At 72.6% G+C, this 54,249-nt stretch carries 59 protein-coding genes (2 of these 59 cut by a window edge); 25 read left to right on the forward strand and 34 right to left on the reverse strand.

Annotation, left to right across the window (positions count from 1 at the left end):
- Positions 1-439, forward strand: partial view of a universal stress protein gene (locus HNO83_RS07635; protein WP_175336924.1) — the 3' portion only. Its footprint begins 50 nt before the window's first position; only the last 439 of its 489 coding nucleotides appear in the window; its start codon lies beyond the left edge, outside the window; it ends in the stop codon at positions 437-439.
- A gap of 16 nt (positions 440-455) precedes the next feature.
- Here the strand turns inward: HNO83_RS07635 and HNO83_RS07640 are convergent, their stop codons facing one another.
- Positions 456-1,010, reverse strand: a complete 555-nt coding sequence (locus tag HNO83_RS07640; protein ID WP_175336925.1) for a flavodoxin family protein — start codon at positions 1,008-1,010, stop codon at positions 456-458.
- 123 nt (positions 1,011-1,133) lie between these two features.
- On the opposite strand from HNO83_RS07640, the gene HNO83_RS07645 reads away from it, so the two are divergent.
- Positions 1,134-2,060, forward strand: a complete 927-nt coding sequence (locus HNO83_RS07645) for a universal stress protein (RefSeq protein ID WP_175336926.1) — start codon at positions 1,134-1,136, stop codon at positions 2,058-2,060.
- The gene (gene mgtA / locus HNO83_RS07650) at positions 2,057-4,714 is read left to right on the forward strand and encodes a magnesium-translocating P-type ATPase (RefSeq protein WP_349627103.1); all 2,658 of its coding nucleotides are present in this window, start codon (positions 2,057-2,059) and stop codon (positions 4,712-4,714) included. Before HNO83_RS07645 ends, mgtA begins: the two co-directional genes overlap by 4 nt.
- On the opposite strand, the gene HNO83_RS07655 is transcribed toward mgtA, so the two are convergent.
- From HNO83_RS07655 to HNO83_RS07660, 3 genes are read right to left on the reverse strand one after another with little or no spacing between them, the layout of a single operon-like run.
- Positions 4,659-5,606 carry an MBL fold metallo-hydrolase RNA specificity domain-containing protein gene (locus tag HNO83_RS07655; protein ID WP_502708423.1) on the reverse strand — a complete coding sequence of 316 codons (948 nt, stop codon included), beginning with the start codon at positions 5,604-5,606 and terminating at the stop codon, positions 4,659-4,661. The genes mgtA and HNO83_RS07655 overlap by 56 nt on opposite strands.
- 22 nt (positions 5,607-5,628) lie before the next feature.
- Positions 5,629-6,069, reverse strand: coding sequence for an MBL fold metallo-hydrolase (locus HNO83_RS20855; RefSeq protein WP_502708424.1), 441 nt, complete (start codon positions 6,067-6,069; stop codon positions 5,629-5,631).
- Entirely contained in the window at positions 6,066-6,491 is a 426-nt protein-coding gene (locus tag HNO83_RS07660) for a hypothetical protein (protein WP_175336927.1), read from the reverse strand. Before HNO83_RS07660 ends, HNO83_RS20855 begins: the two co-directional genes overlap by 4 nt.
- 159 nt (positions 6,492-6,650) lie before the next feature.
- Here HNO83_RS07660 and HNO83_RS07665 point away from each other — a divergent pair, with 159 nt between their 5' ends.
- Both HNO83_RS07665 and HNO83_RS07670 read left to right on the forward strand, forming a co-directional pair.
- Complete coding sequence (locus HNO83_RS07665; RefSeq protein ID WP_175336928.1) at positions 6,651-7,718, forward strand: zinc-dependent alcohol dehydrogenase; 1,068 nt, start codon at positions 6,651-6,653, stop codon at positions 7,716-7,718.
- Positions 7,715-9,634: a heavy metal translocating P-type ATPase gene (locus HNO83_RS07670; RefSeq protein ID WP_175336929.1), complete on the forward strand. Its 1,920-nt coding sequence runs from the start codon at positions 7,715-7,717 to the stop codon at positions 9,632-9,634. Before HNO83_RS07665 ends, HNO83_RS07670 begins: the two co-directional genes overlap by 4 nt.
- A 40-nt stretch (positions 9,635-9,674) precedes the next feature.
- Here HNO83_RS07670 and HNO83_RS07675 read toward each other — a convergent pair whose 3' ends face one another.
- The gene (locus HNO83_RS07675; protein ID WP_175336930.1) at positions 9,675-9,902 is read right to left on the reverse strand and encodes a hypothetical protein; all 228 of its coding nucleotides are present in this window, start codon (positions 9,900-9,902) and stop codon (positions 9,675-9,677) included.
- A gap of 502 nt (positions 9,903-10,404) precedes the next feature.
- Complete coding sequence (locus tag HNO83_RS07680) at positions 10,405-10,701, reverse strand: hypothetical protein (RefSeq protein WP_175336931.1); 297 nt, start codon at positions 10,699-10,701, stop codon at positions 10,405-10,407.
- A gap of 138 nt (positions 10,702-10,839) precedes the next feature.
- Between HNO83_RS07680 and HNO83_RS07685 the strand changes: the two genes are divergently transcribed.
- Entirely contained in the window at positions 10,840-11,280 is a 441-nt protein-coding gene (locus HNO83_RS07685; protein ID WP_175336932.1) for a GNAT family N-acetyltransferase, read from the forward strand.
- Between the two features lie 7 nt (positions 11,281-11,287).
- Here the strand turns inward: HNO83_RS07685 and HNO83_RS07690 are convergent, their stop codons facing one another.
- The gene (locus tag HNO83_RS07690) at positions 11,288-11,881 is read right to left on the reverse strand and encodes a VanZ family protein (RefSeq protein WP_175336933.1); all 594 of its coding nucleotides are present in this window, start codon (positions 11,879-11,881) and stop codon (positions 11,288-11,290) included.
- A gap of 80 nt (positions 11,882-11,961) precedes the next feature.
- Positions 11,962-12,357, reverse strand: coding sequence for a sigma-70 family RNA polymerase sigma factor family protein (locus HNO83_RS07695; protein ID WP_175336934.1), 396 nt, complete (start codon positions 12,355-12,357; stop codon positions 11,962-11,964).
- A gap of 150 nt (positions 12,358-12,507) precedes the next feature.
- On the opposite strand from HNO83_RS07695, the gene HNO83_RS07700 reads away from it, so the two are divergent.
- The 6 genes from HNO83_RS07700 (at position 12,508) to HNO83_RS07725 (ending at position 18,519) form a co-directional block, all read left to right on the forward strand.
- A complete protein-coding gene (locus HNO83_RS07700; RefSeq protein ID WP_175336935.1) occupies positions 12,508-13,269 on the forward strand; it encodes an SDR family oxidoreductase in 762 nt (253 codons plus the stop codon).
- A gap of 10 nt (positions 13,270-13,279) precedes the next feature.
- Positions 13,280-14,173 (forward strand): RNA polymerase sigma-70 factor, encoded by an 894-nt coding sequence (locus HNO83_RS07705; protein WP_175336936.1) that lies wholly within the window; start codon positions 13,280-13,282, stop codon positions 14,171-14,173.
- Positions 14,174-14,255: 82 nt separating this feature from the next.
- On the forward strand, positions 14,256-15,626 hold the full coding sequence (locus HNO83_RS07710) for an NAD(P)/FAD-dependent oxidoreductase (protein WP_175336937.1): 1,371 nt from the start codon (positions 14,256-14,258) through the stop codon (positions 15,624-15,626).
- Complete coding sequence (gene qcrB / locus HNO83_RS07715) at positions 15,623-17,275, forward strand: cytochrome bc1 complex cytochrome b subunit (protein WP_175336938.1); 1,653 nt, start codon at positions 15,623-15,625, stop codon at positions 17,273-17,275. Before HNO83_RS07710 ends, qcrB begins: the two co-directional genes overlap by 4 nt.
- Positions 17,276-17,303: 28 nt before the next feature.
- Positions 17,304-17,633, forward strand: coding sequence for a sigma-70 family RNA polymerase sigma factor family protein (locus HNO83_RS07720; protein ID WP_175336939.1), 330 nt, complete (start codon positions 17,304-17,306; stop codon positions 17,631-17,633).
- 163 nt (positions 17,634-17,796) lie between these two features.
- On the forward strand, positions 17,797-18,519 hold the full coding sequence (locus HNO83_RS07725; RefSeq protein WP_175336940.1) for an SDR family NAD(P)-dependent oxidoreductase: 723 nt from the start codon (positions 17,797-17,799) through the stop codon (positions 18,517-18,519).
- Between the two features lies 1 nt (position 18,520).
- Here the strand turns inward: HNO83_RS07725 and HNO83_RS07730 are convergent, their stop codons facing one another.
- The 9 genes from HNO83_RS07730 to HNO83_RS07770 all read right to left on the reverse strand — a co-directional run bounded on the left by HNO83_RS07730 (position 18,521) and on the right by HNO83_RS07770 (position 23,235).
- Positions 18,521-19,762: an RNA polymerase sigma factor gene (locus tag HNO83_RS07730; RefSeq protein WP_175336941.1), complete on the reverse strand. Its 1,242-nt coding sequence runs from the start codon at positions 19,760-19,762 to the stop codon at positions 18,521-18,523.
- Positions 19,759-20,082, reverse strand: coding sequence for a YciI family protein (locus HNO83_RS07735; protein WP_175336942.1), 324 nt, complete (start codon positions 20,080-20,082; stop codon positions 19,759-19,761). The genes HNO83_RS07730 and HNO83_RS07735 overlap by 4 nt, the downstream gene beginning before the upstream one ends.
- A 17-nt stretch (positions 20,083-20,099) precedes the next feature.
- Positions 20,100-20,723 carry a dihydrofolate reductase family protein gene (locus HNO83_RS07740; protein WP_175336943.1) on the reverse strand — a complete coding sequence of 208 codons (624 nt, stop codon included), beginning with the start codon at positions 20,721-20,723 and terminating at the stop codon, positions 20,100-20,102.
- Between the two features lie 176 nt (positions 20,724-20,899).
- Positions 20,900-21,073, reverse strand: coding sequence for a CsbD family protein (locus HNO83_RS07745; RefSeq protein ID WP_175336944.1), 174 nt, complete (start codon positions 21,071-21,073; stop codon positions 20,900-20,902).
- Positions 21,074-21,118: 45 nt separating this feature from the next.
- A complete protein-coding gene (locus HNO83_RS07750; protein ID WP_175336945.1) occupies positions 21,119-21,748 on the reverse strand; it encodes a hypothetical protein in 630 nt (209 codons plus the stop codon).
- Positions 21,745-22,317 carry a DUF6286 domain-containing protein gene (locus HNO83_RS07755; RefSeq protein WP_175336946.1) on the reverse strand — a complete coding sequence of 191 codons (573 nt, stop codon included), beginning with the start codon at positions 22,315-22,317 and terminating at the stop codon, positions 21,745-21,747. Before HNO83_RS07755 ends, HNO83_RS07750 begins: the two co-directional genes overlap by 4 nt.
- Positions 22,314-22,631 carry a hypothetical protein gene (locus HNO83_RS07760; protein ID WP_175336947.1) on the reverse strand — a complete coding sequence of 106 codons (318 nt, stop codon included), beginning with the start codon at positions 22,629-22,631 and terminating at the stop codon, positions 22,314-22,316. Before HNO83_RS07760 ends, HNO83_RS07755 begins: the two co-directional genes overlap by 4 nt.
- Complete coding sequence (locus HNO83_RS07765; RefSeq protein ID WP_175336948.1) at positions 22,628-22,819, reverse strand: hypothetical protein; 192 nt, start codon at positions 22,817-22,819, stop codon at positions 22,628-22,630. The genes HNO83_RS07760 and HNO83_RS07765 overlap by 4 nt, the downstream gene beginning before the upstream one ends.
- Positions 22,816-23,235, reverse strand: a complete 420-nt coding sequence (locus tag HNO83_RS07770; RefSeq protein ID WP_175336949.1) for an Asp23/Gls24 family envelope stress response protein — start codon at positions 23,233-23,235, stop codon at positions 22,816-22,818. Before HNO83_RS07770 ends, HNO83_RS07765 begins: the two co-directional genes overlap by 4 nt.
- A gap of 202 nt (positions 23,236-23,437) precedes the next feature.
- Between HNO83_RS07770 and HNO83_RS07775 the strand changes: the two genes are divergently transcribed.
- The 5 genes from HNO83_RS07775 to HNO83_RS07795 all read left to right on the forward strand — a co-directional run bounded on the left by HNO83_RS07775 (position 23,438) and on the right by HNO83_RS07795 (position 26,659).
- The gene (locus HNO83_RS07775) at positions 23,438-24,001 is read left to right on the forward strand and encodes an RNA polymerase sigma factor (RefSeq protein WP_349627104.1); all 564 of its coding nucleotides are present in this window, start codon (positions 23,438-23,440) and stop codon (positions 23,999-24,001) included.
- Positions 23,998-24,594 carry an Asp23/Gls24 family envelope stress response protein gene (locus tag HNO83_RS07780; RefSeq protein ID WP_175336951.1) on the forward strand — a complete coding sequence of 199 codons (597 nt, stop codon included), beginning with the start codon at positions 23,998-24,000 and terminating at the stop codon, positions 24,592-24,594. The genes HNO83_RS07775 and HNO83_RS07780 overlap by 4 nt, the downstream gene beginning before the upstream one ends.
- On the forward strand, positions 24,591-24,911 hold the full coding sequence (locus tag HNO83_RS07785) for a hypothetical protein (RefSeq protein ID WP_175336952.1): 321 nt from the start codon (positions 24,591-24,593) through the stop codon (positions 24,909-24,911). Before HNO83_RS07780 ends, HNO83_RS07785 begins: the two co-directional genes overlap by 4 nt.
- Before the next feature lie 192 nt (positions 24,912-25,103).
- The gene (locus HNO83_RS07790) at positions 25,104-26,132 is read left to right on the forward strand and encodes a TerC family protein (protein ID WP_175336953.1); all 1,029 of its coding nucleotides are present in this window, start codon (positions 25,104-25,106) and stop codon (positions 26,130-26,132) included.
- A 110-nt stretch (positions 26,133-26,242) separates the two neighbouring features.
- A complete protein-coding gene (locus HNO83_RS07795) occupies positions 26,243-26,659 on the forward strand; it encodes a DUF6069 family protein (RefSeq protein WP_175336954.1) in 417 nt (138 codons plus the stop codon).
- A gap of 44 nt (positions 26,660-26,703) precedes the next feature.
- Here HNO83_RS07795 and HNO83_RS07800 read toward each other — a convergent pair whose 3' ends face one another.
- A complete protein-coding gene (locus tag HNO83_RS07800) occupies positions 26,704-27,192 on the reverse strand; it encodes a low temperature requirement protein A (protein ID WP_249776565.1) in 489 nt (162 codons plus the stop codon).
- Positions 27,176-28,051: a LysR family transcriptional regulator gene (locus tag HNO83_RS07805; RefSeq protein WP_175336955.1), complete on the reverse strand. Its 876-nt coding sequence runs from the start codon at positions 28,049-28,051 to the stop codon at positions 27,176-27,178. Before HNO83_RS07805 ends, HNO83_RS07800 begins: the two co-directional genes overlap by 17 nt.
- Before the next feature lie 78 nt (positions 28,052-28,129).
- Here HNO83_RS07805 and HNO83_RS07810 point away from each other — a divergent pair, with 78 nt between their 5' ends.
- Positions 28,130-29,365: an MFS transporter gene (locus tag HNO83_RS07810; RefSeq protein WP_249776566.1), complete on the forward strand. Its 1,236-nt coding sequence runs from the start codon at positions 28,130-28,132 to the stop codon at positions 29,363-29,365.
- A gap of 88 nt (positions 29,366-29,453) precedes the next feature.
- Here the strand turns inward: HNO83_RS07810 and HNO83_RS07815 are convergent, their stop codons facing one another.
- The 5 genes from HNO83_RS07815 to HNO83_RS07835 all read right to left on the reverse strand — a co-directional run bounded on the left by HNO83_RS07815 (position 29,454) and on the right by HNO83_RS07835 (position 35,545).
- Entirely contained in the window at positions 29,454-30,464 is a 1,011-nt protein-coding gene (locus tag HNO83_RS07815; protein WP_175337026.1) for a BtrH N-terminal domain-containing protein, read from the reverse strand.
- A 106-nt stretch (positions 30,465-30,570) separates the two neighbouring features.
- Positions 30,571-32,088: an L-arabinose isomerase gene (gene araA, locus HNO83_RS07820; RefSeq protein ID WP_175336956.1), complete on the reverse strand. Its 1,518-nt coding sequence runs from the start codon at positions 32,086-32,088 to the stop codon at positions 30,571-30,573.
- A complete protein-coding gene (locus tag HNO83_RS07825; protein ID WP_175336957.1) occupies positions 32,088-32,786 on the reverse strand; it encodes an L-ribulose-5-phosphate 4-epimerase in 699 nt (232 codons plus the stop codon). The genes araA and HNO83_RS07825 overlap by 1 nt, the downstream gene beginning before the upstream one ends.
- Entirely contained in the window at positions 32,783-34,438 is a 1,656-nt protein-coding gene (locus HNO83_RS07830; RefSeq protein WP_175336958.1) for a xylulokinase, read from the reverse strand. Before HNO83_RS07830 ends, HNO83_RS07825 begins: the two co-directional genes overlap by 4 nt.
- Before the next feature lie 108 nt (positions 34,439-34,546).
- The gene (locus HNO83_RS07835) at positions 34,547-35,545 is read right to left on the reverse strand and encodes a LacI family DNA-binding transcriptional regulator (RefSeq protein ID WP_175336959.1); all 999 of its coding nucleotides are present in this window, start codon (positions 35,543-35,545) and stop codon (positions 34,547-34,549) included.
- Between the two features lie 141 nt (positions 35,546-35,686).
- Between HNO83_RS07835 and HNO83_RS07840 the strand changes: the two genes are divergently transcribed.
- Positions 35,687-36,376, forward strand: coding sequence for an SDR family oxidoreductase (locus HNO83_RS07840; RefSeq protein WP_175336960.1), 690 nt, complete (start codon positions 35,687-35,689; stop codon positions 36,374-36,376).
- A 92-nt stretch (positions 36,377-36,468) separates the two neighbouring features.
- On the opposite strand, the gene HNO83_RS20570 is transcribed toward HNO83_RS07840, so the two are convergent.
- Positions 36,469-36,591, reverse strand: a complete 123-nt coding sequence (locus tag HNO83_RS20570) for a hypothetical protein (RefSeq protein ID WP_283810069.1) — start codon at positions 36,589-36,591, stop codon at positions 36,469-36,471.
- Between the two features lie 174 nt (positions 36,592-36,765).
- On the opposite strand from HNO83_RS20570, the gene HNO83_RS07845 reads away from it, so the two are divergent.
- Both HNO83_RS07845 and HNO83_RS07850 read left to right on the forward strand, forming a co-directional pair.
- On the forward strand, positions 36,766-38,070 hold the full coding sequence (locus HNO83_RS07845; protein WP_175336961.1) for an APC family permease: 1,305 nt from the start codon (positions 36,766-36,768) through the stop codon (positions 38,068-38,070).
- Positions 38,067-38,429, forward strand: a complete 363-nt coding sequence (locus tag HNO83_RS07850) for a UBP-type zinc finger domain-containing protein (RefSeq protein ID WP_175336962.1) — start codon at positions 38,067-38,069, stop codon at positions 38,427-38,429. Before HNO83_RS07845 ends, HNO83_RS07850 begins: the two co-directional genes overlap by 4 nt.
- Before the next feature lie 85 nt (positions 38,430-38,514).
- On the opposite strand, the gene HNO83_RS07855 is transcribed toward HNO83_RS07850, so the two are convergent.
- From HNO83_RS07855 to HNO83_RS07875, 5 genes are read right to left on the reverse strand one after another with little or no spacing between them, the layout of a single operon-like run.
- Positions 38,515-39,939: an NtaA/DmoA family FMN-dependent monooxygenase gene (locus tag HNO83_RS07855; protein WP_175336963.1), complete on the reverse strand. Its 1,425-nt coding sequence runs from the start codon at positions 39,937-39,939 to the stop codon at positions 38,515-38,517.
- Positions 39,936-41,645: a dipeptide ABC transporter ATP-binding protein gene (locus HNO83_RS07860; protein ID WP_175336964.1), complete on the reverse strand. Its 1,710-nt coding sequence runs from the start codon at positions 41,643-41,645 to the stop codon at positions 39,936-39,938. Before HNO83_RS07860 ends, HNO83_RS07855 begins: the two co-directional genes overlap by 4 nt.
- The gene (locus HNO83_RS07865) at positions 41,645-42,514 is read right to left on the reverse strand and encodes an ABC transporter permease (protein WP_175336965.1); all 870 of its coding nucleotides are present in this window, start codon (positions 42,512-42,514) and stop codon (positions 41,645-41,647) included. Before HNO83_RS07865 ends, HNO83_RS07860 begins: the two co-directional genes overlap by 1 nt.
- Positions 42,511-43,524 carry an ABC transporter permease gene (locus HNO83_RS07870; protein WP_175336966.1) on the reverse strand — a complete coding sequence of 338 codons (1,014 nt, stop codon included), beginning with the start codon at positions 43,522-43,524 and terminating at the stop codon, positions 42,511-42,513. The genes HNO83_RS07865 and HNO83_RS07870 overlap by 4 nt, the downstream gene beginning before the upstream one ends.
- Positions 43,502-45,142, reverse strand: coding sequence for an ABC transporter substrate-binding protein (locus HNO83_RS07875; RefSeq protein ID WP_175336967.1), 1,641 nt, complete (start codon positions 45,140-45,142; stop codon positions 43,502-43,504). Before HNO83_RS07875 ends, HNO83_RS07870 begins: the two co-directional genes overlap by 23 nt.
- Positions 45,143-45,361: 219 nt before the next feature.
- Between HNO83_RS07875 and HNO83_RS07880 the strand changes: the two genes are divergently transcribed.
- Both HNO83_RS07880 and HNO83_RS07885 read left to right on the forward strand, forming a co-directional pair.
- Complete coding sequence (locus HNO83_RS07880; protein WP_175336968.1) at positions 45,362-46,594, forward strand: DNA polymerase domain-containing protein; 1,233 nt, start codon at positions 45,362-45,364, stop codon at positions 46,592-46,594.
- A complete protein-coding gene (locus tag HNO83_RS07885; RefSeq protein ID WP_349627105.1) occupies positions 46,591-47,115 on the forward strand; it encodes a DUF2127 domain-containing protein in 525 nt (174 codons plus the stop codon). The genes HNO83_RS07880 and HNO83_RS07885 overlap by 4 nt, the downstream gene beginning before the upstream one ends.
- Here the strand turns inward: HNO83_RS07885 and HNO83_RS07890 are convergent.
- Complete coding sequence (locus tag HNO83_RS07890) at positions 47,112-48,254, reverse strand: epoxide hydrolase family protein (RefSeq protein WP_175336969.1); 1,143 nt, start codon at positions 48,252-48,254, stop codon at positions 47,112-47,114. The two genes, HNO83_RS07885 and HNO83_RS07890, sit on opposite strands and share 4 nt — an antisense overlap.
- 112 nt (positions 48,255-48,366) lie before the next feature.
- Positions 48,367-49,575, reverse strand: a complete 1,209-nt coding sequence (locus HNO83_RS07895; RefSeq protein ID WP_175336970.1) for an MFS transporter — start codon at positions 49,573-49,575, stop codon at positions 48,367-48,369.
- A 47-nt stretch (positions 49,576-49,622) separates the two neighbouring features.
- On the opposite strand from HNO83_RS07895, the gene pdxR reads away from it, so the two are divergent.
- On the forward strand, positions 49,623-51,050 hold the full coding sequence (gene pdxR, locus HNO83_RS07900) for a MocR-like pyridoxine biosynthesis transcription factor PdxR (protein ID WP_175336971.1): 1,428 nt from the start codon (positions 49,623-49,625) through the stop codon (positions 51,048-51,050).
- A 245-nt stretch (positions 51,051-51,295) separates the two neighbouring features.
- Here the strand turns inward: pdxR and HNO83_RS07905 are convergent, their stop codons facing one another.
- Entirely contained in the window at positions 51,296-52,168 is an 873-nt protein-coding gene (locus HNO83_RS07905; RefSeq protein ID WP_175336972.1) for a hypothetical protein, read from the reverse strand.
- 273 nt (positions 52,169-52,441) lie between these two features.
- On the opposite strand from HNO83_RS07905, the gene HNO83_RS07910 reads away from it, so the two are divergent.
- Positions 52,442-53,569 carry a DUF8462 domain-containing protein gene (locus tag HNO83_RS07910; protein WP_217498812.1) on the forward strand — a complete coding sequence of 376 codons (1,128 nt, stop codon included), beginning with the start codon at positions 52,442-52,444 and terminating at the stop codon, positions 53,567-53,569.
- Positions 53,570-53,699: 130 nt separating this feature from the next.
- On the opposite strand, the gene HNO83_RS07915 is transcribed toward HNO83_RS07910, so the two are convergent.
- A protein-coding gene (locus tag HNO83_RS07915; protein WP_175336974.1) for a calcium:cation antiporter family protein crosses the window boundary here: on the reverse strand, positions 53,700-54,249 show its end. It continues 716 nt past the right edge of the window; 550 of the gene's 1,266 nt are visible here — the last part of the coding sequence; its start codon lies off the right edge, out of view; its stop codon occupies positions 53,700-53,702.

Below are 54,249 nucleotides of genomic sequence, written 5' to 3' on the forward strand. Positions count from 1 at the left end.
CCACCCGGGCGGCCGGATCGTCGTCGGGGTCGACGGCTCGGCCTCGTCGCTGTCGGCGCTGCGGCGCGGCATGCGCATCGCCGAACGCCTCGGCTGCTCCCTGGTCGGGGTGACGGTGTGGGAGTTCCCGCAGTCGTGGCCCGGCTACGTCATGGACGGATGGTCGCCGGAGGCGGACGCGCACGCGATCGCCGAGCAGGCGTCGCGCGAGGTGTTCGGGCCGGAGGCGCCCACGTGGTACTCGACCGTGATCCGCAACGGGTCGGCGGCACGGCAGCTGATCGCGGAGTCCGAGGATGCCGAGATGCTGATCGTCGGAAGCCGCGGGCTCGGCGGGTTCACCGGGCTGCTGCTGGGGTCGGTGTCCCGGTCGTGCGTCGAGCACGCGGACTGCCCGGTGCTCGTCATCCACGGGTCGGAGGCGGCCGACCGGAGTTGATCCGGTCGGCCGTGCTTCAGCGCAGCACCGGCATCCGGAGCTCTGCGCCGATGGTCCGGCCCCAGGACCGCGCCCGCTCGAGTTCGCCGTCGACGAGCACGCTCCGCTTGTCGACCACAAAACTCGCCTTCGGCAGGAAGCGCCGAGTCCCGAGCTTCCGCAGCCGCTTCTCGATGTGCGAGGCGGCGGAACCCGTGAACAGTTCGGCCGTGTCGGCGCGCGTGTCGAACGCGGCGAAGACCGGGGGAAGCTGGCCGCAGGTCTCCAGCCACTCCCGCATACCGATCCCTTCGGCGTCCGGCTCGAGCGTGAGGTGACGCGCGGTGTCGTCCGCCCATCGACCCGCCTCGGTCCTCGTGGACGGCCGGCTCAGGCTGTGGGCATGCGTCGGCGCTCCCGCGATCAGGATGTCGGACTGGCCGATCGACTCCGGCGCGTCCTTCACCGGGAGCACGGTGACGGTCGCGGTCGGCCGCAGCCCCTCCGCGATCGCCTCGGCGATCCTGCGCGTGTTGCCGAACATGGACTCGTAGATGATGGTCACTCTGGCGACCGGAGCTGTCTCATTCATGCGAACGACTCTCGTCGAGCCTCCGCGGCCTCCACAGGGCCGAAAGTCACTGGGTCGAAGCAACTCGGGCCCTGCGGGACTTTCGGCTCTACGCCCGCCGCGCGGACGGGCGAGGCTGTGGCTATGACCGACACCATCATGGTCGCCGTGGACGGCGAGCCCGACCACCGCGCCGCCCTGGACTGGGCAGCGGAACGCGCCGCGCGAGAGGGCGCCCGGCTGGAACTGGTCCACGTGATCGAGCGCTCCTGGAGCGACAGCGGCTCCCGGCCGACCCGGCTGCTCGAGCTCGCCTCGAAGACCCTGCTGGAGGCGGAGCAGGGGATCGCGGTGCACCACGCGCGCAGCGTACTGGACCGCCGCGCGCAGGCGAACGCCTCCGGGAGCGTGCAGACGGTCGCGCCCGACATCGAGGTGACGACCAGGACGATGTTCGGCCACGTCGGCCACGAACTCGTCGCCGCATCGGCGGACGCGGACCTGCTGGTTCTCGGGACGCCGTCCGACGCCGAGCGGCGGCACGCGTTCGCCAGCTCGATCGCCGCCCGGGTCGCCGCAGTGGCCGGGTGCACGGTCGTCGCCGTCCCGCACGGCTGGGTGGACGGCGGCGAGGGGGTCGTCGTCGGCGTGGACGGCGAGCCGGGAGCCGAGCCTGCCGTGGAGTTCGCCGCCGACGAGGCGGCGGCCCTCGGCGAGCCGCTGACCGTCGTGTGCGCCGGGTACATCGCCAACCCGCTGCTGGCGGGGCTCGTGCCGGAGGTCTCGCTCGGCGACCGGCGCGAGCGCATCGCGGAGGACACCGCGGAGCGGATGCGGGTGGAGCACCCGGGGCTGACCGTGTTCGCCGAGACGGTCGAGACCTCCCCCGCGCGAGGCATGGTGGCGGAGGCGGAGGGGTCGCGGCTGCTGGTCATCGGCACGCACGACCGCCGGGGGGTGCAGCGGGTGATGCTGGGATCGGTCGGCCACGACGTGCTGCTGAACGCCCTGACCCCGGTGGCCGTGGTGCGGAACCGCGCTCAGCGGCGCGACCGCACGGCCGGACGGTGATCGAGGCCCGGTCCGCGGCACCGGCCGCCGAGGTCGGCCGTGTCCGCGACGCGGCCGCCCGGGAGGTCGCGGAGGTGCTCGCTTCCCTCGGCTCGTCGGCCGCGGGGCTCTCGGACGAGGAGGCGGCGAAGCGGCTGGCGCAGGTCGGCCCGAACGCCGTCCGCGGCCACCGGGCGCGCCCGGGGCTCGTGCTGCTGCGGCAGGTGCGGAGCCCCATCCTGATCCTGCTGTTCGCCACGGCGGTCGTGTCGTCGTTCGTCGGCGAGGGCGTGGAGGCGACGATCATCGCGGTGATCCTGCTGGTGAGCGTCGGGCTCGGCTTCGTGAACGAGTTCCGGGCCGAGCGGGCCGCCGACGCGCTGCACGACCGGCTGCGGCACACGGCGGTCGTCGTCCGCGGCGGCGAGCGACGACAGGTGGATGTGACCGAGCTGGTGCCGGGCGACATCGTCGCGCTCTCGGTGGGCACGGTCGTCCCGGCCGACCTGCGGCTCGTCCAGGTCTCCGGGCTGGCGTGCGACGAGAGCATCGTGACCGGCGAGGCCGCCGCCGTGACCAAGTCCACGGCCGCGGTGCCCGCAGCGGGCATCGGCGACCTGACCTGCTGCGCGCTGATGGGGACCGTGGTGCATGCCGGCGGCGGCCTCGGGGTGGTCGTCGCGACCGCGGGCGACACGGAGTTCGGCCGCATCGCCGTCGGGCTGGCCGAGACCGAGCCGCAGACGGAGTTCCAGCGCGGCCTCGCCCGGTTCTCCGTGTTCCTGCTGGTGGTCGCGCTCATCCTGACCTCGGTCATCTTCGCCGCGGCGATCCTGCTCGGGCGGCCGCTGATCGAGTCGTTGCTGTTCTCCCTCGCCATCGCCGTCGGGATCACGCCGCAGCTGCTCCCGGCGGTCGTGAGCACGAGCCTGGCCGCCGGGTCGCGCGCCCTCGCCCGCCGCCGCGTCCTGGTGAAGCGGATGGTGTGCATCGAGGACCTCGGCGACCTCGACCTCCTGGTCACGGACAAGACGGGGACGCTGACCACGGGCCGGATCGCGTTCGACCGCGCCGTGCCGGCGGGCGCCGAGCCTGCAGACGATGTGCTCCTCTTCGGCCTGCTCGCGACGGACACCGACCCGGCCGCACCCGGACAGGTCGGGCTGAACCCGCTGGACGAGGCGCTCTGGCAGGCGCCGGGGGCGTCGACCGCCCCGCTCGCCGCCTACCGCCGTCTCGCCGTGGAACCGTTCGATCACGAGCGCCGCCGCTGCACCGCCCTCGCGCAGGCCGCGGGCTCCGACCCCATCGTCGTCGTGAAGGGTGCGCCCGAGTCGGTCCTCCCACTCTGCGACGGGACGTCCGACGACGCCTCCGCGACTCTGGCGCACCTCTACGACGAGGGCGCGCGCGTGGTGGCCGTCGCCTCCCGCCCGGCGCCGGGCACCTTCTCCCTCGGCCCGGACGCGGAGCGGGGGCTGGTGCTGCGCGGGTTCCTCGCCTTCACGGATGCCGTCAAGCCGGGTGCACGCGAGTCGCTCGACCGTCTGGCCGGGCTCGGGGTGGACGTGAAGATCGCCACCGGCGACGGCGCGGTCGTCGCCGAGCGGCTCTGGGCGCAGCTCGGCCGGCAGAACGGCGGCACGCTTCTCGGCGACGCGGTCGACGCGCTCGGGGACCTCGAGCTGGCGGAGGCGGCGCGCGCCGCATCGATCTTCGCCCGCGTCTCGCCGGAGCAGAAGGCCCGCATCATCCGGGTGCTGCGCAGGAAGGGCCGCGCGGTCGGCTTCCTCGGCGACGGCGTCAACGACGCGCTCGCCCTGCACGGCGCCGACATCGGGATCTCGGTCGACTCCGCCGTCGACGTCGCGAAGGACGCCGCCGACGTGCTGCTGCTGGAGAAGGACCTCGGCGTGCTCGCCGACGGGGTGACCGAGGGGCGGCGCATCTTCGCCAACACGATCAAGTACGTGCTGATGGGCACCTCCAGCAACTTCGGCAACATGTTCAGCGCCTCGGTCGCCTCCATCGTGCTGCCGTTCCTGCCGATGCTGCCCGGGCAGATCCTGCTGAACAATCTGCTGTACGACTCCAGCCAGCTGGCGATCCCGACCGACCACGTCGATGCGGAGCAGCTGCGCGCGCCCGCGCACTGGGACATCGGCGCGATCCGCCGCTTCATGCTGCTGTTCGGCCCGATCAGCTCGGTGTTCGACTTCGCGACCTTCGGGCTGATGCTCTTCGCCCTGCAGGGGGCGCCGCCCGAGTTCCGCTCGGGCTGGTTCATCGAGTCGATCGCGACCCAGACGCTGATCGTGTTCGCGGTCCGGACGAGGCGGGTGCCATTCCTGCGCAGCCGCGCCTCCCTGCCGCTGACGGTCGCGGTGCTCGCCGTCGTCGCCATCGGCACCTGGCTGCCGTACTCGCCGCTGTCCGGCGTGCTCGGGTTCACGCCGCTCCCCGCGCCGTTCCTGCTGGCGCTGGTCGGCATGGTGCTGGCGTACCTGCTCCTCGTCGAGGCGGCGAAGGTCTGGTACTACGCCCGGCTGGTGCGTCCGCCGTCGGCGCCGGTGCGGCGGCGCGCGTACGGCCACCGGGTCGCGCGCCGCGCCTCCCGGTTCACGGCGCGGTCGCCGAGATCCGCCCGGACCCGGCCTGCTCCGCTGCCCCGGTGACGGTCACCGTCTCGCCGAACTCCGGCACGCGGGCGCTCCAGCCGAGCGAGCGGCGGATGCGCAGCCGCAGCTGATCGGCCGCCTCGGGCTCGCCGTGGGTCAGGTAGACCGAGCGCGGCGTGGTGGGCGCGGTCCCCATCCAGTCGACCAGCTGAGCCGCGTCGGCGTGCGCCGAGAGCATCTCGAGGGTGTGCACCTGCGCCCGGATCGGGACGTCCTTGCCGTGGATGCGCAGCACCCGCTCCCCGCGCTGGAGCGCCGCTCCCCGCGTGCCGCCGGCCTGGAAGCCGGTCAGCACGATCGCGTTGCGCGGGTCGCCGCCGTACGCGTCGATGTGGTGCAGGATGCGGCCGCCCTCGAGCATGCCGCTCGCGGAGATGATGACGGCCGGGCCGCCGCGCAGGTTGAGCAGCTTCGACTCGTCCACCGACCGCACCAGCGTCGCCAGCCGGTACATCGCGGCGAACTCCACGGCCGAGAGCCGGTGCTCCTCCGGGTGCCGCGCGTAGATCTCGGACGCGTCGACGGCCATCGGGCTGTTCAGGAAGATCGGGACGTCGGGGATGCGGTCGCGCGCCCGCAGCCTGCTCAGGTGGAGCAGCAGCGTCTCCGCACGCCCGACGGCGAAGGCGGGCAGCAGCACGACGCCGCCGTGCCGGCAGACATCGGTGACGATGCCGCCGAGCGCCTCCGCGGCATCCACCTGCGGGTGCCGCCGGTCGCCGTAGGTGGACTCGGAGACCAGCACGTCGGTCTCCTCCAGCGCCACGGGCGGCCGCATGAGCGGGTCGTCGACCCGGCCGAGGTCGCCGGTGAAGTGGATGCGGCCGTCGCCGGTGCGGACCAGCACCTGCGCGGCGCCGAGGATGTGGCCTGCCGGCACGAACCGCACGGTCGCATCCCCCAGGCTCAGGTCATGGCCGAAGGGGGTGGGGGGCGAATCGCTCCAGCGCGGCCAGCGCGTCCTGCTCGGTGTAGAGCGGGAGCGGCGGCGAGTGCCGCGAGGTGTGGTGGCGGTCGCGGAACTCCGCCTGCTCCTCCAGCAGCCTGCCGCTGTCCGGGAGCACGAGCCCGCTCAGCTCCGCGGTCGCGGTCGTCGCGTGGACGCGCCCACGGAAGCCGTCGCGGACGAGCGCCGGAAGGTACCCGGTGTGGTCGAGGTGCGCATGGCTGACGACGACAGCGTCGAGGGAGGCGGGGTCGACCGGGAACGGCCGCCAGTTGCGCTCGCGGAGCTGCTTGTACCCCTGGAACAGGCCGCAGTCGACGAGGATGCGCGTGGTGTCCGTCTCCACCAGATAGCGCGACCCGGTCACGGTGTCGGTCGCGCCGAGGAACCGGAGGGTCGTGCTCACGAGGCGGCCACCGCGCGGCGGCGGAAGAGGCCGAGCCCCAGCAGCACCAGGCCGAGCTCGGCGAGGCCGGCGACGAAGTAGATGGCCTGGAGCGGGCTGAACGGGATGAACATCATCTGCACGAAGATCCAGATCAGCAGGCCGAACCCGGCGACCGCGGCAGCGAACGGGCCGGCCGGCGACCCGCGCCCGGTGAGCACCGATGCCAGGATGTGCGTGCCGCCGACAATGACGGCCAGCACCAGCCCGGGAACGATGTAGGAGGTGAACGGGCTCCCGCCGAGGTAGGAGCGGTCCGGTGCGACGCCGCCGCCGTTCGTCGAGGTGAGCGCGGCGACGAGGAGGGCGAGGCCGCCCGCGACGGCGGTCAGGCCGACGGCTCCGGTCAGGACGGTGAGCGTGATGCGTATCCAGCGTGTCATGGCGTTCTCCGAACTCTCGCGCCCAGGATGCCTGGCCGGGAGCGCCGGACCGCAGGGCCGAAAGGCCCGCGGCGCATGGCGCTTCCGCGGCGGGACCTTCGGCCCCACCGCACGGCCCGCGCCGCCCGGAGACTGGCGTCATACCGAAAGGAGCCGCCCATGCGCGCAGCCGTCGTGAGCCAGTACCGTCAGCCGCTCACCCTCGAGAACCGACCCATCCCCTCGCCGGGTCCCGGCCAGGTCCTGGTGCGCCTGGAGGCGTGCGGACTGTGCCACACCGACATCCACGCGATCGACGGCGACTGGCCGGTCAAGCCCGGCCTCCCGTTCGTCCCGGGGCACGAGGGCGTCGGCATCGTCGAGCGCCTCGGCGACGGCGTCACCACCCGCAAGGTCGGCCAGCGCGTCGCCCTCCCCTGGCTCGGCTATGCCTGCGGCGAGTGCCGCTACTGCATCGACGGCCGCGAGAACCTTTGCGAGCGCCAGCACAACACGGGCTACTCCGTCGACGGCGGCTACGCCGAGTACACGCTCGCGGACGCGCGCTTCGCCTCGCCCGTCCCCGACGGAGTGAGCCCATTGGACGCCGCCCCGCTCACCTGCGCGGGCGTCACCACGTACGCAGCGGTCAAGAACGCGCACGTCGTGCCGGGCGAACGCGTCGCCGTCTTCGGCATCGGCGGCCTCGGCCACCTGGCCGTGCAGTACGCCCGTCTGGTCGGCGCGCAGGTCGTCGCCGTCGACATCACGGAGGAGAAGCTAGAGCTCGCCGTAGAGCTCGGCGCCGACCACGCCGTCAACGCGGCCGAGGTCGACCCGGTGGAGGCCATCCACCACCTCGGCGGGGCGGATGTCGCGATCGTGCTCGCGGTCGCACCCGCAGTCTTCGACCAGGCGTTCCGCTCGCTGAACCGTGGCGGACGGCTCGTGCTCGTCTCCCTGCCCGCGGAGGGCACGCTGACCATCCCCGTCTTCGACACGGTGCTGAAGGGCATCTCCGTCATCGGCTCCATCGTCGGCACCCGGCAGGACCTCGCGGAGGTGTTCGCGCTGCACGCCGCCGGACGCACGAGGGTGGTCGCCGAGCCGCGCGACCTCTCCGACGTCAACGACGCCGTCGGCGAGGTCCTCGCAGGCGAAGTGCCCGCCCGGCTGGTGTTCACCTACGACGCCGGGCTGCCTGTCGAGTCGGAGTCGGAGACCGCGGCCGGGTCGTCCGCCGGATGACGACCGCGCCGCCGCCGACAGGCCGGTCGCCCGCGGCCGGTCTGCTCGCCCGGTACTGGCTGGTGGCGCTGACGATCGTCGTCGGGGTCGTCTCGGCCGTGCTCGCCCTGGCCGGCGCGGCGACCGTCGCCGCATGGCTCGCGGGAGGCTTCGCCCTGCTGGTGGCGGCCGGCTACACGGTCCGCATGATCCGCACCCTTCGCGGCGGCGGCCTCGGGGTCGACCTGCTCGCGGTCGTGGCGATCGTGGCGACCGTCGTGGTCGGCGAGCTCGCCGCCGCGATCATCGTCGTGCTCATGCTGGCCGGAGGGGAGGCCCTCGAGGACTACGCCAACCGGCGGGCGCGGCGGGAGCTGGACGCGCTGCTCCGGCGCGACCCGCGCACCGCGCACCGCTACGTCTTCGACGGTTCGACGGCGGTCGAGGACGTGCCCATCGACGAGGTGCACGTCGGCGACATCCTGCTCGTCCGGCCGGCCGAGGTCGTCCCGGTCGATGCGGTCCTCCTCGCCGAGCACGCGGCGTTCGACGTGTCCTCGATCACCGGCGAGAGCCTGCCTGCGGAGAAGCAGGAGGGCGACGAGGTCCTGAGCGGGAGCGTGAACGGCACGGCTGCCGTGCGGATCCGCGCGACGCAGGTCGCCGCCGACAGCCAGTACCAGCAGATCGTCGCCCTGGTGGCGCAGGCATCGAAGACGAAGGCGCGCGTCGTCCGGATCGCCGACCGCTTCGCCGTGCCGTTCACGGTCTTCTCGCTGCTGCTGGGCGGACTCGCCTGGTTCGTGAGCGGCGACCCGGTGCGATTCGCCGAGGTGCTCGTGCTCGCGTCGCCGTGCCCGCTGATCATCGCCGCCCCCGTCGCCTTCATCGGCGGGATGAGCCGGTCGGCGAAGTCCGGGATCATCGTCCGCAACGGCGGCGTCTTCGAGCGACTGGCGCGGGCACGGACCGTGGTCTTCGACAAGACCGGCACGCTGACCGGTGGCCGGCCCATCCTGATGGAGGTGCGGGCCGCGGGCGGTTTCGAGGCCGACGAGCTGCTCGCCCTCGCAGCCAGCGCGGAGCAGTACTCGTCGCACGTCCTCGCAGCCTCGGTCATGCGCGCCGCGGCCGAGCGCTCGCTGCCGCTGCTTCCGGCGGTCTCGGCCGACGAGCGCGCGACCGACGGCGTCCTCGCCCGCATCGGCGAGCGGACCGTGGCCGTCGGCAAGCTGTCCTTCGTCCGCTCGCTCGCGCCGGACGCTCGGCGGGAGCCCATCGCTCCCGGGGAGCTTGCGGTCTACGTCGCCGTCGACGGCGTCTACGCCGGCGCGCTGATCGAGCGCGACCCGCCCCGGGAGAACGCCCGCGACATGCTGCACGGGCTCGCCGCTCTGGGCATCCCGCACGTCGAGCTCCTTACCGGTGACGCCCAGGAGACCGCCGCCGGAGTGGCCGCGGAGCTCGGCATCGACGACTACCTTGCCGAGTGCCTCCCGGCGGACAAGGTGGCCCGGGTCGCCTCGATCGCCGAGCGCCCGGTGGCCATGGTGGGCGACGGCGTCAACGACGCGCCGGTGCTGGCCAGCGCGGACGTCGGGATCGCCATGGGCGCGAAGGGCGCCACCGCCGCCAGCGAGTCGGCCGACGTGGTGATCCTGGTGGACGACATCGGCAAGGTGGTCGAGGCCGTCGCGATCTCGCGCCGCACGGTGACCATCGCGCTGCAGAGCATCTGGCTCGGCATCGCCGCCTCGGTGGTGCTGATGTGCATCGCCGCCTTCGGCGTCATCCCGGCCGTCGTCGGCGCGCTGCTGCAGGAGGTCGTCGACCTGGCGACCATCCTCGCCGCGCTGCGCGCCGCCCGCCCGGCGCCGGGCGACCGAGGTCCCTCCGGCCGTCGCAGTGCTCTCGACCATCAGCTGGAGCAGCGATAGAGGTTGCCCGGGAGAGGCAGCGTCGCGGATACGCCTCAGGTCAGACGATGCCGCCCACCATGGCATCCCGACGGAGTTGGGCATGAGTGGCGTGGAACTTGCCGTCCGGCGTCCACCACGCCTCGTGCCCGGCCGCGTCCGGCTCGTCCTCGACGACCGCGGGCCAGTGCTCACGGATGTTCTTGATGTAGTAGCGCAGCTCGCCGCCGACCGTGCGCTTCTCGACCTTGTCGGAGGCTTCCAGCTGCTCCTGGGTGGGATCGTCCATGCCGGAAGCCTAGGCCCGCGCCCGCCCGCCCGACGCGGAGTGACCAAAGTCCCTACTCCCGGCGTGGCGCATCGGCGATCGTGGATATGCGAGAGACCTGACCGAGCGCAGCTGCAGACGCTGCCGACCCGGCCCGGTCAGGAGCCGTCCTCACAGCGACGGCAGCCCGCGCCGATCGGGGGCGACGGCGCGGGCCTTTCTCTGGCCCGCGACCCGACCGGGGTCGTCGATACGGTGCCCTGATCGACACCCATCCGCTTGGCGACCTCGACCTGCGTGAGCTCCCCGGCGTCGCGGATCATCGCCAAGCTCATCGCGTAGACGCGGTCCCCTCGGCGGAGCGCTCCTTCTCCTCCGCGATCGCCTCGGCCATACCCGGCAGCTGCTGCAGTCTCTTCAGCCGATCGTTCCCGCGTTCGAACGTCTTCTCACTCATCAGTCCTCAGCCGCCTCGCGTGATCGTCGCAGTATCCGCGACGGGCGCGGCCTCCAACTGGGAAGCCTACGGGGTGCGTGCCGATGCGAACGCGGTCGCGGCGCCGACCAGGAGCACGACGGCGCCGACGGCGGCGAGGGCGAGGCCCATCCACAGCCCCACATAGTCGGGCACCATGCCGCGCTGGGTGTACTGGGTATAGACGTGCACCGGGAGGGTCGGCATCGCGGTGGAGCTCATCACCGAGCGCTCGGCCGCGGCCTTTGCGGCGAGTCCCCACGTGACGCCGAGCACCGCGACGAAGGCGCCTGCCGCGATCAGCCAGCCGCTGAACCGGAACCGGCGGGGGTGCGGTGTCGTCATGGGGCCAGTCTGTCGTGCGCGGCGGCGGAACGCCAGCATCCACCATCGGTTCGCCGTCGGCCCTTGCCGCCGGGACGCCGTGCTCCTAGGCTCTGGCCACTTCCACCCGGGATTGCGGCACACGAAGGAGACCGGCAGATGGCCACGAACGACTTCGAATACCCCGACGAGGCCGGGTACCCCGACGGCGTCGGCACCCTGACCGAGGACCAGGTCGTCCTGATCGACGAGGTGCGAGCGGAGGAGCACTCCCCCACGATCACGTTCTTCGTCACCGACAACAAGCCGGAATCGACCTACGAGGCGATCTCCGGCGACACGGTGGTGGGCGGCCTGAGCTACACGGTCCCCTCAGAGAAACGGCTCGTGCTCGTGGCCGCCGCCGTGTTCCCGGAGTACCGCGGACAGGGCGTCGCGACCGAGCTCATCCGGCGCGTCCTCGACGACGTCCGGTCGCGCGGGCTGACGGTCACCGTGCTGTGCCCGATCGTCCGAGCCTTCCTCGACCGCAACCCGGAGTACGCGGACCTGGTCGACCCGGAGCTGCCCGGGCTGCGCGCGTCCGGCCAGGGCGGGTGACGAGCGGTCAGCCCTGCTCGGCGCCGTGCCACGGCCGCAGGTGCGGCGCCTCGCCCGGAGGCGGGCCGTACCGCACCGGTCCGGCGACGAACGCCGCGCTCGCGGCGAGCGCCAGCACCGTGCCTGCGGCGCACACCGCCGCGAACACGGAGGCGGTCCGCGCACCGAGCGCCCGGCGCGCTGCGGCGAGCAGCGCCACTCCGACGAGGGCGCCCGCGGTGTTCAGGATGACGTCCGTGACGTCCGAGCTGCCCACCGCCAGCACGTACTGGGTGGTCTCGAACCCCACGCTGACGACGGCGGCGAGCGCGCCGATCCGCCACCACCCCCACCCCGGTGCGAGCAACCCCAGGTAGACCCCGAAGGGCACGAACAGGGCGAGGTTGGCGACCATCTCGAACGGGCTGCTCTCGCCGTAGCCGTCGCCCGCGACGAAGGGCACGAGCTTCACCGCGCGGGTGTCGCCGCCGTGCAGCGACGGCACGCCCAGCTTCCACAGCACCGCCCAGACGAGGAGCGCGAGGTAGACGGCGAACAGTCCGCCGATCAGGACTCGGTGGTCGCGGCGGCGGGCGGAGGAGACGGGGATGGCGGTGCTCACCTGCCGAGCCTAGGAATCCGGAGGGCACTGGCGGATCGGCCGCGAGTCGCGACCGCGTACAGCGGGAGGAGGATCGTGCCCTACACCGCCATGCCCCTGCGCAGCGGCGCCGGGTCGAGCCGCACCCACACGACGCTGACCAGCCGATCGGCCAGGTCGACGGCGATCGCCGCCGTCGGTCGGCCGCCTCGGCTGACCACGAGGCCGGGCCGGTCGTTGACCGGGCGCTCTGCCACCTCCTGACCGTCGCGGGCCGACAGGGCGTGCACGAGGAGCAGCGAGGCGTCGTCCGGGCCGTGGACGACCCGGACCTTCGCGCGGTCGGGCTCGCCCGCATCCACGACGACGGCGACATCGGGCGCGAGGAGCTCCCGCAGCCGCCGGAGGTCACGGGAGGACGCGGCGGCGCGCAGTGCGCCGACCGTCCTCCGCCGGCGGCCCCGGTGCGTGGGCGTGCGCAGCGCGATCAGCGACATGGTGCTCCCTCCGTCGCCGGATGACCCGGACACAGATGAGACCACGCAGCGGGCCCGGATGTGACATCCCCGGTGCTGTCACAGATCGCGGGGCTGTCTTGTCAGAGCTGGTGTGCGCGTGGATCGTCCGCGCGCGGAACGGAGGATCGCATGAAGATCGTCGTCATCGGCGGGACGGGCCTGATCGGCCGGAAGGCCGTCGAGCTGCTGCGGCAGGAGGGCCACGAGGTGCTGGCCGCCTCGCCGTCGACCGGGGTGGACGCCGTCACCGGCGAGGGCCTCGCCGACGCGCTGCGCGGGGCGGACGTGGTCGTCGACGTGCCGAACGCGCCGTCCTTCGCGGACGACGCGGTGCGCGAGTTCTTCGAGCGCTCGGCCACCAACCTGGCCGCCGCGGAGAAGGCGGCCGGTGTGCGGCACCACGTCGTCCTGTCGATCGTCGGAGCCGACCGGATGCCCGACATCGGGTACATGCGAGCCAAGGTGCTGCAGGAGGGCATCGTCCGGGAGTCCGGCGTGCCGTTCACGATCGTCCGCGCCACGCAGTTCTTCGAGTTCATCGGCGCCCTGGCCGACGGCGGGACGCAGGACGGCGCGGCCGTGCTCTCCGACGTGCTCATGCAGCCGATCGCGGCCGCCGACGTCTCGACCGCCCTCGCGGAGGTCGCGGTCGCCGAGCCGCTGAACGACGTCATCGAGGTGGCCGGTCCGGAGCCGCTGCGCCTCGACGACCTCGCCCGGCGCCTGTTCGCCGCCCGCGGGGACAGCCGGGAGGTGCGCACGGACCCGTCGGCCGGCTACTACGGCGGAACGGTCGACGACCGCTCCCTCACCCCCGGCAACGACCCGCGGGTCACGCACCAGCAGTACGGGAGCACGACGTACTCCCGCTGGTTGGAGCAGGACCGGTAGCATTCGGCCGATGCCGGGACGCGCTCCAGAGCACGAGGACCTCGACACCGCCGCGACCGAGTTCGCGGCGGTGCGTCCCCGCCTGTTCGGGATCGCGTACCGGATGCTCGGCACGGTGGCCGACGCCGAAGACATCGTCCAGGACACCTGGGAACGCTGGCAGCGCACCGACCGCTCGGTGGTGCGCGAGCCTGCGGCGTTCCTTGCGACGACGGCGACGCGGCTCGCCATCAACCACGCGACGTCGGCGCGGGCGCGCCGCGAGAGCTACGTCGGTCCGTGGCTGCCGGAGCCGGTCGACACGAGCGCCGACCCGGCACTCGGTGCGGAGCGCGGGGAGGCGCTCGAGTTCGCCGTGCTCGTGCTGCTGGAGAAGCTGACGCCGACGGAACGCGCCGCCTACGTGCTGCGGGAGGCGTTCGACTACCCGTACGCGCAGATCGCGGAGGTGGTGCAGGGGTCGGAGGCGTCCGCCCGCCAGCTGGTCAGCCGGGCCCGCAAGCACCTCGCGGAGGAGCGCGACGTGCACGAGGTCGGCCACACCGAGCAGCGCAGGATGCTCGACGCCTTCCTCGAGGCCGCGCAGTCCGGCGACATCGCCGAGCTGGAGAAGCTGTTCGCGGCCGACATCGTCAGCTACTCCGACGGCGGCGGCCTCGCCCGCGCGTCCCGCATCCCGGTGTTCACCCGGGAGACCGTGGCGAAATACGTGCACGCGTTCCACACCCGGTTCTGGGACGGGACGGTGCACGTCGTCGAGGCGAACGGCGCGCCGGCCGCCGTGCTCGTCCGGGACGGCGCCGTCGTGGCCTTCATCGCGCTCGACGTGACCGACGGCGGCATCCGCCGGCTGCAGTGGGTGCTCAACCCGGAGAAGCTGGAGCGCCTGCCCGTCCCCGCCTGAATCCCGCCCGCCTGTCACATTTCGAGCCGCTGTCTTGTCTTGGCTGGTGAGAGCACCTTTCGGTGAGACAGGAGGCAGCACGATGCGCCGGATCCTCGTGGTGGGCGGCGGCTATGCCGGGTTCTACACGGCCTGGAACCTGGAGAAGAAGCTCAGGAGGGACGAGGCCGAGATCGTCGTCGTCGACCCCCGCCCGTACATGACCTACCAGCCGTTCCTGCCGGAGGTCGCGGCCGGCTCCATCGAGGCGAGGCACGCCGCCGTCGCGCTGCGCAGCCACCTGAAGCGGGCGCGTCTCATCCACGCGTCCGTCACCCGTATCGACCACGCCTCGAAGACCGTGACCGTCGCCCCGGAGGACGGCGAGCCGTTCGACCTCGGCTACGACATCGTCGTGGTGACCGCGGGCGCGGTGACGCGCACGTTCCCGATCCCCGGGGTGAAGGAGCACGCGATCGGCATGAAGCACGTGGAGGAGGCGGTGGCGATCCGCGACCGCCTGCTCGACGCGTTCGACCGGGCCTCCGTGCTGCCTCCGGGACCGGAGCGCACACGTCTGCTGACCGTCGCGTTCGTCGGCGGCGGCTTCTCGGGCGTCGAGGGCTTCGGCGAGACGCTGTCGCTCGCGACCGCGCTGCTCCGCCAGTATCCCGAGCTGCGCTTCCCCGACCTGTCGTTCCACCTGATCGAGGCGCGCGACCGCATCCTGCCCGAGGTCACCGACGGACCGGGACGCTGGGTGGTGCGGTCGCTGGAGCAGCGCGGGGCGCACATCCACCTCGACACCCAGCTGGTGTCGGCGGAGGGCGGCCACCTGGTGCTGTCGACCGGTGAGGAGTTCGACGCGCACACGATCGTCTGGACGGCCGGCAACGGCGCCAACCCGGTCGTCGCACGCAACACCGACCTGCCCGTGACGGCCCGCGGCTCGGTGATGGTGCGGGCGGACCTGCGGGTGGGGACGCCGGAGGAGGTCGTCCCGGACGCGTGGGCGGCCGGCGACGACGCAGCGGTGCCCGATCTCGCATCGCCGATCGCGGGGGCGGTCACCGTGCCGAACGCGCAGCACGCCGTCCGCCAGGGGCGCCTGCTGGCGAGGAACATCGTGGCGACGCTGCGGGGGCGCGAACCGAAGGAGTACGTGCACCACAGCCTCGGCGTGGTGGCGACCCTCGGGCTCGGAAAGGGCATCTTCCAGTGGAAGGGCATCGTCATCACGGGGTTCCTCGCGTGGGTGATGCACCGCGGGTACCACGTGCTCGCCATCCCGACGTGGGAGCGGAAGGTGCGGGTGCTGCTGGTGTGGGCGACCGCCGTGCTCTTCGGACGCGACATCGTGTCTCTGCTGTCGGTGCAGCATCCGCGGCGCGCGTTCGACGGCGGCGAGGCGCCGCGAGCGGTGCCCGAGGCCGCGCGTGCGGAGGAGCGCGAGCTGGCCGGGAGCGCGCGATGAGCATCGACCGGAGGCCGCGGCCCTCGTTCACCGCACGCGCGTCGCGCCTGCTCGCGAACACCTCGGCCGGCCGGCGCACGGCGGCCCTGAGCGCCGAGCTGCGGACGCGACGCGTGCCGCTGCACTGGACGAACCTGTTCGGCGTCGTCGCGCTCGCCTCCGTCGTCGTGCTGTTCGTCACCGGGTTCCTGCTGATGTTCTGGTACACGCCGTCGGGGACGCGGGTCGTCTACGACGGCCCGTACCTGCCGCTCGCCGGAGCGGAGATGTCGAAGGCGCTGCGGTCGACGCTCGCGATCTCGTTCGAGGTGCCGGGCGGCCTGCTCATCCGGCAGGCGCACCACTGGGCGGGGCTGCTGCTGCCCGCCGCACTGCTCCTGCAGCTGGCGGTCACCTTCTTCACCGGCGCGTTCCGCCGCCCGCGCCGGCTGTCGTGGCTGCTGCTGTTCGGGCTCGGCCTGACGGCGCTGCTCGGCGGCTGGAGCGGGTACGCCCTCCCCGACGACATGCTGTCGGGCACGGGGCTGCGGATCGTGGAGGGCATCGTCCTCGGCATCCCCGTGGTCGGGACCTGGCTTTCGGCGCTGCTGTTCGGCGGCGAGTTCCCGGGCCGGATCATCGAGAACCTGTACCCGATCCACGTCGCGATCGTGCCGGTGCTGCTCGTGCTGCTCCTCGCCGCACGCTGGCGGAGCGCCTACGTGAACCGGCCGGCGCAGTTCGCCGCTCCCGGGCGGACGGAGGAGCGCATCGTCGGCGTGCCCGTGCTGCCGAACCTGGCCGCGCGCGCCGGCGGACTGTTCGCCATCGTGACAGCCGCCATCCTGCTCGTCGGCGCGACGGTGACGATCAGCCCGGTGTGGCTGTACGGCCCGTCGTCGCCCGGCGACGCCTCCGCCGGCAGCCAGCCGGACTGGTACACCGGCTTCCTCGACGGCGCGCTCCGGCTCATCCCGCCGGGGTGGGAGGTGGAGTGGCTGGGGCGCACCTGGACGCTCGCCGTCCTCGTCCCCCTCGCCGTGATCGGCCTGTTCCTGGTCGCGGTCGCCGCCTACCCGTTCGTGGAGGAGTGGATCACGGGCGACCACCGCGACCACCACCTGCTCGACCGGCCGAGGAACGAGCCGACCCGGACCGGAATCGGCGTCGCCGGGCTCCTCTTCTACGGTGTGCTCTGGGGTGCGGCGAGCGCCGACCTCGTCGCCACGCACTTCCACGTGGCCGTCGAGTCGGTGGTCGCCGCCTACCAGGTGCTCGCCGTCGCCGGGCCACCGCTCGCGTTCTGGGTGACCCGCCGGGTGTGCCTCGCGCTGCAGAAGCGCGACCGCGACATCCTGCTGCACGGCTACGAGACGGGCCGGATCGTGCGGCTGCCCGGCGGCGAGTACGTCGAGCTGCACGCCCGGGTGGATGCGGACGAGCAGGCCAGGCTCGCCGGTCCGGTCGCCGCGCATCCCGCCGACGCCCGGCCCGACCAGGACGGCCGGCTGCGGCTCTCGGAACGGCTGAGGGCGGTGCTGTCGAGGGCGTACTTCGAAGACCGGCTGGAGCCGGTGCCGCCCGACGCGCGGCAGACGGAACACGACGGCCAGGTCGGCGGAGGGCGGACGGATGAGGCGATCGCGCAGGAGCGGGCGGGCGCGGCGTGAGGCGGATACGGCTCCGCTCGCGGCACTGGTGGCCGCGTTCCGCGATGCGTACCTCTCGGGCGACCCGGTCCGCGTGGGTCTCCTGCTCGCGCCCGGCGTGCGGGTGGTCGTCGACTCCGGGGGCGTCTCCGGCCGGGCTCACGGCCCGGCCGACGGCGTCACGGCGGCGCTGACGCTCCTCGCGGTCACTCTCGGCGGGCCGGACGGACTGCGCCTCGACCCGTGCTCGGTCAACGGCCGCCCCGGCCTGCGCGCCTCCCGCGAGGGCCGGCCGGTGGCGGTGATCGCCCTCGACGGCGGCACCTGCGTCGACCGCGCCTGGCTCGTCACCAACCCCGACAAGCTCCGCCACTGGTGACCCGAGGCCGGCGACTCGTCACGAATCGCGCCGATTCGTGACGAACGGCGGCGATTCGTCACCAATCATGCCTCCGCTTCCCCGCTGTTCGTCACGAACGGCGTCGATTCGTCACGAACGGCCGCGATTCGTGACGAGTCGCGGCCGGGCGTAGCGTGGCGGCATGGTGAGGGTGCTGGTGACGGGAGCCGGGAGCGGGCTCGGGCTGGGGGCGGCGCGGGAGCTCGCCGCGGACGGGCACACGGTGATGGGGCACGTGCGGACCCTCGACCGCGCCGGCGAGCTGTGGGCGGCGCTGGGCGACGACGCGGACGTCCTCGCCGCCGAGCTCTCCCATCCCGAACAGGTGCGCGACCTCGCCGAGCACGTCGGGGCCCTCGGCGGCGTGGATGCGGTCATCCACAACGCGGGCGTGCTCGACGGGCGCGAGGTGCTCCCGGTGAACGTCGTCGCCCCCTACGTGCTCACCGCGCTGGTCCCGGCCGCCCGGCACGTCTACCTCAGCAGCGGCATGCACCGCGGTGGCCGCGCCCGGGTCGACGGCTTCGACTGGTCCGGAGGCCGGGCCACCGCGTCCTACTCCGACAGCAAGCTGTTCGTGACGGCCCTCGCCCTCGCCGTCCCGCGCCTCCGGCCGGGCGTCTTCGGCAACGCGGTCGACCCCGGCTGGGTGCCGACCCGGATGGGCGGACGCAACGCCCCCGACGACCTCGAGCTCGGCCATCGCACCCAGGTGTGGCTCGCCGAGGGGAAGGATCCCGCGACCGACACGTCGGCGTACTGGCACCACCAGCGGCAGCAGCGACCGCATCCCGCTGCGACCGACACGGCGTTCCAGGACGCGCTCGTGGCGGCGCTGCGCGAGCACACCGGGCTGAGCCTCTGAGCTAGGCGAGCGCGTCGCGCCGCCGCGCGAGAGCCGCCGCCTCGGCTGCATTGCCGGCGAGGGCGATGGCGCGGCCGTAGGCCTCCCGCGCGGCCGTCGTCCGGCCGAGCCGGCGCAGCAGGTCGGCCCGCGTCGCGTGGAACGCGTGATAGCCGTCGAGGTCGGCCGCCAGCGCATCCACCTCGGCCATAGCGACTTCCGGGCCCTCGAGCTCGGCGACCGCGATCGCCCGGTTCAGCCGCACGACGGGCGACGGGTCGATCCGGGCCAGCCGGTCGTACAGGGCCACGATCTGCGACCAGTCCGTGTCCGCCATCGTCGGCGCCGAGGTGTGCACCGCGCCGATCGCGGCGAGCAGCTGGTAGCGGCCGGGACGTGCGCCGGCCCTCGCGGCGGCCAGGCGCTCGCGCACCAGGGCGTGACCCGCGGCGATCAGGTCCGCATCCCAGGCGCGGCGGTCCTGGTCGGCGAGCGCGACCAGCTCGCCGACGGAGGAGACGCGGCCGGGCCTGCGGGCCTCGGTGAGCAGCATCAGGGCGAGCAGGCCGGTCGTCTCACCGTCGTCGGGCAGCAGCTCGTGCACCAGACGCGTCAGCCGGATGGCCTCCGCCGTCAGCTCGCCCCGCACCGGGCCCGTGTCCGGCCCGCTCGCCAGATAGCCCTCGTTGAACACGAGGTACAGCACGGCGAGCACCCCGGACAGGCGCGCGGGCAGGTCGTCGGCGGAGGGCACCCGGTACGGGATGCGCGCTGCCGCGATCTTCCCCTTCGCGCGGGTGATCCGCTGACCCATGGCGGCCTCCTGCACGAAGAAGGCGCGCGCGATCTCCGCGACGGTCAGGCCGGCGACCAGACGCAGCGTCAGCGCCACCCGTGCGGGCATCGCGAGCGCCGGGTGGCAGCAGGTGAACACCAGCCGCAGCCGGTCGTCCTCCACCGCGCCGACCGGCTCCGGAGGCTCGTCGTCGAGCACGAGCATCGCCTCCCTGTGTTTGTCGTCCCGCCTGCTCTCGCGGCGGAGGCGGTCGATCGCCTTGCGGTTCGCCGTGGTCGTCAGCCACGCGCCCGGGTTGGGCGGGACGCCGTCCATGCGCCACCGCTCCACCGCCACGGCGAACGCCTCGGCCGCCGACTCCTCCGCGATGTCCAGGTCGCCGAAGCGACGGGCGAGGGAGGCCACAACCCTGGCCCACTCCTCGTGGTGGGCCCGGGTGATCGCCTGCTCGACCGCCTCCCGCGTCACAGGAACGGACGCACCTCCACCTTGCGGTTGCAGGCGCGGGAGCCCTCGGTCGCCAGGGCGAGGGCGACATCCAGGTCAGGTGCTTCGATGATCCAGAAACCGGCGAGGAACTCCTTCGACTCGACGAACGGGCCGTCGGTGACGAGCGGCTCGTCGCCGCGGTTGTCGATCACGGTGGCGGTGTCGGGCATGCCGAGGCCACCCGCGAACACCCAGTACCCCTCGGCCTGGAGGCGGTCGTTGAAGACGTCGATCGCGGCCTGCTCCTCGGGGACGGCGAGGCCGGGCCGGTCGTGGATGACGGACAGCAGATACTGCATCGGTCGATCATCCCGCATCATCGTGCCGCCGGGTACTGCGGACGGCCGTTCGGGCGGAACACCTGGATGGTGACGCCCTTGCTGTCGATCTGCGAGTCGAGCAGCTCCAGCGCGATGTCCGGGCCGTCCTGCGGGAACAGCCGCGTCCCCTGGCCGAGGATGACCGGCACGACCAGCAGCTCGAGCTCGTCGACGAGCCCGTTCGCCAGCAGCCAGCGGACCAGGGCTCCGCTTCCGTGCACCTGCACCTCGCCGCCCGGCTGCGCCTTCAGGTCGGCGACGGCCGCCGCGAGGTCGCCGGAGAGGACGGTCGTCCCCTCCCACTGCGGCGAGGTGAGGGTGGTCGAGGCGACGTACTTCGGCCGGGTGTTGAGGGGACGCCAGACGGACTCCCACCCGCGGACCTGGTCCGCATCCCACGAACCCCAGGAGCCGGCGAACACGTCGTACGTGTGCCGGCCGAAGAGGAAGGCGTCGGCGCGTTCGTAGGTCTCGTTGATGTGAGCGTGCGTGGATGCGTCGCCCAGCCCCAGCGCCCAGCCGCCGCGGTCGAACCCGCTCCTGCGGTCCTCCTCCGTGGCTCCGCCGTTTCCCTGCATGACGCCGTCCAGCGTGACCTGGGTGACCGTCCTGAGCTTCATGTCGTGTTCCTCTCGTCGTGAGCCGCCGCGTCCGGGCGTCCTCTCACCCCTGCTACGAACCCGACCCCGCCGATCCGACAACTCCGACGGAAAAAATCCGCGGCGAGTGGCGACACTTTGTCACCACTCGCCGCGGATAGGCACGATTACTCACGAATCGAGCCTGGGATGTCTCCCTACTTCTTGAAGATGTCCTTGACGTCCTCACCCAGGTTCTTGGTCTTGGCAGCGGCCTGGTCCGCCTTGCCCTCCGCGACCTTCTGGTCGTCGTCGGTCAGCTTGCCGATGGCCTCCTCGGCCTTGCCCTTGAGCTCCTGGGCGGTGTTCTTGATCTTGTCGGCAGCGCTCATGGCTGTCTCCTTTCTGTGGGGTTCTTCGTTCGGTGTTTCCGGAGTTCACGAAGGCCGGGCGGCCCTCGTGGACGTTTCGATGCGGACGGCGGGGCGCAGGCGTGCGCGGAAGCCGCCGACCAGCTGGGCGAAGACGGGGAGCCGGACGCCGAGCGCCGAGTCGAGCAGCGCGACGGCCTCCTCGACCGCGTCCGCCACGATGCGGGGCGACGCTCCGCGGCGGCACCGGACGGTCAGCCGGAGCGCGGGTTCGCGCCGCACGCGGTAGGCGCTGACATCGACGCCGGCGACGCCCGGGACGGACTGGAGGCGGTTCCGCAGGAGGGCGGACGCCACGTCGGCGGCGACCTCGGTCGAGCCGTCGTCTCCCGCCGCGGTGACCACGGTGGAGGTCGAGCCGCGGCCGGCGCGGAGCACCAGCTCGGCCAGCAGCACCACGAGCACCAGCGCGAAGGCCAGCGCGCCGAGAGCAGCCGGGCTGAGAGTCGTCGAGGGCCAGAGCGGCCGGCCGAAGGCGGCGTCGAGCGCGTGGACGATGGAGCGCGAGACCGAGGTCCACTGCTCACGGGCCTGCGGGGAGACGAGGAGGAGCACGGCCAGCCCGGAGGCCAGCAAGCACGCCACGCCCACCAGGGCGAGCAGCAGCCGGTTCACGACGCGGTTGGTGTCGTTCACGATCCCACCTTTCCGTTCGGGTCGACGAGCACGCCGAGCCGGATGGCCCTGCCGGCGCCCGCCTGGGCGAACTCATCCGTCACGGCGTCGCGCACCCCGTCGCGGTCGACCCTGCGGCCGCTGACCGGGACGATGCGGACGACCCCGCTACGGCGCCCGAGGGACACGGTGACCGCATCCGGGGAGACCTCCGCCGTGCGGGCGGCACGCCGGGCGAGCGCGGACGCGAGCATGTCGTCGTCCGCGACGATGGCGACCCGGCCGCCCGCGAGCACCCGCCGCGGCCGCCGCCCGGGGAGCACGGCCAGCAGCACCAGCCACAGGCCGGCCAGTCCCGAGAGCACGGCGGTCGCGAGGAGGAAGGCGGCCCCCGCCGAGGGGGCTGAGGCGAGGGCCGCCAGCTGGGAGCGGGGCGACAGCAGCAGCGGGCGGAGGCCCAGCAGCTGCAACACGCCCTCCACGGCGAGCCAGGTCACGACGAGCGCGACCGCAACAGCCGTCACCGCTGCGGCGACCGTGCGCGGCGAGTGCGTCTCGCGGCGCAGGATGCGCCTCTCGATCCGGTTCATCGGACCCTCCTCTCCGTGATGACCGCGCCGGTGGCGCGGAGGTCGACCCGGGCGACATCGAGCCCGGTGAGCTCGGCGAGCCGAGCCCGGATGTGCCCGCCGGCGGCCGTCAGCCGGTCGACCAGCGGGACGACGTCGGGCGACCCGAGCGGGGCGAGAGCGACCGGCGCGGTGACCCGGACGCCGAGGGCGCCGGACTCGTCCCGGACGCGGGCGGACACCTCGCGGTAGCCGACCCGCAGCTCGTCCGCGGCGACCGCCCGGGCCAGGTGCTCGAGCGCGATGCCCGCGAACCGGTCCCGACCGGCGGTCATGACGACGAGCGCCGGCCGCGCAGGGCGTCGGCCACGCGGGCCAGGTCGACCTCGCCGCCGAGCACCCGGGCGACCAGCCAGCCGACCAGGGCCGCGGCGGCCACGCCGACGAACACCCAGAAGCCGAAAGCCGCCCAGACGATGGCGAGACCGCCGCCGACGAGGACTCCGAAGCGCGCCGTCGTCACTGGACCCGCGCCTCCTGGTTCTCGTCGTCGTCGCTCGGCACGTGGACGTCGTTGATGGTGACGTTGACCTCGGTCACCTCGAGCCCGACGATCCGCTCGATCGCCTGGACGATGGAGGCGCGCACGTCGGCGGCCACCTTCTGCAGCGAGACGGGGTACTCGGCCACGATGGTGACGTCCGCCGCGACCTGCTTCTCGCCCACCTCGACGCTGATGCCCTGACCGAGGTCGGTGGCGTTGATCGCCTCGCGCAGAGCGCCGAGGGCACGGGCCGCTCCGCCGCCGAGCGCGTAGACGCCGGGGACCTCGCGAGCGGCGATGCCGGCGACCTTGGCGACGACCGCGTCGTTGATGACGGTCTTGCCGAGCGCGGTCTCCGTGGGGGCCGAGCTGGTGGTTGCGGTGGTGTTGGCCATGTCGTGTCCTTCCGATCCGTTGGGCGGCCCGGTGGTGGGTCGCACTACTGTGACGGATCGACGGATCGGTTCGTCACGCCCGGAACCTGTGAGAATGCTCAATCGGCTAGCCAGGCTAGTTACTTACCCTTCTAGCAGAATTCCGTCTACAATCAAGTGCCTGGCTGCTGGAAGGCCCGGCTGCTCGAGGGAAGGGGACGCGGTGGGACGGACCGGCCTCGAGGCGTTGCAGGACGCCGCGGACGAGACCCTCGCCGGGCGCGCCGCCGACGGCGACACCGTCGCGTTCGAGGTGCTGGTGCGCCGCCACGGACCGCTGATGCGCGCCTACGCGGCCCGCATGCTCGGCTCGACCTACGAGTCCGACGACGCGGTCCAGGAGACGTTCCTGACAGCGTGGATCAGACTGCCGGAGCTGCAGGACGGTGCCACCGTGAAGTCCTGGCTCATGCGCATCCTGAGCCGCCGGTGCATCGACCGGATCCGCGCAAGGCGCGAGCACGAGGACGTGACCGAGCTCGACGCCCCCGGCCCCGCCGCCGAGGACCCGGGCCACATCGCCGAGGTGCGCACGGCGAACCAGGCGCTCGCCAGAGAACTCGACCGCCTGCCCGAGCTGCAGAGGAGATGCTGGGTGCTCCGCGAAGTGGGACAGTACAGTTACGACGAGATCGCGCAGGAGCTCGACATCCCGGTGTCGACCGTCCGCGGCCAGCTCGCGCGCGGCCGGCGGAGACTGCTCGAGGCAATGGAGGACTGGCGATGACCGACCCGATCCTCCCCGGCGACGACCTGGTCGACGGCCACACGCTCGACGAGCTGAGCGACTACCTGGCGCGCGGCCGCACCCCGGCGGACCCGAGCATCGACGACTCCCCCGAGTGCCGCGCGGCCCTCGACGCACTGGAGCAGCTGAGCCGCACCACACGCGCAGCCCTGGAGGCGGAGGCCGCGCAGTCCCCGCTCGACGACGGCTGGGTGGGCAGGATCCTCGACGGGATCCGGCTCGACGTGCAGTCCGGACGGCGCGTCCGCCTGGCGCACAGTGACCCCGCCGCAGACCTCGCCCTGACCGAGGGCGCCGTCCGCGCCCTCGTGCGCGGCGTCGGCGACGCGGTGGACGGCGTCATCGTCGGCCGCTGCCGGCTCGACGGCGACGTGGAGACCCCCGGCTCGCCGATCGCGGTGCACCTCGACATCTCGGTCCGCTACGGCGACCCCCTCGCCGAGGTCGCCGCCCGCGTGCGCGAGCTAGTCGCGTCCGAGCTCGCCCGCCATGCGGAGCTGACCATCGCCTCCGTCGACGTGACGGTGACGGACGTGCGCGACCACAGCGCGCAGGACGGAGGACGGGCATGAGCACGAGCGACGCCGAGACCGCGACGACCCTCGCGGGTGTCGTGACCGCCGTGCCGGGCGTGGCGAGGCTGTACCCGTCGGGCGGCGTCCTCGGCCAGGTCTCCGCGGCCCTGACCTCCGCCATCACCGGCGCGAACGCGGGAAGCGACATCGCCGTGGACGACGGCCGCATCGCCATCCGCATCGGCGTCGGGCCGGAACGGGCAGCCGCCGCGGTCTGCCGCGACGTCTACACGGCGGCCCGGGCTTGGGCCGTCGCGAGCGGGATGCCGGACGCGGTCATCGAGGTGACCGCCGCCTCCGTCGAGCCCGCGTAGGGCGGATTGCCAGCCTCCATCGCACCCTTCTCGGTAAGCTCGTCAGCAGCAAGGGGAGTACTCCCGCCCGCAGTGAGCCCGTCATTACGGATGCGCCATCGCATCCCGGGCCACTGGTCCCGCAGCCGAGTCCATCGGCCGGGGCGGAGGAGACCTTGGGCAGACGTTCCGCCTACCCCCCTTGGAGTCCCGGTGCAGGTCACCCCGCTCATCTGGATCATCACGATCGCCGTGACGATCGCCTTCTTCGTCTACGAGTTCTTCGCCCACGTCCGCAAGCCGCACGAGCCGACGATCGGCGAGTCGGCGCGCTGGTCCGCGTTCTACATCGGCCTCGCCCTGCTCTTCGGCGTCGGGATCGGGATGGTGTCGGGCTGGGACTTCGGCGGCCAGTACTTCGCCGGCTACCTGACCGAGAAGGTGCTCTCGGTCGACAACCTGTTCGTCTTCCTGCTGCTGATGTCGGCCTTCGCCGTGCCGAAGGCGTACCAGCAGAAGGTCCTGATGATCGGCATCATCATCGCGCTGGTGCTGCGTGGCGCGTTCATCGCCGTCGGCGCGACGCTGATCGAGAACTTCTCCTGGGTGTTCTACCTCTTCGGCGCGCTGCTGCTGTTCCTGGCCTGGCGGCAGGCGTTCGCGTCGCACGACTCGGACCCCGCCGACAACCGGTTCATGCGATTCCTGCGCCGCCACCTCGCCGTCGCCGACGAGTACCACGGCGATCGCCTGACGGTCCGCAAGGACGGCCGCCGCTTCGTCACCCCGATGCTGCTGACGATCGTCGCGATCAGCCTGATCGACGTCGTCTTCGCGGTGGACTCCATCCCGGCGATCTACGGCCTGACCAGCGAGGCGTACATCGTCTTCACTGCCAACGCCTTCGCGCTGATGGGCCTTCGCCAGCTGTTCTTCCTCATCGGCGGCCTGCTGCAGCGCCTGGTCTACCTGACGCAGGGACTCGCCGTGATCCTCGCGTTCATCGGCGTGAAGCTCGTCTTCCACGCGCTGCACGTCAACGAGCTGCCGTTCATCAACGGCGGCCGCCCGGTCGAGTGGATCCCCGAGATCCCGACCTGGTTCTCGCTGACGTTCATCGGCGCGGTCATCGTCGTCGCGGCGGTCGCCAGCCTGGCGAAGACCCGCGGCGGGCGGCAGGGCGTCGCCTCCGAGGGCGAGGCGGACGCCGAGCTCACGAAGGACGCACCTCCGGCGCACTGAGAGCGATCGACTACTCCGACGGTAGTACGCACGCTGCCTCCGCCCGGCCGACGCGCGATGCATCGGCCGGGCGCCAGCATGGCCCCATCCACAAGGAATGAGGACATGTCATGTCGACAATCACCGTCAGCCGCCCCCGCTCGATCACTACGAGCATCCTTCTCGTCGCCGTTCTCGGCAGTATCGCGAACGCGGCGGTCGCCTTGGGCGCCGTCTCTGTCGGCGCGCCTGCGAACGGCATGCCGCTCCAGCCCGTCGCATATGTCACTCTCACGGTCATCGCTTCGGTCGCCGGAGCTTTCGGATGGCGCACGATCGAGGTCAGAGCCCAGCGACCCGAGCGCGTCTTCCGGTGGCTCGTGCCCGCAACGCTGCTTCTCTCTCTTGTGCCCGACGTGATCCTGGGGACCTCGGGCGCATGGGAGTGGTCGGTCGTGCTGGCGGCGATCGCGATGCACGTCGCGACGATCGCCATCGCGGTGGCGGTGTACGTCTGGCAGATGCCCGTGCGGCGCGACCAGCTGTAGTCCACTCTCCGCCTCCCGCGAACCGGAACGACGCGCGCGCGAGCTCACGAAGGACGCACCTCCGGCGCACTGAGCGGCGGCCGCCCCTCACCGTCCCGCCAGGCGCGGAGGGTGTGCCGGAAGCCCACCAGCTCGTGCCCCACGACCTCCACGACGGCGCCGAGGGCGACCAGCCCGATGACGACGCTCAGTGCGGTCAGCTCGCCCGGCTCCTCCAGGTCGATCGGCTCGCCGGGATGGGTGAGCGCGCCGACCACGACGGCCGCGGCGAGCGGCGCCAGGGTCACGAGCAGCAGCGGCAGGTGCGTGAGGTCGAACGAGCGCAGCAGCACGCTCCAGGTCAGGAAGATCAGGACGATCGTGATCGCCAACGGCACCGCGAGCGCCAGTGCGACGCCCAGCAGCGACACGCCCCCGCCCTGCACGGCGATCGTGGTCAGGTGCAGACCCGCGCCGATCGCCGCGATCGACCCGAACAGGGCAAGGTGGGCGTCGGCGGGAGGGAAGATTCGGGGCTCAGAGGGAGCCGACACGCTCGCTCAGCAGCTGCAGCATCGCTTCGGCGGCGCGGCCCGGCCGCTCCCGTGCGATGGCACTGAGGCGCCACTCGATGGTCGGCTGCAGGGGCAGCACCACGGCGCCGTCGGCCGGGATGATCGTCAGCTCCGGCAGTGCGGCGACACCGAGGCCGGACGCGACGAACCGGGGGATCTCGCCCAGGTCGGCGAGCTCGGTCGGCACCCGCCGGGTCAGCCCGAGGGCGGCGAAGGCGCGGTCGAGCGCGACCCGGTTGCCGAAGCCGGCGCGCGCATCCACCCAGGGCTCGGCGGCGAGGTCGCCGAGCGTCACCGACGACCGCCGGGCGAGTGGATGCGCCTCCGGCAGCACCGCGAGGAACGGCGAGTCGGTCAGGTGCTGCACGACCAGGTCGGGCACCGCGTCCGGGAGGCCGTGGAAGGCGATGTCGAGTCGCCCCTGCCGCACGTCCTCGATCAAGCCGGTCGACCCGCTCGGCGACGGGCCGAGCCGCAGGTCGACCTCGGGGTGCCTGCGGTGGAACTCCCCCATGATGCCCGGCAGGTCGACGCGCGTGAGGTTGGTGAAGATGCCGACTCGCACGGTTCCGCGGAGCGGCCCCTCCCGGTCGGCGAGGTCGCGCATCCGCTCGACCGACCGCAGGGATGCCCGCGCCTCGGCCAGCACGGCCTCGCCGACGTCGGTGAGGCGGACGGCGTGCGCGTCGCGCTCGAACAGTGCCGCGCCGAGCTCGCGCTCCAGGCTGCGGATGCCGGCCGAGACGGTCGACTGGGCGGCGAACACGCGTTCCGCGGCGCGCGTGAAGCCCCGCTCGTCGGCGACGGCGACGAAGTACTCGAGCTGCCGGGTATCCATACGGCAATCGTATCTGTCGATGCTCAGCATCGGCTATTTCCGTTGGACTCGATTGCGCATCGAGCGCATCATCGGAGCATGACCAGCACGCTCGACTCCCTCCGCACTTCCCGGCCGACCGGCCGTCGCCCGTTCCGACTCCGTCACGGCATCGGCTTCTGGGTGATCGCGGCGGCGTTCCTCGCGGTGATGGCGTTCTCCACCATCCCGACCCCGCTCTACGCGCTCTACCAGGCGCGCGACGGCTTCCCGACCTGGGTCGTCACCGTCATCTTCGCCGCGTACGCCGTCGGGGTGATCGCGAGCCTGTTCCTGATCGGCCACCTCAGCGACTGGGCCGGGCGGCGCAGGATGGTGCTCATCGCGGTGCTGCTCGAGATCGTGTCCGCGGCCCTGTTCCTGGTCTGGAACGACGTCTCCGGCCTGATCGTCGCCCGCACGATCTCGGGGGTCGGCGTCGGCGCGCTGACGGCCAGCGCCACGGCGCATCTCAGCGAGCTGCGAGCGGTCGCACGGCCGCAGGAGGGTCCGCGCCTGGCCGGGACGGTGTCCACCGTCGTCAACACGGGCGGCCTGGCGCTCGGCCCGCTGATCGGCGGCGCGTTCGCGCAGTTCCTGCCGGCGCCGCTGCTGTTGCCGTACGCGGTCTTCCTCGTGGTGCTCGCCGTGGCGGCGGTCGCGGTCGCGCTGGTGCCCGAGACGGTGGAGCGCGCGGAGGAGCGGCCCGCCTACCGGCCGCAGCGCATCTCGCTTCCGGCGTCGGCACGCGGCGCCTTCTCGGCCGCGGCCGTCGCCGCGTTCGCCGGCTTCGCGGTCTTCGGCCTCTTCACCTCGCTTGCGCCGAGCGTGCTGGCCGGGACGCTGCACCAGACCTCGCACCTGCTCGCGGGCTTCGTGCCCTTCGCGGTGTTCGCGGCCTCCGCGCTCTCGCAGATCGTGTTCGGACGGCTCTCGACACGGTCGCAGCTGGTGCTGGCCCTCGTGCTGATGCTGGTCGGCCTCGCCGGGCTCGCCACCGGGGTGCTGATCGCCTCCCTCGCCGTGTTCCTCGTCAGCGGGGTGCTGGCGGGGGCGGGAGTCGGCCTCCAGTTCCGGTCGGCCATCGCGGTCGCCGCGTCGCTGGCGGCGCCGGAGCGGCGGGGCGAGGTGCTCGCGGCGATCTTCCTCGTCGCCTACATCGGGCTGGCGCTGCCCGTACTGCTGGTCGGCGTCGCGCTCATCCTGTGGCCGCTGGTCCCCGTGCTCGTGGTGTTCGTCGCCGCCGTCGCGGTGCTCTCCGTCCCCGCCGGCCTCCGCATGCTCCGCCGCGCCTGACCTTCCCCCTCCCCCTCTTCCCCGCTGAGGTGCTCGTCGTTGCACCCGACACGCCGTCGGGAGTTGCAACGACGAGCACCTCGCGGGGTCAGGACGGGAGCGAGCGTAGGGTGGTCATGGCCTCGGTCTCGATGGTGGCGATGTCCTTCAGTCGCCGGCCGGCCTCGGCGAGGGGCTCTGAGGCGCCGGTCCTCCCGGCCGTGTCGATCAGGCCGGCCACGAGGGTCCAGAGCCGAGCGGACTCGGCGTAGCCGTCCCGGCCCTCGGCGATGCGCCTGGTGACGTCCTCCGGCAGTCCGAGCCCGACGCACTCGGCCAGGAAGTCGCGGTAGATGTTCCGGAACAGCGCGCCACCGGTGCCCGCGCGCTCCATCAGCATGGCGATGGTGGGCAGGTCGCTCGCGGGATCAGCGACGCGCCCGAACCAGCCGGGGACGCGCTTCGCCGCGGTCAGGATGCCGCGGTTGCCGATGTTCGCGATCGGAGGGGTCAGGAACGCCTCGGCGCAGTCCGCGATCGCCGCCGCCGCCAGCTCGGGCACGCGGTCGCGCACATCCTGAGCCGGTTCGGGAAGCGCGACGGTGAACGAGCGGTTCCTCGCCGCCATCGGGCCGCGCGCCGAGCGGGCGGTCGCCAGGCTCGCAAGGCCGGTGGAGACGGCGCCGCCCTGCTGGGCGGTGTCCACCAGGTAGGCGCGCTCGTCGTCGTAGCCGTACATCGCGACGACGTGACCGGCGAAGTGGACGCGCGAGCCGAAGTACTCCAGGTCGTGGCTGTCGAGCTGCAGTCCGACCGGGACGCCGTCGTCGATGGCCGAACGGACCTCCTCCCACGCCTTCCGCTCGGAGGAGGTCTCGGAGACGTGCAGCTCCAGCCCCAACCGTGCAGCGAGGTTCGTGGTCAGCTCGAACGGCTTGACGCGTCCACCGAGGAAGGGCAACGCCTGCTGCTTCGAGTCCCAGTAGAGGAAGGACAGCCCGCCGCCGAGCCCGAACAGCATCGGCTCGGAAAACTCCAGCCCGCGGTGCGCGAGCAGCACCCCGAGCGCCGTCGTCTCACAATGCAGCCCACCCCCGGTCGGCACCCCCTCGACCACCATCCTCACACCCGCCACCCTTCACCGCTGAGGTGCTCGTCGTTGCTCCCGACACGCCGTACCGGCGCGCAACGGCGAGCACCTCAGCGGAGGGTGGGGGGGTGGGGGGTTACAGGCCGCGGGCGAGGCGGTAGTAGGCGGCGTTCGACTCGATGTCGCGACGGAAACCGCGCAGCGTGGTCTCGTCGTCGATCACGAGGAGCTCTGTGCGCAGCATGCGGGCGAAGTCCTCGAACACCTCGACGCCGACCGCGGTGCTCATCACCGTGTGGTGCGCAGCGCCCGCCTCCAGCCACGCCGTCGCCGACGTGGTGAAGTCGGGGGCCGGCTTCCACACCGCGCGGCCCACCGGGAGCTTGGGTAGCGGAGCGGTCGGCTCGACGACCTCGACCACGTTGGCGACCAGGCGGAACCGGTCGCGCACGTCCGACAGGGCCACGACGACGGCAGGGCCGGGGTCGGCCGAGAACACCAGCCGCACGGGGTCGTCCTTGCCGCCGATGCCGAGCGGGTGCACCTCCAGCGTCGGACGCGCGGAGGACAGCGACGGGCTCACCTCGAGCATGTGCGCGCCCAGGATGCGCTCGTCGCCGGGCGTCAGGTCGTACGTGTAGTCCTCCATGAGGGACGCGCCGCCCGGCAGCCCCGCTCCCATCACGTTCGCCGCGCGCACCAGGATCGCGGTCTTCCAGTCGCCCTCCGCGCCGAAGCCGTAGCCCTCGGCCATCAGCCGCTGGACGGCGAGGCCGGGCAGCTGCCTGAGCGCACCCAGGTCTTCGAAGCTGGTCGTGAACGCGCCGAAGCCGCCCTCCTCCAGGAACGACCGGAGCCCCAGCTCGATGGCGGCGCCGTCGCGCAGCGACCCGTGGCGGTCGCCGCCGCGGCGCAGCTCGGGCGCGACGTCGTACAGGTCCTCGTACTCGGCGACCAGCGCATCCACGTCGGACGACGACGCGGCCGCCACGGCATCCGCCAGCTCGTTGACGCCCCAGGTGTTCACCTGCACGCCGAAGACGTGCTCCGCCTCCGTCTTGTCGCCCTCGGTGACCGCGACGAAGCGCATGTTGTCGCCGAACCGCGCCAGCTTGAGGGAGCGGGTGGCCGCGTGACCGGCCGCGGCCCGCATCCAGGTGCCGACGCGCGAGGAGACCGCCGGGTTCGACACGTGCCCTGCCGCCGTGGTGCGCGGGATGCCGAGCCGGGTGAGGATGTACCCGAACTCGCGGTCGCCGTGCGCGGCCTGGTTGAGGTTCATGAAGTCGAAGTCGATGTCGGCCCAGGGCAGCTCGACGTTGGCCTGGGTGTGCAGGTGCAGCAGCGGCTTCTGCAGGGCGTCGAGTCCGGCGATCCACATCTTGGCGGGGCTGAAGGTGTGCATCCACGCGATCAGGCCGATCACCGCGTCGTCGGCGTTGGCCTCGAGCACCGTGCGGCGGATGGCGTCGGAATCGGTGAGGACCGGCTTCCAGACGATCCGGACCGGCACGTCCGGCGCCGCACCGAGCTCGTCGGCGATCGCGCGCGACTGCTCGGCGACCTGCGCGAGGGTCTCGGGGCCGTACAGGTGCTGGCTCCCGGTGAGGAACCAGACCTCGTACTCGTCGAGGGAGGTGGTGAGCTTCGGCATCAGCGGAGGGTTCCTTCCGGGTTCTGTCCGTACACGTTCTGGTAGCGGTCGAAGAGGCTGTCGATGGCGTCCTGCGGGATGGGGACGACCTCGCCGCCCTGGCGGGCGATGTGCATGGTGCGGGCGACGTCCTCGGCCATGACGGCGGCCTTCACGGCGTCGCGCGCGTCACGGCCGATGGTGAAGACGCCGTGGTTCTGCATGAGCACGGCACGGCTGCGGTGGCCGGTCAGCGTCTGCACGATGCCGCGGCCGATCGAGTCGTCGCCGATGATGGCGAACGGCCCGACCGGGATGTCGCCGCCGAACTCGTCGGCCATCGCGGTGATGGCGCACGGGATGGGCTCCGCGCGTGCGGCCCACGCCGTCGCGTAGGTGGAGTGGGTGTGGACGACGCCGCCGACCTCCGGCATGGTGCGGTACACGTACGCGTGCGCGGCGGTGTCGGACGACGGCGACCGCTCCGAGCCCAGCGACCCGCGGACGACCTCGCCGTCGAGCGTGCACAGGATCATGTTCTCCGGTGCGAGGTCGTCGTAGTCGACGCCGCTCGGCTTGATGACGAACAGGTCCTCGCCCGGGACGCGGCCGGAGACGTTGCCGCCGGTCCAGACGACGAGGCCGTAGCGGACCAGCTCGGCGTGCAGGGCGGCGACGCGCTCGCGCACGGCGCGGACGGCGGCGGATTCGGCGGTCACGGGGTGGCTCCTTCGGTGGCAGGGGTGGATGCGTCGGGCAGCGCGGTCACGGCCGCGCGCTCGACCGCGAGGCCGTCGCGGTAGCGGTCGAGGTAGGCGGCGAACCCGGCGACGTCGGCCGGGTCGGGCTCCGCCGTGTCGAAGACGACCGACCGGAACACCCGGTCGCCCAGGTACGCGTCGAGTCCGGAGGCGTCGCCGCCGGAGCGGGCCCGGCTGAACGCGGCGAGCACCGCGATGCCCCAGGCCCCTCCCTCGGAGGCGGTCGCCGCCACCGAGACGGGGGCGTCCAACGCGCCGGCGAGCAGGCGCTGCGCCACTCCGGCGGTGCGGAACACGCCGCCGTGGGCGAGCAGCCGGTCGACCGCGACGCCCTCGTCAGCGAGCACGCGCATCCCGAGCGCCAGGGTCGCGAAGACGCCGTTCACCTGCGCGCGCATGACGTTGGCGAGGGTGAAGCGGCTGCCCGGGCTGCGGACGGTCAGCGGGCGGCCCTCGGAGAGACCGGCGATCGGCTCGCCCGAGAGGTGGTTGTAGGCGAGGATGCCGCCGGCGTCGGCGTCGCCCTCCAGCGCCTCGCGGAGCAGCGTCTCGAACACCGCGTCCGGTTCGGCCGGGCGTCCGGAGGCCTCCGCGAAGCGGGAGAACAGGCCGGCGAACGCGGCCAGCTCGCTGGCGCCGTTGTTGCAGTGCACCATCGCCACCGGGTCGCCGGCGGGCGTCGTGACCACGTCGAGCTCCTCGTGCACCGCGCCGAGCGGGCGCTCCAGCACGACCATGGCGAAGATGCTGGTACCCGCGCTGACGTTGCCCGTGCGCGGCGCGACCGAGGCGGTCGCGACCATCCCGGTGCCGGCGTCGCCCTCGGGCGGGCAGGCGAGCGCACCCGCCTGCAGCGCCCCGGTCGGGTCGAGCAGCGCGGCGCCCTCGGCGGTGAGCTCGCCCGCCGGGTCGCCGGCGACGAGCACCTCGGGCAGCAGGTCGAGCAGGGGCGGGATGCGGCCGGCGGCGAGTCCGTCGTACCGGGCGACCAGCTCGGCGTCGTAACCGGCGGTGCTCGGGTCGATCGGGAACATCCCGGAGGCGTCGCCGACCCCGAGCACGCGGCGGCCGGTCAGCCGCCAGTGCACGTACCCGGCGAGCGTGGTGACGAAGCGGATGTCGGGCACGTGCGGCTCGGCGCTCAGCACTGCCTGGTGCAGGTGCGCGATCGACCACCGGAGCGGGATGTTGACCCCGAGCAGGTCGGTGAGCTCGCGCGCCGCCTCGCCGGTGTCGGTGTTGCGCCAGGTGCGGAACGGGACGAGCAGGCCGTCGTCGGCGCCGAACGCGAGGTAGCCGTGCATCATCGCCGAGACGCCGAAGGATCCGATGGCGGAAGGGGTCACGCCGTGCTGCCGCTGCGCGTCGGCGACGAGGTCGGCGTAGGCGGCGGCGAGGCCGGTCCAGACGTCGTCGATGGCGTAGGTCCAGCGGCGGTCGACGTAGGCGTTCTCCCACTCGTGGGAGCCGACGGCGAGCACGCGGGACGGGTCGTCGGCATCCACCAGGCATGCCTTGATGCGGGTCGACCCGAGCTCGATGCCGAGCGCGGTGCGTCCGGCGGCGATCGCGTCGCGCGCGCCGGGGTCGGGTGCGGCGGTGGGCGTCACGGTGGCATCCACTCCTTCGTGTGACCGGTCACATTGCGTGTTGCGAGCATACGTCAGGGGCGGCAGGTCGCGCCAGTCGACTCCCCCGGCGAGCCCGGGCGTGCGCCGTCAGGACGACTCGCGCACCACGAGCACGGGCGCCACAGGCTCCTCGAACGCCAGGTCGCCGCCCTCGATCAGCGCCACCAGCCGGGCGACGCAGCGGCGGCCCAGCTCGGCGAACTCCTGCCGCACGGTCGTCAAGGGCGGCGCGAAGAAGGCGGCCTCCGGGATGTCGTCGAAGCCGACCACGGCGAGGTCGCCCGGCACGTCCCGGCCGGCGAGCCGGGCCGCGTGCAGCACGCCGAGCGCGAGCTGGTCGTTGGACGCGAACACGGCCGAGATCGACGCATCCGCCACCAGCTCGGCCCCGATCTCGGCGCCGGATGCGGCCGTCCAATCCCCCTCCCGCGACACGACGGCGTCGGCGCCCGCGGCCTCCATCTCCGCCAGGAAGCCCTCGCGCCGCGCCCGCGCCTCCGACCAGTCGCCTGGACCGGCGAGGTGCGCGATGCGGCGGTGGCCGCGCTCGAGCAGGTGGCGGGTGGCCAGGCGCGCGCCGAGCAGCTGGTCGACGAAGACGCCCTCGTCGGCGGCGTCCCCTGCGCCGTGCAGCGTGACCGACGGGACGGTCAGGGCGAGGTGCGCCATCGCATCCTGGACCCGCTGCTGCGGCGCGATCACGACGACCCCCTCGACGGCCTGCGCGCGCAGGTGGTCGAGCGCGGCGCCGAGGTCGGACGGCTCGAGGGACGCGGCGTGCGCCACGGTCACGGCGTAGCCGACCTCGCGGGCGGCGTCCTCGACGGCGTCGATGCTCGACGCGGGACCGAACAGCGAGGAGGCGGACGACGCCAGCACGCCGATCGTGCGCGAGCGGGCGGTGGTCAGCATCCGGGCGGCCCGGTTCGGGCGGAAGTCGAGCTCCTCCATCGCCGCGAGGACGCGGGCCCGGGTCTCCGGGCGGATGCTCGCGTGGTCGTTGAGCACCCGCGACACCGTCTGCCGGGACACGCCGGCCGCCGCCGCGACCTCCCGCACGCCCGGCGCGCGTTCCTCACCCTGCACATCCACACCCTAGGGCACGCGGCGCGGGCCGCCGCCCGTGCGTGATTCGTCACGAATGGCTGCCGTTCGTGACGAATCGCGCTCATTCGTCACGAGTCGCGGCCGCCTGCACGGCGCGAATCGGGCGCGTAGGGTCGAAGGATGGACAGACCCGTTGCCCTCGTGACCGGCGCCTCGCGCGGGATAGGCCGTGCGATCGCCGCCGACCTCGGCCGGACGCACCACATCCTGGTCGGGGGACGCGATGCCGCCGCCGTCGGCGCGGTCGTCGCCGAGCTGCCGTCGGCCGAGCCCTACGTGGCCGACCTCGTCGCCGACCTGAGCGGCGAGACCCTCCCGCCGCTGCCCGACCGCCTCGACGTGCTCGTGCACTCGGCCGGGGTGGAGGACGGCGGCACCATCGCCGAGACCGACGCGGCGACCTGGGAGCACGTCTTCGCGGCCAACGTCTTCGCGGTCGCGGCGCTCACCCGGCGCGCGCTGCCCGCGCTGCGCGCTGCAGGCGGACTGGTGGTCGCGATCAACAGCGGCTCCGGGCTCGCGAGCGGACCGGGAGGCGGGGTCTACGCCGGCTCGAAATTCGCCCTCCGCGCCCTCACCGACGCCCTGCGCGAGGAGGAGCGGCCGAACGGCGTGCGCGTCACCAGCATCCACCCCGGCCGCGTGGACACCGACATGCAGCGAGCGCTCGTCGCCCGGGAGGGCCACGACTACGACGCCCGCTACACGATCACCCCCGAGATGGTCGCCGCAACGGTCCGCACCGCCGTCGACCTCCCGCCGACCGGCACCATCGAGTCGCTCAGCGTCCGCCCGTTCCACCGCCGCTGACCCGCTCATCCCACGCCAACAGCTCCTGAGTTATTCGCGCGAGAACGCGCGTTTCGGTCTAAGAACTCAGGAGCTGATGGCTGGGGGCGGGGCTACTTGGGGTCGTCGGGGCCGCCGCCGGAGACGGTGTCCTCACCGGGCTCGGGGGCGCTGCCGTCGGAGCCGGAGCCGTCGGGCAGCTCGTCGGCGTCGGGGCGGTCCTTCTCGTCGCTCATGCGTCTTCCTTCCGTTCTGTCCTGACCGCGCGGACGGTACGCCGTCGCGCCGCGCCCGTCCAGGGCGGGCCACCCGGCACGTCTTCGTCACCGCGCTGCCTTACACTGCGACCGGCGAGGAGGAGCTCTCCCCGCTGCAGCCCTGAGACCGGCGACGCCGAAGGAGGCCCACCCGTGACCACGGCATCACCGACCCCGGACGGCGCGCTCGCCCGGCGCCTCGGCCTCGGCGACGCGATCGCGATCGGCCTCGGCTCGATGATCGGCGCCGGCGTCTTCTCCGCGTTCTCGCCGGCCGCCGCGGCGGCCGGCGCCGGCCTGCTGGTCGGGCTGCTGATCGCCGGCTTCATCGCGTTCTGCAACGCGACCTCGTCGGCGCAGCTCGCCGCGCAGTACCCGACCTCGGGCGGGACGTACGTGTACGGCCGCGAGCGGCTGGGCGAGTGGCCGGGGTTCTTCGCCGGCTGGTCGTTCGTGATCGGCAAGACCGCGAGTTCCGCGGCCATGGCGCTGACCTTCGCGACCTACGCCGTGCCGGGCCCGTGGGTGAAGCCGGTGGCGGTGCTGGCCGTCGCCGCGCTCACCGTGGTCAACACGCTCGGCGTCACGCGCACCGCGCTGCTGACGCGCATCCTGGTCGCCGTCTCGCTGGTGGCGCTGACCGTCGCCGTCGTCGTCGGCTTCACGCACACCGCGGCCAGCGCCGGTCAGCCCGGGCCGGCCGTGAGCGCGTACGGCGTGCTGCAGTCGGCCGGATTCCTGTTCTTCGCGTTCGCCGGCTACGCGCGCGTTGCGACGATGGGCGAGGAGGTGGTGGATCCGGCCCGCACCATCCCGCGAGCCATCACGACTGCGCTCTCGATCACGCTCGTCGTGTACGCCCTCGTCGCCCTGTCGGCGCTGCACGCGATCGGCGCTGCCGGGCTCGCCGAGGTCGCCGCGCCCCTGAGCGCGGTGGCGGACACCTCCGGTGCCGCCTGGCCGGGCGTCGTCATCCGGGTCGGCGCGGCGGCGGCGGCCCTCGGTGCGCTGCTCGCCATGATCGCGGGGATCGGCCGCACCAGCCTCGCGATGGCGCGCAACCGCGACATCCCGGCGTGGTTCTCCGCCGTGCACCCGCGCTTCCGGGTGCCGTACCGGGCTGAGCTGGTGCTCGGACTGGTGGTCTGCGTGCTCGTCGCCGTCACCGACCTCCGCGCCGCGATCGGCTTCTCGTCGTTCGGCGTGCTGCTCTACTACCTGATCGCGAACCTCTCCGCCTGGACGCAGGACCGCGCGCACCGGCGTTACCCGCGCGTTCTCGCGGTGGCCGGCGCGATCGGCTGCGTCGTGCTGGTGGCGACGCTGCCGCCCGGCGCGATCGTCGCCGGGGTCGTGGTGGTCGCCGTCGGGATCGGCTACCGTTTCGTGCGACTCCGGTTCGCCGCCCGCGCGGCCCGCCGGGAGCACCGCGGACGAGGACAGGGAGGGGAAGGATGAGCGCGCAGCACCTGGAGGGGATCGACCCGGCCGTCCCGCCGTCGGGCCCCGGATGCGTCGAATGCGACGGGACCGGCAGCTGGTGGGTGCACCTGCGGCGCTGCGCGGAGTGCGGCCACGTCGGCTGCTGCGACGACTCCCTGAACACCCACGCGACGAAGCACGCCGCGGCGACCGGGCATCCGCTCATCCAGAGCTTCGAGCCGGGCGAGGACTGGTACTGGGACTACCGCACGCAGTCCTTCGCCACCGGCCCCGAGCTCGCCGCGCCGCACAGCCACCCGGTCGACCAGACCGTCCCCGGGCCGGCCGACCGCGTGCCGCGCGACTGGCAGCGCCTGCTGCAGGAGCGCGCCTAGCGCCTCCCGACCGCGACTGCGGCCGTTCGGAACGTCTGCGGATGCGCGCGCAGGCGCAGACGTTCCAAACTGCAGCGGTCGCCGGTCAGAACGAGGCGGAGTGCTCGAAGTCGAGGCGGAGGGGCTCGACGGGGACGTCGAGGTTCGCACCGCCGCGGTACCGCGCGCCGATGTGCCGTTCGGGCAGGCGGCTGCGGCCGGCTCCGAAGAGCCGCTCGCGCAGCGTCCCCGAAACCTCGCCCTCCTGCGGCAAGCGGCCGCGGCGGCGCAGCTCCGGGACGACGAGCTCGGCGAAGTCGCGGGCCGTGTCGAACGAGTGGTACTGGCGGAGGTTGATGCCGTCGAGGCCGTCCTCGTCCAGCCAGCGCTCGATCTCGTCGGCGACCGTCTTCGGGTCGCCGACGACGAGGAAGCGCTCGTCGCGGCCCTGCTTGATGAAGTCGAGCGCGGCGCCGACGGTCGTGTCGAGCGGCAGGTACGGCACCTTCGACGCGGGGAACTCCGCGCGCGCCAGCGCCTCGCGCACCGTGATGTCGCGCGGGAACGCGGTCAGGTCGACCGGCAGGCTGCTGTGCGCGAGGATGCCGTCGAGGCTGGCGTGCTCGCGGTAGAGCCGCCACTTGTCCTCGGCCTCCTCCTGCGTGCGCCCGACGATCACCCCGGCCATCGCGATGAACCGGATGTCGTCGCGCTCGCGCCCGTGCCGCTCTGCCGCATCCCGCATCCCGTCGGCGTTGCGGCGGAACTCGTCGCTCGTGCGGCCGCCGGTGAAGACGACCTCCGCATGCCGGCCGGCGAACTCGATGCCCGCGGGCGAGCCGGTCGCCTGGAACAGGGTGGGCGTGCGCTGCACCGACGGGTGGACGATGTGCGGCCCTGCGACGCGGAACCGCTCGCCGACGTGGTCGATGTACCGCACCTTCGACGGGTCGGTGAAGACGCCGGACGCGCGGTCGGCGACCACCGCGTCGTCGTCCCACGACCCCTCCCACAGCTTGTAGAGCACGTCGAGGTACTCGTCGGCGTAGCGGTAGCGGACGTCGTGCGGCACCTCGCCGTCCAGGCCGAAGTTGCGCGCGGCATTCGGCAGGTAGGAGGTGACGATGTTCCAGCCGATGCGGCCCTTGGTGAGGTGATCGAGAGTGGACATGCGCCGGGCGAACGCGAACGGCGGCTCGTAGGTCGTCGAGAAGGTGACCCCGAAGCCGAGCCGCTCGGTCACCGCGGCCATGGCGGGCACGAGCAGCAGCGGGTCGAGGTTCGGGCTCTGCAGCCCCTCCCGCAGCGCGGTCTCCGGTCCGCCGCGGAACACGTCGTACGCCCCGATCACGTCGGCCAGGAAGATGCCGTCGAAGCCGCCGTGCTCCAGCAGCTGCGCCAGCTCCAGCCAGTAGTCGAGGTCGGCGAACCGCTCCCGGTTGTTGCCGGGCAGCGGCCACAGCCCGTGCGTGATGTGGCTCACGCAGGCCATCTCGAACAGGTTGACGAACAGCTGCTTCGGCTCGCTCATGCGGCGGTCTCGCTTTCGGGGGTGGATGCGGCCGCGACGGCCCGCGGGTCGAACTCGGGGATGGCGGCGATCAGGGCACGAGTATAGGCGTGCTGCGGGCGCTCGAACACGTCCTGCGGCGTCCCCTCCTCGACGACGACGCCGTCCTTCATCACGAGCACGCGGTCGCTGAGGTGGCTGATGACGCCGAGGTCGTGGGAGATGAACAGGTAGGCGACCCCGGACTCCCGCTGCAGCACGGCGAGCAGGTCGAGGATCTGGGCCTGGATGGTCACATCCAGCGCCGACACCGCCTCGTCGAGCACGATCACATCGGGACGCGGCGCGAGGGCTCTCGCGATGGCGACGCGCTGCCGCTGACCGCCGGAGAGCGTGAGCGGGAACCGCGGGAGCACGCTCTCGGGCAGGCCGACCTGCGCGAGCAGCCCGACGATGCGCGCGCGACGGTCGCCGGGCGTCGCGAACCGCTCGGAGCGGAGGGCGTCGCTCAGGATGCGCTCCACCGTCCAGCGCGGGTCGAAGGAGCTGAGCGGGTCCTGGTACACCACGGCGATGCGGCTGCGCAGCTCGCGCCGTCGCGCCTCCGGCAGCGGCGCCCACGGCCGATCGAGCAGGGTCACGGTGCCGCCGTCGAGCGACTCGAGCCCGAGCGCGAGGCGCGCGGTGGTGCTCTTGCCCGATCCCGACTCGCCGACGATGCCCAGCGTCTCGCCGGCCCGCAGGTCGAACGAGACGTGGTCGACTGCCGTGGTCACGGTCCCGTCGGAGGTGTGGAACCGCTTCACCAGGTCGGTCGCCGCGAGCACGACCTCGCCCGGCGCCGGTTTCGCGGGCAGCGCGGCGGCTCCCGGCGTGAGCGCATGACCGCGGGTGGATTCGCTCGGCACCGCGGCGATCAGCGCCCGGGTGTACTCGTGCTGCGGGTCGCCGAGCACCTGCGCTGCCGTGCCCTGCTCCAGCACCTCGCCGCCGCGCATGACCAGGATCTGGTCGGCGAGCCGGGCGACGACGGAGAGGTCGTGGCTGATGAGCACGACCGAGGCGCCGCGCTCCTTCATCCGCTCCAGCTGGTCGAGCACCTGCGCCTGCACGGTGACGTCGAGCGCGGTGGTGGGCTCGTCGGCGATCACGATGTCCGGATCGAGCGCGATCGCCGAGGCGATCAGGGCGCGCTGGCGCAGGCCGCCGGAGAGCTGGTCGGGACGCTGCTTCGCCCGCACCGCGGGGAACGGGACGCCGACGCGCGTCAGCAGGTCGAGCACGCGCTCGCGCCGCGCCTTCCTGTCGCCCCAGCCGTGCAGCCGGAGCGCCTCCTCGATCTCGCGGCCGACCGGGCGCAGCGGGTCGAGCGAGACCAGCGCGTCCTGCAGCACGAAGCCGAGGTCGCGTCCGCGGATCCGCTTCCACTGCCGCGCCGTGAAGCCGCGGACGTCCTCGTGGTGGATGCTCAGTTCGTCCGCCTGCACGGTGGCCGACCGGCCGGCGAGCCCGACGAGCGAGCGCGCTGTGACCGACTTGCCCGACCCGGACTCGCCGACGATGGCCACGCACTCCCCCGGCCGCAGGTCGAAGCTCACGCCGTGGACCACGGGACGCTGCACCCCGTCCACCGTGAACGCCGTGCGCAGGTTGCGGACGCGCAGGCGGGTCGCCGGCCAGTCCAGCTGCTCCACGACCCCGTCGGTGTCGCGTTCGACGATGCTCATCACCGCTCTCCCTTCTCCAGGCGCGCCTGGATGTGCCGGCCGATGGTCGTCGCGGCGAGCGCCACGGCGACGATCACGAGTCCGGGGATGACGACCAGCCACCAGGCGGTCGTCAGGTACTGGCGGCCGGCGTCGAGCAGTGCGCCCCACTCCGACGCGGGCGGGGCGACGCCGAGCCCGAGGAACGACAGGCTCGACGCCCACACGATCGACTGCCCGATCGACAGCGCGAACACCGCGACCAGCGGGCGCAGGGCGTTCGGCAGGATGTGGGCGCGCACGATCCGCCAGCGCGAGTGCCCCAGCGCGGTCGCGGCTTCGACGTAGCCCGAGTCGCGCGCGCCGAGGATCTGGCCGCGGATCATGCGGGCGTAGCCGGGCGCCGTCCCGATCCCGACCGCGAGCACCTGCGTCGCCGCGCTGGGCCCGGCGATCGCGATGAGCAGCAGGGCGAGCAGCAGCGCGGGGAAGGCGAACAGGACCTCCACGAACCGGTCGATCACGACGGCCACCGGCTTGACGCCGAGCGCGGCGAGCGTGCCCAGGATGAGCGCGAGGCCGACGCCGACTGCCGCCGCGCCGAGCCCGATCGTGAGCGAGTCGCGGGCGCCCCAGACGACGCGCGTGTAGAGGTCGCGGCCCGACTCGTCGGTGCCGAAGGGATGCGCGAGGCTCGGCGGCTGCAGCGCGGCCTGGTAGTCGATCGCGGTCGGGAGGTGGGTCGTCAGCGCCTGAGGGGCGACGACGGCCACGAGCAGCAGCGCGGCGAAGGCGATCGCGAGGTACAGCCCCCAGGGCGCACGCGCGAGGCGGGTGCCGAGGGCGGTGGTGCGGGCCGCCGCGACCGGCGGCGTTCCGAGGGCGGTCATGTCAGCTCCAGCCGGGGGTCGATGACGGTGTAGACGACGTCCACGATGAGGTTCGCGGCGACGTACACGACCGCGACGAGGGTGACGATCCCGGTGACGACCGGGAGGTCCTGCGAGTTGACCGCCGAGACGAGCACCGAGCCGATGCCCGGCCGGGAGAAGATCGACTCCACGATGACCGCGCCGGAGAGCGTCGCGCCGAGCGCCCAGCCCGACAGGGTCACCGCGGGGATCACCGCGTGGCGGAGGACGTGCCGGAGCCGGATGCCCCACTCGCCCATCCCGCGCATGCGCGCCGAGAGCACGAACGGCTGCTCCAGCGACCGCTCGAACTCGGAACGCACGCTCTGCGACATGAAGCCGGCCAGCGGGATCGCGAGGGTCAGCGCGGGCAGCACGATCCCGGCGGGCGAGGTTCCGCTGATGATCGGGAACCAGTGCAGCCCGAGGCCGAACACCAGCAGCAGGATGATGCCGAGCCAGTAGGCGGGCAGGCCCGCGGTCACCACATCCACCGTCGGACCGACGCCGCCGACGCGCGGACCGCGGCCGGCCGTCAGGGTCACCCAGACCACCATGATCACCCAGGCGAACGCGATCGCCGCAAGCGACAGTGTGAGCGTCGCGCCCAGCTGCTCGCCGATGATCGCAGTGACCGGCCGGTACTGCTGGTAGGAGGTGCCGAAGTCGCCGGAGACCAGCCCGCGCAGGTAGTCGAAGTACTGCACGATCACCGGTCGGGTGAGGCCGTACTGCTGGTTGATCTGCGCCAGCTCCTCCGGCGTCCTGGCCTGCGCCTGGCCGGCCCGGATGTTCAGGATGGTCGTCGCCCTGTCCCCCGGCAGCGCCAGCTGCGCGAAGAACGCGACCGTCGCGGCGCCCCACAGCACGACCAGCGCGGCGCCCACCTTGCGGAGGATCGTGACGCCGACGGCGCGGGCCCGGCGGGGCCGGATCGCGTTCTGCGCGATCGGCCCCGCGGTCAGCTCACTTGACGAAGTAGGCGTCATAGAACGTCGGTCCTCCCTGTGCGTGCTCCTGCCAGACGCCGTGGAGCTTCGTGGCGACGGCCAGCGTGCTCAGCCGGTCGTAGACGCCGATCGCCAGGGCGTGCTCGGCGATGTAGTCCTGCGCCTTCTCGTAGGAGGCGTTCTGGGCCTCCACGGTCGACGCCGAGTTGCCGTCGAGGATGTACTGCTCGAGCGTCTTGTCGTTGTAGAACGCCGCGTTCGCGTAGTTGGGGTCGTCCGGGGTGGACGGGCGCCAGTTGATGTAGAGGATGCCCGCGGTGACGGCCGTCCAGTAGCCGGCGGCGAGATCGTGCGTGTCGGGTGCCGCGTACTTGCCCGAGAAGAACTCGCTCTGCGGCACCGGCACCAGCTTCACGTCGAAGCCGACCTTGTCGGCCTGCTCCTTGACGCCCTGGAGGATCGCGGCGCCGTCGGCGTTGATGATCGAGCCGGCGCCGTACGGGAGCGAGACGGTCAGCTTCGTGCCGTTCTTCTCGCGGACGCCGGTGCTGCCGCTGCGGGTCCAGCCCGCGGCATCCAGCAGGGCGTTCGCCTTCTTGACGTCCTGGCTGTACCAGCCGGCCGCCTTCTCGCTGTAGCCGGGCGTGGTCTGGCTGACGCCGCCGTTGCCCTCGAACGGGATGACGCCCCGCCCGATCGTGTCGACGATCTGCTTGCGGTCGAGGCTGTAGGCGAAGGCCTGGCGCACCTTCTCGTCGGTGAACGGACCCTGCTGCGTGTTGAACGAGATCTGCTGCGGGCGGCCGGCGGTGACGTACTTCTCCAGCTGGTAGCCGCCGGACTTCAGCGTGTTCCACTGCACGGCCGGCACGTCGTAGATCGCGTCCACCTGGCCGCCCTGCAGCGCAGCGACGCGGGTGGTCGGGTCGGCGACGAACTTCCAGTCGATCTCGTCCACATAGGCGGGCCCGGTGTGCTTCGCGTTCGCGGGCGGCGAGGTGTAGCCCTTGTTCTTCTTCAGGATGATGTCCTGACCGCGGTTCCACTTGTCGACGATGAAGGCGCCGGAGCCGATCGGGGCCTCGCAGTTCTGCTCCTTCGTGCGCGTTTCCAGCGCGTGCTGCGACTGGATGCCGAAGTAGCCCTGCGTCAGGTTGTCGGCCAGCCGCGGGTAGGGGCGGGAGAGGTCCACCTGAAGGGTCGTGTCGTCGATCGCCTTCGCGTCCTTGTAGTACCCGTCGAGCCAGACCTTGGCGGTGCTGTTGCCGCCCTTCACCCAGTAGTCGAAGTTGTAGGCGACGGCCGCGGCGGTGAGCGACGTCCCGTCGGTGAACTTGACGCCCTTCTTGAGGTCGAAAGTCCAGGTGAGGCCGTCGTCGGACTGCTTCCAGGAGGTCGCGAGCCACGGGACCACCTTGTGGTTCTCGTCGAGGGAGGTGAGGTTGTCGAGCACCTGGTACGACAGGTACGCCTGCTCGATCCAGCCGCCGAAGACGCACGCCGGCTCCTGCTGGTGGGCGTAGACGATGGTGCCGCCGGTGACCTTCTGGCCGCCGCCGCTCGCGGCGTCGGAGCCGGAGGCGCAGGCCGACAGCGCGAGCACGCCGGTCAGGACGACGGCCGCGGCGCCGAGGGAACGGGAGGTACGGGAACGCATGAGGACTCCTTGAGGCATCGGGGGTGCGCATCAGAATCCTGGAATCCGCAACAGAGGTCGACCTCCGATGACGTTCTGTTGCACCCTCCGTCGTGAGCAGTCGAACGTTCGAATCTCCTGTTGGGCCGACTGACGTCGGAGAATTCGAACGTTTTCAGGCCGAAGCCCCGACGGACGGCGGCACTGGTCCGGGAGGCTGCCGCCGGTTACGGTGGCGGCATGAGTGCACGGGCGGAGGCGTTTGTGGAGGCGGGCGACCAGGAGGTCCGCATCTCGCATCCCGACAAGGTCGTGTTCCCGGAGCCCGGGCTGACCAAGCTCGACCTCGCCAACTACTACGTCGCGGTCGCCGAGGGGGCGCTGCGCGGCGCGGGCGGCCGGCCGATGGTGCTGAAGCGCTTCGCCAAGGGCCTCGGCCAGGAGCCGTTCTTCCAGAAGCGCGTGCCCGAGAACCACCCGCCGTACATCGGCACCGCGACTCTGCGCTACGCGAGCGGGACTTCCGCCGAGGAGGCGGTGCTGCGCGACGCCGCGGGCCTCGCCTGGGTCTCCAATCTCGGCTGCCTCGACCTCAACCCGCACGCCGTCCGGGCGGAGGACCTCGACCATCCGGACGAGCTGCGCGTCGACCTCGACCCGATGCCCGGCGTCGACTGGTCGCAGATCGTCGACGTCGCCTTCGTCGCCCGCGAGGTGCTCGAGGACAACGGCCTGGTCGGCTGGCCGAAGACGAGCGGGTCGCGCGGGCTGCACATCCTGGTCCGCATCCGCCCGGACTGGGGCTTCTCCGACGTGCGCCTGGCGGCCGAGACGCTCGCGCGCGAGGTGGAGAACCGCGCGCCCGGGCTGGCGACGGCGCGCTGGTGGAAGGAGGAGCGCGGCGAGAGCGTCTTCGTCGACTTCAACCAGAACGCGAAGGACAGGACCGTCGCGTCGGCCTACTCCATCCGCCCGCTGCCCGACGCGCGGGTCTCGACGCCGCTCGACTGGGACGAGGTGCGCTCCCGCCGCCCGGAGGAGTTCACGGTGCCGACCGTGCTGGAGCGCTTCGCCGAGCGCGGCGACCCGCACGCCGGCATCGACGACGCCGTCGGCTCGCTGGACGGCCTGCTCGCTCTCGCCCGCGAGCTCGGCCCGGCGGAGAAGCCGCCGCGCTCGGGCGACGGCGCGGGCCGCCGGGTCTCGACCATGCCGCTCGTCGAAGTCGCTCGCACCAGGACGAAGCCGGAGGCGGTGGAGGCGCTCGAGCGCTGGAAGGCAGCGCATCCCGGCGTCGTGGAGCACCTCAGCCCCGCCGACGAGCTGGTCGACGGGATGCGCGGGTCGAGCTCGCTCTGGTACCGCGTGCGGGTGAACCTGCAGCACGTTCCGGAGGCGCAGCGTCCGGAACAGGAGGAGCTCGTCGCCGACTACGACCCCTGGGCCGGCAGGGAGTGGGCCGGCCGGCCGTGAAGGAGCGCGTCCTCGACCTCGTGTTCCTCATCGGGGTGCTGTTCAAGGGCCTCGACGGGCTGTTCGAGCTGGTCGGCGGCGCAGTGCTGCTGTTCGTGCCACCGGCGCAGCTGCAGCGGGCCGCCGAGCGCGCGACCGCCGGCGAGCTGGCGGAGGACCCGCACGACCTGATCGCCAACCTGGTGCTGCACGGCGCCGCCCACCTCCACGGCCGCTCGGTCTGGTTCGTCGCCGCCTACCTGCTGCTCCACGGCCTGGTGAAGCTCGCGATCGTGGTGGCGCTGCTGGTCGGGACCCGCCGCGTCTACCCGTGGGCCATGGCGGCGCTCGGCGCGTTCCTCGTCTTCCAGGTGTACGAACTCGTCGTGCGGCCGTCGGTCGCGGTCGCCGTGCTCACGGTGCTCGACGCGGTCATCATCTGGCTCACCTGGCGGGAGTGGCGGCGGGGCAGGGAGCTCCGGACCACCTGGCGCCAGACGGTCGCGTGGGTGTTCCGGCGCCCACAGCCGCGCCAGGCCTAGCCCGCGAGCTCGCCGAAGAACCTCCGCACGGCCTCCGCCGTGCGCTCGGGCTGCTCCAGAGCCATGAAGTGGCCGCCCGCCCCGGCGACCTCGACGCTGCGGAGGTCGGTCACGGCGCGCTCCGCCAGCGAGGGCGGGAAGCCCTCGAGCCACGGCTCCCGGCTGAGCAGCAGTGCGGTCGGGGCGGCGACGGCCGCGCGCGGCTCGTTGAACGACCAGTCGAAGTACTGCCGGAACGAGGTCGCGATCGTCCCCGTCGCCCAGTACAGGGTTGCGACGCGGAAGAGGTCGGCGGCCTCGACCGCCGCCAGTCCGCCGTCGGCCCAGTCGTCCCACTTGTCCGCGATCCACGCCAGCAGGCCGGCAGGGGAGTCGGCCAGCGCCGCCGCGATGGTGTCCGGACGGGTTCCCATCATCGCGCTGTAGCCGCCGTCCTCCTCGTCGTACTCGCCGAGCGCCTCCAGGTAAGCGGCCTCCCGGTCGTCCTGCGGGCTGTCGTCGGCCGGGAACGGCGGATGGATCAGCTGCAGGCCGACGATCGCCTCCGGGTGCAACGCCCCCAGCCAGCCCGCGGCGGCTCCGCCGATGTCGCCGCCGAACGCGCCGTAGCGGTCGAACCCGAGCGCGACCGTCATCAGCTCGTGCAGGTCCTCCGCGATGGCGGCGCGGGTGAGCGGCCCGTCCGGCAGCTCGGAGAAGACGAAGCCGGGCAGAGACGGCACGACGATGTCGAAGGCGAGCTCGCCGGTCGCCGCCGCGGCGAGCGCGTCCGCCAGCGGCAGGTACTCGGTGAACGCACTCGGCCAGCCGTGCAGCAGGAGCAGCGGGACGACCCGCTCGGCCGGCCGGGTCGGGCGCACCCGGACGAAGTGGATGCGGTGCCCGCGCACCGTCGCCGTGAACTGCTCGTAGCGCTCCAGCCGCTCCTCCTCCGCCCGCCAGTCGAACGCCAGCCAGGCGTCCACCAGCTCCTTCAGCCGCGATCCGCCGAGGCCCGCAGGGCGGCCGACGTCGGTGGCCGGGAGGAATCGGGTGCGCTCCAGCCGCTGCCGGAGGTCGGCGAGCACCTCGTCGGGGAGGTGCAGGTGGAACGGTTCGGGGACGGACGGTGCGGCGGACGTGGCCCGGGTCTCGGACAAGCGGTCTCCTTCTGCAGGGATGTCGTGAGACCTGCCATTCTTCACGGTCCCAGCCCCCTTGCGGCAAGCCCCCGCGGCTCCGGTACGGTGAGGATGGGGATGCCGGCCGGAGTCACGCGGTCGCCGCGCGGCGCACCAGCACCAGCACGATCGGCAGCGCCAGGGCCAGCGCCAGGAACGCGGCGGCGGCCCCGATGAGCGACGCGAGCAGGCTGACGGCGAGGGCCCCGATGGCCATCCCACCGTCGTAGCCGGCGTTCCAGAGGGCGCTGACAGTGCCGTACTGGGCCCGGTCGGCACCGTCGTACATCGCCGCGATCGTGGCGTTCTGCAGCGCACCGAACCCGAGGCCGAACACGACGCCGCCGATCAGGACCAACGGTGCGCTCGACGTCGCCGCCATCGCGGCCATCCCAGCCGCGGAGAGCAGGATGCCCGGCGCGAACAGGCGGCGATGCCCGAGGCGGTCGCCGTAGCGCCCGGCGACCCAGCGCCCCAGGGCGGCGGTCGCGGGCTGCAGCAGGAGGAGGGCCGGGGTGATGGATGCCGCCGACCCGGTCAGCGCGCCGGGCACGCACGTGACCACCACCCCGGCGACCGCGGCGGAACCGGCGAAGACGAGCGCCGGCCGCAGCACGGCGGGCGACCGGAGCCCGGCCAGGATCCCCGACGACGCCGCCGTCGAGGCGGACGCGCTGCGCGTCCGGCCCGGAGTCCGCGGCACCGCACCGCTCAGCCCCGAAAGGCTCGCGAGGGCGAGCAGGGGCCCCGCGCCGGCGACGGCGAAGACGGCGGAGGGGCCGGCGGCGGCTGTGACCCACACCCCGAGAGGGAGCGCGGCGAGCGACGGGACGGCGCTGACGAGCCCTGCGAGCGCCAGTCCTTCCCCCCGGCGCTCGGGCGGTACGAGGGCCGCCGTGACCGCACCGCCCGCGACGATCGCGAGCGCGAAGCCGAGCCCGCGGAGCACGCCGACGCCGACCAGGGCCGGAACGGCGGTCGAGGCGAGCAGCAGGAAGGTGGGCGCGCCGAGCAGCACCAGACCGGCCGCCAGCACGGTCCGCGCGCCGAGGCGGTGCATCAGCCACGGCGAGGCGAGCTCGCCCGCGACCGTCGCCGCCAGCAGTGCGCCGTTGGCGAGTCCGCCGGCGATCGGCGACGTGCTGCCGGCGAGCAGGGGGACCACGGCCAGCGGGAGGAAGAAGCTCACCGAGCAGGCCACGATCGAGGCGAAGCGCAGGAGGAGCGGAGTCGTCACCAGCCGCGGGCGGCGGGTCGTGGTGGGCGAGGTGGTCGCGGTGGGGACGGTCGTCGTGCTCATGCAGTCGACACTAGGAATCGGGTGGCACAGCGGTAAGATCCATTGCCATGACCGTGGAGTGGTCCAATTCTGCTCCCGAGCTGCTGATCCGGTTGGATCGCGGCTCGCCGGAGCCGCTGCGTTCGCAGCTGCAGACGCAACTCCGCGCCGCGATCCAGACCGGCAGGCTCGGCGCGGGCGAGCGGCTGCCGTCGTCCCGGGACTTCGCCGGGAGCCTCGGCGTCGCCAGGGGAACCGTGCAGGACTGCTATGAGCAGCTTCGTTCGGAGGGGTACCTGGTCGCACAGGTCGGTTCGGCCACGCGGGTCGCCGACCTGCGGGTGGAGCCGGCGGAGGCGGACGGACTCCCCGAGGACCCGCCCGGCGCGGCCCGGCCCGGCAGCCGCCTCCGGATCGCCGACTTCGCGTCCGGCGTGCCCGACCTGGGCACCGTACCGCGCGACGACTGGCTGTGGGCGCTGCGCGAAGCGACGAGGACGGCCCCCAACGCGGCGTTCGACTACGGCGATCCGCGCGGCGACCCCGCGCTCCGGAACGTGGTCGCGTCGTACCTTCGTCGCGTGCGGGGGATGAACGCGCATCCCTCTCGGGTGATCGTCTGCGCCGGGTTCGCGCAGGGGCTCGCGGTGACGTTCCGTGCGCTCGCGGAGCGCGGCGTGTCCCGCTTCGCGGTGGAAGACCCCGGGTCCATCGGAACGGTGACGCGCGCCGCGGAGGCCGTCGGCGGCTCGGCCGTCCCGGTCCCCGTCGACGAGCGCGGCATCGACGTGGCGGCGCTGGATGCGAGCGGCGCCCGCGCCGTCGTGCTGACGCCGGCGCACCAGTGGCCGACCGGTGTCGTGCTCGCCGCCGACCGCCGCCTCCGGCTGCTCGAGTGGGCGGAACGCCGGGACGCGATCGTGGTGGAGGACGACTACGACGCCGAGTTCCGCTACGACCGGGAGCCGGTCGGCTCGCTCCAAGGCCTCGCGCCCGACCGGGTGGTGACGCTCGGCACCGTGAGCAAGTCCCTCGCTCCGGCGCTGCGCCTCGGCTGGGCGGTCGTTCCGGCGCACCTCATGGACGGGGTCGCCGCCGCCAAGGAGTCCGCGGACCGGGGAGCCCCGACGCTCGACCAGGTCGCACTCGCCCGCCTGATCGAGTCGGGCCGCTACGACCGCCACCTGCGCCGGATGCGCACCCTGTACGGCGCCAGGCGCGACGCGCTCGCGTCGGCGCTGGGCGCACGCGCACCGCACCTCCGGCTCACCGGACTCGCGGCAGGCTTCCACGCCGTCGCCCACCTCCCGGAAGGCGCGGACGAGACGGCGATCGTCGATGCAGCACGCGCCCGCGGCGTCGGCCTCTACGGGATGAGCACCTACCGCTCGAACGGGAGCACACGTCCACCGCAGCTCGTGTTCGGCTTCGGGAACACGTCCGAGGAGGCCATCCGCGCGGGCGTCCACGCCGTCGCCGACCTCCTCGGACCCTGAGGCGGCGGCGGACACGCCAGGTGCCGACGGACACAGGATGTCGACCGCCGTGGGCGCGCCCCGCTATAGTCGGACCGTCCGAGGGGGACTCGCCTATCGGGGCGACTTGTCTGGTTCGATTTCCAGAGTCCTCCACCACGTCGCTGTGGGAGAAGACGGCCGCTCCGGCGGAGAGAAGCGGTACCCGGTGTCCACCGGCCGAGCAGCCCTGGTCTGGATGGCGCCGACCGAGGCGCTCGTCGCCGTCACCACCAGCGCCGATATCGCCGGCGTCGTCGCCCTCGCCCACTGTCGGTGTGGCAGACCAGTTCATCTCGCTCGTCCAGGAAGCTGATGTGGAACTCAGGATCGGCCCATCGCCGGGCGATTCCCAGAGCCGAATCCAGCTGCTCCTGCTTTGAAAGACGACGCCGTTCCGGATGCAGGAGTTCGATCCCTCCGATCCACGCGATGAAGCCGCTCAAGGTGAGTTCGCCGAAGAGTCTCAGCACCTCTCCCCCATCGTCGATGTCGAGCGTCCCCTGCGTCATCCGGACGACCCGCATGCCCTCACCCGAGCTCCAGGCACCCTCGGATAGCCGAAGCCCGGCCTCACGGGCCACTCCTGCCTGCGGGTTCGGGTCCTGCGGAGGGGCGTGACCAGCGGCCCGATCGCGCAGCGTGACGGGTTCGATCGGGGTGGCGGGCGCCGCCGGCCAGTTCTCCCGCAGGACCCGCACGAGCGGCTCCGCGAGGTCGAGTACCTGCCCGCTCTCGACCTCCGCACGGGTGAGACAACCCACGCGACCGTCCACCTCCGGCATCGAACGGAGACGACAGAGATACCAACGCTCTTCGACCGTGTTCCCGTCGCTCGTGCTCCGGCGATTCGACATCACCACCCGCTCCACGTCGACCATCGCCTTCAGGTCGTCGCGCAGACGGGCGATCAGGGCTTCCGCCCATGTCTCGTCTGCCGTGAGGTAGTAGCGCGGAAGGGCGTGATCCATCGTGATCAGCAGGTCGTCAGTGATGACGATCGCCGCGACAGATCGGGCCGTCGGTGCCCGTTCAGAGGAAGCGCGTAGTGCGTCCCCGTCGGAAGGAACGCCATCGTCGAAGGAGGGATGGGAGTCCACAGCCGGCTCCTCCTTCCGTGCGTTCCGGCAGGCGGGACGCGCCTTGCCGGTGGGAGACATCCATCGACGGGATGCCGTCGCGGGGCAGCATAAGCGGGACCGCACGCTTCACGACATTCAGCGGCGTCTGGTGGGAACGTGGTCCGACAGGTCGGGATAGCCGCTCGCCGCTGTCGATGGGTACCGACGGTGCGACGATCGTCTTTTATAGAACAGCTCTCGTATAAAACACGATAAGGTCACAGGGTGCAACCGAGCCCATACACCCCTGGTGTGATCGCCCCCGAGGTCCCTGGCCGCACAAGGCAGCTGGCCGATTTCGAGGAGCGCCTGTCTTACCTCGTCGACCTGCGTCGGCTGGACGGACGTATCCACGTCGACCACGCGCCGCGCGGGTTCGGCAAGACTTCGCTGTTGCGGAACTATCAGCGCCGTGCTCGCAATCGCGGCGTTCTCGCGGTGTGGGTGACCGCGGGCGAGGGCCACCTCATAGGCCAGATTGCGGCCGAACTTGCGCGGGAAACAGCGGCCTGGAGCGAAACGGCCCGTCGCAAGTTCGGCGCCACCCTGGATTCGCTCACGGTTCGGGTAGGGGTGCCGGCGGTGGCTGGCGTCGAGGCGACGGTGCGCCCCGGCGCTCACGCCCCGGCGGTACCGTCGATGAGCCGGGAGTTCGAGTCCGTGATCCGCGTCGCCGCTGCAGGAGACAAGCACACCGCAGTGGTTCTCCTGATCGACGAGATCCAGGCAGCTGATCCCGACGGGCTACGCACTCTCGCGTATGCCTGGCAGCACCTGCAGAGCGAGGGTGCGGACGTGCCGGCGGCGGTATTCGCTGCAGGTCTTCCGAATTCGGCCGACGTCATCTCTGGTGCCGCCACTGCCAGCGAACGCTTCGCCTACCGGCCCCTGCCCGCTCTACAGCCCCAGGATGAGGAGTTGGCGTTGATCGTTCCCGCTCGCCTGCAGGGCGTCGAGTGGAGGCCGGAAGCGCTCGCGCTCGCGCTTGATACCGCGCGCGGCTACCCCTACCTGGTGCAGCTGATCGGCGACGCGGCCTGGACCGCGGCTGGACGGCCAGACCCAGGGGCATGGATCGAACTCCCCCATGTCCTGGCTGGCCGGGAAGCGATGCAGGACGATATGGAGGCGCTATTCCGGGCGCGGTGGTCCAACGCAACCGACATGGAGCGCGACTTCATGACCGCGATGGCACAGCTGGGTGACGGTTCCGTCCGCCGGATCGACATCGCAGAACGGCTCGGCGTGACCAGCGCCAGCCTCTCCGTGCCCCGCGACCGGCTCCTGAACCGCGGGTTCATCCAAGCGAGCCGTCGCGGCGCCCTCGAGTTCACGATCCCCGGCTTCGCCGATTACATCCGCATCCACGACGACAACTGACGACCATGCCACCGGAGGAGCGACCCGAGAGCGACAGCCCCCGATCGAGCAGGCCAGGGACGGCTTCGGCTCCAGGCGGAACGCCGACGATCAGCTGACCATGGAGGACCGGAACGCGAAACCGCCGGCCTCACTCCTTGGCGACCCGGCGGAACGGCGCCGCGAAGGTCTGCGGCAGCAGCGCCGCGTGGCGTGCGAACAGCGCGACGGCGAGGACGGCGTAGAGGCCCGAGACGATCCAGCGGGCCTCCGTCGAGGTGAAGACGAATGACGCTGCGAACAGGACGAACAGTGCGGCGGCCCAGCGTCCGGAGAAGCGCAGCCCGATCAGCATCGCGACGCCGAGCAGAGTCTGCGTCGCCGTGAGCACGAACTCCTCCACCTGGCGGCCGTCCATGGGCAGCGCCCAGCCACCCCCGCCGATCAGGTGCGCGATCGGCAGGGTGCCGACCAGCGCCGTCCACCGGTTGACCTTGCTGGCGAGCAGGATGCCGACGCCCATCGCCGCCTTGCCGCGGGCGGCGAAGATGATCGCGATGACGAACTCGGGCGCCTCCGAGGCCAGCGGCGCCAGCCACTGCACGAGCAGGAAGTCGTCGATCCCGGCCGCCCGTCCGCCGGCGATCAGGCTGTGCGCGAACGGCTCCGCGAGCAGCAGGATGACGACGGCCGCCAGCACG

Source organism: Leifsonia sp. C5G2, from assembly GCF_013359685.1.
Taxonomy (GTDB): domain Bacteria; phylum Actinomycetota; class Actinomycetes; order Actinomycetales; family Microbacteriaceae; genus Leifsonia.

Excerpts from the sequence above, each read along its gene's own strand:
- HNO83_RS07640 (WP_175336925.1), bottom strand. The coding sequence starts at position 1,010 with ATGAATGAGACAGCTCCGGTCGCCAGAGTGACCATCATCTACGAGTCC.
- HNO83_RS07645 (WP_175336926.1), top strand. The coding sequence starts at position 1,134 with ATGACCGACACCATCATGGTCGCCGTGGACGGCGAGCCCGACCACCGC.
- HNO83_RS07660 (WP_175336927.1), bottom strand. The coding sequence starts at position 6,491 with ATGACACGCTGGATACGCATCACGCTCACCGTCCTGACCGGAGCCGTC.
- HNO83_RS07665 (WP_175336928.1), top strand. The coding sequence starts at position 6,651 with ATGCGCGCAGCCGTCGTGAGCCAGTACCGTCAGCCGCTCACCCTCGAG.
- HNO83_RS07670 (WP_175336929.1), top strand. The coding sequence starts at position 7,715 with ATGACGACCGCGCCGCCGCCGACAGGCCGGTCGCCCGCGGCCGGTCTG.
- HNO83_RS07675 (WP_175336930.1), bottom strand. The coding sequence starts at position 9,902 with ATGGACGATCCCACCCAGGAGCAGCTGGAAGCCTCCGACAAGGTCGAG.
- HNO83_RS07680 (WP_175336931.1), bottom strand. The coding sequence starts at position 10,701 with ATGACGACACCGCACCCCCGCCGGTTCCGGTTCAGCGGCTGGCTGATC.
- HNO83_RS07685 (WP_175336932.1), top strand. The coding sequence starts at position 10,840 with ATGGCCACGAACGACTTCGAATACCCCGACGAGGCCGGGTACCCCGAC.
- HNO83_RS07695 (WP_175336934.1), bottom strand. The coding sequence starts at position 12,357 with ATGTCGCTGATCGCGCTGCGCACGCCCACGCACCGGGGCCGCCGGCGG.
- HNO83_RS07700 (WP_175336935.1), top strand. The coding sequence starts at position 12,508 with ATGAAGATCGTCGTCATCGGCGGGACGGGCCTGATCGGCCGGAAGGCC.
- HNO83_RS07705 (WP_175336936.1), top strand. The coding sequence starts at position 13,280 with ATGCCGGGACGCGCTCCAGAGCACGAGGACCTCGACACCGCCGCGACC.
- HNO83_RS07710 (WP_175336937.1), top strand. The coding sequence starts at position 14,256 with ATGCGCCGGATCCTCGTGGTGGGCGGCGGCTATGCCGGGTTCTACACG.
- qcrB (WP_175336938.1), top strand. The coding sequence starts at position 15,623 with ATGAGCATCGACCGGAGGCCGCGGCCCTCGTTCACCGCACGCGCGTCG.
- HNO83_RS07725 (WP_175336940.1), top strand. The coding sequence starts at position 17,797 with ATGGTGAGGGTGCTGGTGACGGGAGCCGGGAGCGGGCTCGGGCTGGGG.
- HNO83_RS07735 (WP_175336942.1), bottom strand. The coding sequence starts at position 20,082 with ATGCAGTATCTGCTGTCCGTCATCCACGACCGGCCCGGCCTCGCCGTC.
- HNO83_RS07740 (WP_175336943.1), bottom strand. The coding sequence starts at position 20,723 with ATGAAGCTCAGGACGGTCACCCAGGTCACGCTGGACGGCGTCATGCAG.
- HNO83_RS07745 (WP_175336944.1), bottom strand. The coding sequence starts at position 21,073 with ATGAGCGCTGCCGACAAGATCAAGAACACCGCCCAGGAGCTCAAGGGC.
- HNO83_RS07755 (WP_175336946.1), bottom strand. The coding sequence starts at position 22,317 with ATGAACCGGATCGAGAGGCGCATCCTGCGCCGCGAGACGCACTCGCCG.
- HNO83_RS07760 (WP_175336947.1), bottom strand. The coding sequence starts at position 22,631 with ATGACCGCCGGTCGGGACCGGTTCGCGGGCATCGCGCTCGAGCACCTG.
- HNO83_RS07770 (WP_175336949.1), bottom strand. The coding sequence starts at position 23,235 with ATGGCCAACACCACCGCAACCACCAGCTCGGCCCCCACGGAGACCGCG.
- HNO83_RS07780 (WP_175336951.1), top strand. The coding sequence starts at position 23,998 with ATGACCGACCCGATCCTCCCCGGCGACGACCTGGTCGACGGCCACACG.
- HNO83_RS07785 (WP_175336952.1), top strand. The coding sequence starts at position 24,591 with ATGAGCACGAGCGACGCCGAGACCGCGACGACCCTCGCGGGTGTCGTG.
- HNO83_RS07795 (WP_175336954.1), top strand. The coding sequence starts at position 26,243 with ATGTCGACAATCACCGTCAGCCGCCCCCGCTCGATCACTACGAGCATC.
- HNO83_RS07805 (WP_175336955.1), bottom strand. The coding sequence starts at position 28,051 with ATGGATACCCGGCAGCTCGAGTACTTCGTCGCCGTCGCCGACGAGCGG.
- HNO83_RS07810 (WP_249776566.1), top strand. The coding sequence starts at position 28,130 with ATGACCAGCACGCTCGACTCCCTCCGCACTTCCCGGCCGACCGGCCGT.
- HNO83_RS07815 (WP_175337026.1), bottom strand. The coding sequence starts at position 30,464 with ATGGTGGTCGAGGGGGTGCCGACCGGGGGTGGGCTGCATTGTGAGACG.
- araA (WP_175336956.1), bottom strand. The coding sequence starts at position 32,088 with ATGCCGAAGCTCACCACCTCCCTCGACGAGTACGAGGTCTGGTTCCTC.
- HNO83_RS07840 (WP_175336960.1), top strand. The coding sequence starts at position 35,687 with ATGGACAGACCCGTTGCCCTCGTGACCGGCGCCTCGCGCGGGATAGGC.
- HNO83_RS20570 (WP_283810069.1), bottom strand. The coding sequence starts at position 36,591 with ATGAGCGACGAGAAGGACCGCCCCGACGCCGACGAGCTGCCCGACGGC.
- HNO83_RS07850 (WP_175336962.1), top strand. The coding sequence starts at position 38,067 with ATGAGCGCGCAGCACCTGGAGGGGATCGACCCGGCCGTCCCGCCGTCG.
- HNO83_RS07855 (WP_175336963.1), bottom strand. The coding sequence starts at position 39,939 with ATGAGCGAGCCGAAGCAGCTGTTCGTCAACCTGTTCGAGATGGCCTGC.
- HNO83_RS07860 (WP_175336964.1), bottom strand. The coding sequence starts at position 41,645 with ATGAGCATCGTCGAACGCGACACCGACGGGGTCGTGGAGCAGCTGGAC.
- HNO83_RS07865 (WP_175336965.1), bottom strand. The coding sequence starts at position 42,514 with ATGACCGCCCTCGGAACGCCGCCGGTCGCGGCGGCCCGCACCACCGCC.
- HNO83_RS07870 (WP_175336966.1), bottom strand. The coding sequence starts at position 43,524 with ATGACGCCTACTTCGTCAAGTGAGCTGACCGCGGGGCCGATCGCGCAG.
- HNO83_RS07875 (WP_175336967.1), bottom strand. The coding sequence starts at position 45,142 with ATGCGTTCCCGTACCTCCCGTTCCCTCGGCGCCGCGGCCGTCGTCCTG.
- HNO83_RS07880 (WP_175336968.1), top strand. The coding sequence starts at position 45,362 with ATGAGTGCACGGGCGGAGGCGTTTGTGGAGGCGGGCGACCAGGAGGTC.
- HNO83_RS07895 (WP_175336970.1), bottom strand. The coding sequence starts at position 49,575 with ATGAGCACGACGACCGTCCCCACCGCGACCACCTCGCCCACCACGACC.
- pdxR (WP_175336971.1), top strand. The coding sequence starts at position 49,623 with ATGACCGTGGAGTGGTCCAATTCTGCTCCCGAGCTGCTGATCCGGTTG.